The 57,671-nt window shown below is 42.3% G+C and carries 56 protein-coding genes and 1 pseudogene (1 of these 57 running past the window's edge); 31 read left to right on the top strand and 26 right to left on the bottom strand.

Annotated features, from left to right (window positions below):
* The 5 genes from E0H87_RS15225 to dapA all read right to left on the bottom strand — a co-directional run.
* Positions 1–338: the 5' portion of an ABC transporter permease gene (locus E0H87_RS15225; protein ID WP_131324407.1), read on the bottom strand. The gene continues 352 nt to the left of window position 1, outside the view; the window shows 338 of its 690 coding nt (coding positions 1–338); the start codon lies at positions 336–338; its stop codon lies beyond the left edge, outside the window.
* Positions 339–430: 92 nt separating this feature from the next.
* Positions 431–1,216, bottom strand: coding sequence for an ABC transporter substrate-binding protein (locus E0H87_RS15220; protein WP_131324373.1), 786 nt, complete (start codon positions 1,214–1,216; stop codon positions 431–433).
* A 729-nt stretch (positions 1,217–1,945) separates the two neighbouring features.
* Positions 1,946–2,665, bottom strand: a complete 720-nt coding sequence (purC, locus tag E0H87_RS15215) for a phosphoribosylaminoimidazolesuccinocarboxamide synthase (protein ID WP_131324372.1) — start codon at positions 2,663–2,665, stop codon at positions 1,946–1,948.
* Positions 2,666–2,702: 37 nt separating this feature from the next.
* Entirely contained in the window at positions 2,703–3,311 is a 609-nt protein-coding gene (locus E0H87_RS15210) for a lipoprotein-34 precursor (NlpB) (RefSeq protein WP_131324371.1), read from the bottom strand.
* Between the two features lie 13 nt (positions 3,312–3,324).
* A complete protein-coding gene (gene dapA, locus E0H87_RS15205; RefSeq protein ID WP_131324370.1) occupies positions 3,325–4,224 on the bottom strand; it encodes a 4-hydroxy-tetrahydrodipicolinate synthase in 900 nt (299 codons plus the stop codon).
* 638 nt (positions 4,225–4,862) lie between these two features.
* Between dapA and mhpT the strand changes: the two genes are divergently transcribed.
* From mhpT to ppk1, 4 genes are all read left to right on the top strand, one after another.
* The gene (gene mhpT / locus E0H87_RS15200; protein ID WP_131324369.1) at positions 4,863–6,077 is read left to right on the top strand and encodes a 3-(3-hydroxy-phenyl)propionate transporter MhpT; all 1,215 of its coding nucleotides are present in this window, start codon (positions 4,863–4,865) and stop codon (positions 6,075–6,077) included.
* Positions 6,078–6,261: 184 nt separating this feature from the next.
* On the top strand, positions 6,262–6,897 hold the full coding sequence (gene pncA, locus E0H87_RS15195; RefSeq protein WP_131324406.1) for a bifunctional nicotinamidase/pyrazinamidase: 636 nt from the start codon (positions 6,262–6,264) through the stop codon (positions 6,895–6,897).
* Between the two features lie 53 nt (positions 6,898–6,950).
* On the top strand, positions 6,951–7,925 hold the full coding sequence (locus tag E0H87_RS15190) for a bile acid:sodium symporter family protein (RefSeq protein ID WP_131324368.1): 975 nt from the start codon (positions 6,951–6,953) through the stop codon (positions 7,923–7,925).
* A 169-nt stretch (positions 7,926–8,094) separates the two neighbouring features.
* A complete protein-coding gene (gene ppk1 / locus E0H87_RS15185) occupies positions 8,095–10,158 on the top strand; it encodes a polyphosphate kinase 1 (protein WP_131324367.1) in 2,064 nt (687 codons plus the stop codon).
* A 59-nt stretch (positions 10,159–10,217) separates the two neighbouring features.
* Here ppk1 and E0H87_RS15180 read toward each other — a convergent pair whose 3' ends face one another.
* Positions 10,218–11,471, bottom strand: coding sequence for a hypothetical protein (locus E0H87_RS15180; protein ID WP_131324366.1), 1,254 nt, complete (start codon positions 11,469–11,471; stop codon positions 10,218–10,220).
* Between the two features lie 77 nt (positions 11,472–11,548).
* Here E0H87_RS15180 and serB point away from each other — a divergent pair, with 77 nt between their 5' ends.
* The 3 genes from serB to E0H87_RS15165 all read left to right on the top strand — a co-directional run bounded on the left by serB (position 11,549) and on the right by E0H87_RS15165 (position 14,365).
* Positions 11,549–12,769, top strand: coding sequence for a phosphoserine phosphatase SerB (gene serB, locus E0H87_RS15175; RefSeq protein ID WP_131324365.1), 1,221 nt, complete (start codon positions 11,549–11,551; stop codon positions 12,767–12,769).
* 412 nt (positions 12,770–13,181) lie between these two features.
* Entirely contained in the window at positions 13,182–13,514 is a 333-nt protein-coding gene (gene aciT / locus E0H87_RS15170) for a ciprofloxacin tolerance protein AciT (protein WP_131324364.1), read from the top strand.
* Between the two features lie 371 nt (positions 13,515–13,885).
* Positions 13,886–14,365: an SCP-2 sterol transfer family protein gene (locus E0H87_RS15165; protein WP_116762155.1), complete on the top strand. Its 480-nt coding sequence runs from the start codon at positions 13,886–13,888 to the stop codon at positions 14,363–14,365.
* 66 nt (positions 14,366–14,431) lie between these two features.
* Here the strand turns inward: E0H87_RS15165 and dtd are convergent, their stop codons facing one another.
* Entirely contained in the window at positions 14,432–14,872 is a 441-nt protein-coding gene (dtd, locus tag E0H87_RS15160) for a D-aminoacyl-tRNA deacylase (protein WP_131324363.1), read from the bottom strand.
* A 255-nt stretch (positions 14,873–15,127) separates the two neighbouring features.
* Here dtd and E0H87_RS15155 point away from each other — a divergent pair, with 255 nt between their 5' ends.
* Positions 15,128–15,322: a CopG family transcriptional regulator gene (locus E0H87_RS15155; protein ID WP_131324405.1), complete on the top strand. Its 195-nt coding sequence runs from the start codon at positions 15,128–15,130 to the stop codon at positions 15,320–15,322.
* Between the two features lie 52 nt (positions 15,323–15,374).
* On the opposite strand, the gene E0H87_RS15150 is transcribed toward E0H87_RS15155, so the two are convergent.
* A complete protein-coding gene (locus E0H87_RS15150; protein ID WP_131324362.1) occupies positions 15,375–15,731 on the bottom strand; it encodes a roadblock/LC7 domain-containing protein in 357 nt (118 codons plus the stop codon).
* A gap of 327 nt (positions 15,732–16,058) precedes the next feature.
* On the opposite strand from E0H87_RS15150, the gene pncB reads away from it, so the two are divergent.
* The 3 genes from pncB (at position 16,059) to asd (ending at position 19,073) form a co-directional block, all read left to right on the top strand.
* Entirely contained in the window at positions 16,059–17,267 is a 1,209-nt protein-coding gene (gene pncB, locus E0H87_RS15145; protein WP_131324361.1) for a nicotinate phosphoribosyltransferase, read from the top strand.
* 109 nt (positions 17,268–17,376) lie between these two features.
* A complete protein-coding gene (locus E0H87_RS15140) occupies positions 17,377–18,225 on the top strand; it encodes a sulfurtransferase (RefSeq protein WP_131324404.1) in 849 nt (282 codons plus the stop codon).
* Entirely contained in the window at positions 18,222–19,073 is an 852-nt protein-coding gene (asd, locus tag E0H87_RS15135) for an archaetidylserine decarboxylase (RefSeq protein ID WP_131324360.1), read from the top strand. The genes E0H87_RS15140 and asd overlap by 4 nt, the downstream gene beginning before the upstream one ends.
* A gap of 73 nt (positions 19,074–19,146) precedes the next feature.
* Here the strand turns inward: asd and phoR are convergent, their stop codons facing one another.
* From phoR to E0H87_RS15120, 3 genes are all read right to left on the bottom strand, one after another.
* Positions 19,147–20,505, bottom strand: a complete 1,359-nt coding sequence (gene phoR / locus E0H87_RS15130; protein WP_131324359.1) for a phosphate regulon sensor histidine kinase PhoR — start codon at positions 20,503–20,505, stop codon at positions 19,147–19,149.
* A gap of 10 nt (positions 20,506–20,515) precedes the next feature.
* Positions 20,516–21,226, bottom strand: coding sequence for a phosphate regulon transcriptional regulator PhoB (gene phoB, locus E0H87_RS15125; protein ID WP_016168882.1), 711 nt, complete (start codon positions 21,224–21,226; stop codon positions 20,516–20,518).
* Positions 21,227–21,446: 220 nt separating this feature from the next.
* A complete protein-coding gene (locus E0H87_RS15120; RefSeq protein ID WP_131324358.1) occupies positions 21,447–22,133 on the bottom strand; it encodes a TetR/AcrR family transcriptional regulator in 687 nt (228 codons plus the stop codon).
* A 210-nt stretch (positions 22,134–22,343) separates the two neighbouring features.
* Here E0H87_RS15120 and E0H87_RS15115 point away from each other — a divergent pair, with 210 nt between their 5' ends.
* Entirely contained in the window at positions 22,344–23,183 is an 840-nt protein-coding gene (locus E0H87_RS15115) for an SDR family NAD(P)-dependent oxidoreductase (RefSeq protein WP_131324357.1), read from the top strand.
* Between the two features lie 69 nt (positions 23,184–23,252).
* Here E0H87_RS15115 and E0H87_RS15110 read toward each other — a convergent pair whose 3' ends face one another.
* The 5 genes from E0H87_RS15110 to E0H87_RS15090 all read right to left on the bottom strand — a co-directional run bounded on the left by E0H87_RS15110 (position 23,253) and on the right by E0H87_RS15090 (position 28,497).
* On the bottom strand, positions 23,253–24,620 hold the full coding sequence (locus tag E0H87_RS15110) for an MATE family efflux transporter (protein WP_131324356.1): 1,368 nt from the start codon (positions 24,618–24,620) through the stop codon (positions 23,253–23,255).
* Positions 24,621–24,749: 129 nt separating this feature from the next.
* The gene (locus E0H87_RS15105) at positions 24,750–25,904 is read right to left on the bottom strand and encodes a methionine aminotransferase (protein WP_131324355.1); all 1,155 of its coding nucleotides are present in this window, start codon (positions 25,902–25,904) and stop codon (positions 24,750–24,752) included.
* Positions 25,905–26,006: 102 nt separating this feature from the next.
* Entirely contained in the window at positions 26,007–27,311 is a 1,305-nt protein-coding gene (locus tag E0H87_RS15100; RefSeq protein WP_131324354.1) for a DUF445 domain-containing protein, read from the bottom strand.
* A 15-nt stretch (positions 27,312–27,326) separates the two neighbouring features.
* The gene (locus E0H87_RS15095) at positions 27,327–27,899 is read right to left on the bottom strand and encodes a CC0125/CC1285 family lipoprotein (protein ID WP_131324353.1); all 573 of its coding nucleotides are present in this window, start codon (positions 27,897–27,899) and stop codon (positions 27,327–27,329) included.
* 58 nt (positions 27,900–27,957) lie between these two features.
* A complete protein-coding gene (locus E0H87_RS15090) occupies positions 27,958–28,497 on the bottom strand; it encodes a DUF924 family protein (protein ID WP_131324352.1) in 540 nt (179 codons plus the stop codon).
* 317 nt (positions 28,498–28,814) lie between these two features.
* Between E0H87_RS15090 and gshA the strand changes: the two genes are divergently transcribed.
* The gene (gshA, locus tag E0H87_RS15085; protein WP_131324351.1) at positions 28,815–30,392 is read left to right on the top strand and encodes a glutamate--cysteine ligase; all 1,578 of its coding nucleotides are present in this window, start codon (positions 28,815–28,817) and stop codon (positions 30,390–30,392) included.
* A gap of 18 nt (positions 30,393–30,410) precedes the next feature.
* Positions 30,411–30,926 carry a disulfide bond formation protein B gene (locus E0H87_RS15080; RefSeq protein WP_131324350.1) on the top strand — a complete coding sequence of 172 codons (516 nt, stop codon included), beginning with the start codon at positions 30,411–30,413 and terminating at the stop codon, positions 30,924–30,926.
* 60 nt (positions 30,927–30,986) lie between these two features.
* On the opposite strand, the gene E0H87_RS15075 is transcribed toward E0H87_RS15080, so the two are convergent.
* A complete protein-coding gene (locus E0H87_RS15075) occupies positions 30,987–32,318 on the bottom strand; it encodes a hypothetical protein (protein WP_131324349.1) in 1,332 nt (443 codons plus the stop codon).
* A gap of 243 nt (positions 32,319–32,561) precedes the next feature.
* On the opposite strand from E0H87_RS15075, the gene E0H87_RS15070 reads away from it, so the two are divergent.
* The 8 genes from E0H87_RS15070 to urtE all read left to right on the top strand — a co-directional run bounded on the left by E0H87_RS15070 (position 32,562) and on the right by urtE (position 41,442).
* A complete protein-coding gene (locus E0H87_RS15070) occupies positions 32,562–33,146 on the top strand; it encodes a YqiA/YcfP family alpha/beta fold hydrolase (protein WP_131324348.1) in 585 nt (194 codons plus the stop codon).
* 14 nt (positions 33,147–33,160) lie between these two features.
* On the top strand, positions 33,161–35,041 hold the full coding sequence (gene parE, locus E0H87_RS15065; RefSeq protein ID WP_131324347.1) for a DNA topoisomerase IV subunit B: 1,881 nt from the start codon (positions 33,161–33,163) through the stop codon (positions 35,039–35,041).
* A complete protein-coding gene (locus E0H87_RS15060) occupies positions 35,041–35,598 on the top strand; it encodes a DUF6714 family protein (RefSeq protein WP_131324346.1) in 558 nt (185 codons plus the stop codon). The genes parE and E0H87_RS15060 overlap by 1 nt, the downstream gene beginning before the upstream one ends.
* 242 nt (positions 35,599–35,840) lie before the next feature.
* Positions 35,841–37,124 carry an urea ABC transporter substrate-binding protein gene (gene urtA / locus E0H87_RS15055; protein WP_131324345.1) on the top strand — a complete coding sequence of 428 codons (1,284 nt, stop codon included), beginning with the start codon at positions 35,841–35,843 and terminating at the stop codon, positions 37,122–37,124.
* A gap of 89 nt (positions 37,125–37,213) precedes the next feature.
* Entirely contained in the window at positions 37,214–38,839 is a 1,626-nt protein-coding gene (urtB, locus tag E0H87_RS15050; protein WP_131324344.1) for an urea ABC transporter permease subunit UrtB, read from the top strand.
* 5 nt (positions 38,840–38,844) lie between these two features.
* Positions 38,845–39,918, top strand: coding sequence for an urea ABC transporter permease subunit UrtC (gene urtC, locus E0H87_RS15045; protein ID WP_131324343.1), 1,074 nt, complete (start codon positions 38,845–38,847; stop codon positions 39,916–39,918).
* Complete coding sequence (gene urtD, locus E0H87_RS15040; RefSeq protein ID WP_131324342.1) at positions 39,915–40,733, top strand: urea ABC transporter ATP-binding protein UrtD; 819 nt, start codon at positions 39,915–39,917, stop codon at positions 40,731–40,733. The genes urtC and urtD overlap by 4 nt, the downstream gene beginning before the upstream one ends.
* A gap of 10 nt (positions 40,734–40,743) precedes the next feature.
* A complete protein-coding gene (gene urtE / locus E0H87_RS15035; protein ID WP_131324341.1) occupies positions 40,744–41,442 on the top strand; it encodes an urea ABC transporter ATP-binding subunit UrtE in 699 nt (232 codons plus the stop codon).
* Positions 41,443–41,495: 53 nt separating this feature from the next.
* Here the strand turns inward: urtE and E0H87_RS15030 are convergent, their stop codons facing one another.
* Together E0H87_RS15030 and E0H87_RS15025 are read right to left on the bottom strand one after the other, a co-directional pair.
* Positions 41,496–42,197: a phospholipase D family protein gene (locus E0H87_RS15030; protein ID WP_131324340.1), complete on the bottom strand. Its 702-nt coding sequence runs from the start codon at positions 42,195–42,197 to the stop codon at positions 41,496–41,498.
* Between the two features lie 40 nt (positions 42,198–42,237).
* Positions 42,238–42,981: a hypothetical protein gene (locus E0H87_RS15025; RefSeq protein ID WP_413773132.1), complete on the bottom strand. Its 744-nt coding sequence runs from the start codon at positions 42,979–42,981 to the stop codon at positions 42,238–42,240.
* Positions 42,982–43,228: 247 nt separating this feature from the next.
* Between E0H87_RS15025 and E0H87_RS15020 the strand changes: the two genes are divergently transcribed.
* Positions 43,229–43,729, top strand: coding sequence for a DUF1877 family protein (locus E0H87_RS15020; protein WP_131324338.1), 501 nt, complete (start codon positions 43,229–43,231; stop codon positions 43,727–43,729).
* Between the two features lie 72 nt (positions 43,730–43,801).
* On the opposite strand, the gene E0H87_RS15015 is transcribed toward E0H87_RS15020, so the two are convergent.
* Both E0H87_RS15015 and puuE read right to left on the bottom strand, forming a co-directional pair.
* Positions 43,802–44,524, bottom strand: a complete 723-nt coding sequence (locus E0H87_RS15015; RefSeq protein WP_131324337.1) for an outer membrane protein OmpK — start codon at positions 44,522–44,524, stop codon at positions 43,802–43,804.
* Between the two features lie 519 nt (positions 44,525–45,043).
* The gene (gene puuE / locus E0H87_RS15010) at positions 45,044–46,012 is read right to left on the bottom strand and encodes an allantoinase PuuE (protein WP_131324336.1); all 969 of its coding nucleotides are present in this window, start codon (positions 46,010–46,012) and stop codon (positions 45,044–45,046) included.
* Between the two features lie 241 nt (positions 46,013–46,253).
* Between puuE and E0H87_RS15005 the strand changes: the two genes are divergently transcribed.
* The 5 genes from E0H87_RS15005 (at position 46,254) to E0H87_RS14985 (ending at position 50,628) form a co-directional block, all read left to right on the top strand.
* A complete protein-coding gene (locus tag E0H87_RS15005; RefSeq protein WP_131324335.1) occupies positions 46,254–46,634 on the top strand; it encodes an HPF/RaiA family ribosome-associated protein in 381 nt (126 codons plus the stop codon).
* A gap of 142 nt (positions 46,635–46,776) precedes the next feature.
* Positions 46,777–47,319: an ankyrin repeat domain-containing protein gene (locus E0H87_RS15000; protein WP_131324334.1), complete on the top strand. Its 543-nt coding sequence runs from the start codon at positions 46,777–46,779 to the stop codon at positions 47,317–47,319.
* A gap of 15 nt (positions 47,320–47,334) precedes the next feature.
* Positions 47,335–48,105, top strand: a complete 771-nt coding sequence (locus E0H87_RS14995; RefSeq protein WP_131324333.1) for a transporter — start codon at positions 47,335–47,337, stop codon at positions 48,103–48,105.
* 61 nt (positions 48,106–48,166) lie between these two features.
* On the top strand, positions 48,167–49,945 hold the full coding sequence (dsbD, locus tag E0H87_RS14990; protein WP_227547376.1) for a protein-disulfide reductase DsbD: 1,779 nt from the start codon (positions 48,167–48,169) through the stop codon (positions 49,943–49,945).
* Between the two features lie 2 nt (positions 49,946–49,947).
* On the top strand, positions 49,948–50,628 hold the full coding sequence (locus tag E0H87_RS14985) for a glutathione S-transferase family protein (RefSeq protein WP_131324331.1): 681 nt from the start codon (positions 49,948–49,950) through the stop codon (positions 50,626–50,628).
* Between the two features lie 14 nt (positions 50,629–50,642).
* Here E0H87_RS14985 and E0H87_RS14980 read toward each other — a convergent pair whose 3' ends face one another.
* Positions 50,643–51,842 carry a GGDEF domain-containing protein gene (locus E0H87_RS14980; protein WP_165493980.1) on the bottom strand — a complete coding sequence of 400 codons (1,200 nt, stop codon included), beginning with the start codon at positions 51,840–51,842 and terminating at the stop codon, positions 50,643–50,645.
* Between the two features lie 235 nt (positions 51,843–52,077).
* On the opposite strand from E0H87_RS14980, the gene E0H87_RS14975 reads away from it, so the two are divergent.
* A complete protein-coding gene (locus tag E0H87_RS14975) occupies positions 52,078–52,644 on the top strand; it encodes an FMN-dependent NADH-azoreductase (RefSeq protein ID WP_131324330.1) in 567 nt (188 codons plus the stop codon).
* Between the two features lie 55 nt (positions 52,645–52,699).
* Here E0H87_RS14975 and E0H87_RS14970 read toward each other — a convergent pair whose 3' ends face one another.
* Positions 52,700–53,611 carry an alpha/beta hydrolase gene (locus E0H87_RS14970; protein WP_131324329.1) on the bottom strand — a complete coding sequence of 304 codons (912 nt, stop codon included), beginning with the start codon at positions 53,609–53,611 and terminating at the stop codon, positions 52,700–52,702.
* A 158-nt stretch (positions 53,612–53,769) separates the two neighbouring features.
* Between E0H87_RS14970 and E0H87_RS14965 the strand changes: the two genes are divergently transcribed.
* On the top strand, positions 53,770–54,207 hold the full coding sequence (locus tag E0H87_RS14965) for a DUF2147 domain-containing protein (protein ID WP_116759144.1): 438 nt from the start codon (positions 53,770–53,772) through the stop codon (positions 54,205–54,207).
* 66 nt (positions 54,208–54,273) lie between these two features.
* Here E0H87_RS14965 and E0H87_RS14960 read toward each other — a convergent pair whose 3' ends face one another.
* Together E0H87_RS14960 and E0H87_RS14955 are read right to left on the bottom strand one after the other, a co-directional pair.
* Positions 54,274–54,624, bottom strand: a complete 351-nt coding sequence (locus tag E0H87_RS14960; RefSeq protein WP_131324328.1) for an arsenate reductase — start codon at positions 54,622–54,624, stop codon at positions 54,274–54,276.
* Between the two features lie 475 nt (positions 54,625–55,099).
* Positions 55,100–55,918, bottom strand: coding sequence for an exodeoxyribonuclease III (locus E0H87_RS14955; protein ID WP_131324327.1), 819 nt, complete (start codon positions 55,916–55,918; stop codon positions 55,100–55,102).
* 40 nt (positions 55,919–55,958) lie between these two features.
* On the opposite strand from E0H87_RS14955, the gene pyrE reads away from it, so the two are divergent.
* Positions 55,959–56,609 carry an orotate phosphoribosyltransferase gene (pyrE, locus tag E0H87_RS14950; protein ID WP_131324326.1) on the top strand — a complete coding sequence of 217 codons (651 nt, stop codon included), beginning with the start codon at positions 55,959–55,961 and terminating at the stop codon, positions 56,607–56,609.
* Positions 56,610–56,904: 295 nt separating this feature from the next.
* Here the strand turns inward: pyrE and E0H87_RS14940 are convergent.
* Positions 56,905–57,373, bottom strand: a pseudogene (locus tag E0H87_RS14940) (IS5 family transposase); the annotation flags it as partial.
* Between the last annotated feature and the right edge of the window lie 298 nt (positions 57,374–57,671).

Genomic DNA, 57,671 nt, shown 5'->3' with positions numbered 1-57,671 from the left:
AACGTTTCGGTGAAATACGCGCCATAAATAAATGCCAAGGTAATCACGCCTGCAACAAATGGATTAATATCAATTTGTTCCATTTGCAGTGATTCAGTAATCGAGTTTAGTCCCAGTTGCAGGCTATAAAATAGCAGCAGCATGATGACCAGATCGGGAACACTTCGAATGAGCGTGGTGTAGGCTGTCGCAACATAGCGGACAATTTTAAGACTAGAGAGTTTAGAACTTGCACCCACTAATCCAATCATGATGGATAGTAATAGCGATAACAATGCAAGCTGTATGGTCATCCAAGCGCCTTCAAGCAACACGGGACCATAACCAGACAAAAACATACTCATCTACTCCGAGCAAAAACTATAAATAGAATATTGATGAAATTCAGTCATATATAAAAAATGTCGGTTTAAAACCGACATTTTTGTCATCAATAAATACTGAAGGAGAAGTATTTTTTCTCGAGTTTTTTGTATGTTCCATCGGCAATAATGGCTGCTAAAGCACCATCAATGGCTTTTTTCAGATCAGCATCTTCTTTACGCAAGCCAATGGCTGCACCTACGCCAAGGGTTTTGGCATCGACCACGTTGCCACCCGCAAAGCCAAATCCTTTGCCTTTTGGTGATTTAAGGAAGCCACCATCCACCATAATGGCATCTTGTAATGTTGCATCTAGACGCCCAGACACCATGTCTTGGTAAAGCACGTCTTGGTTTGGATAAGGCACTACATTGACACCTTTAGGTGCCCAATAGGCTTTTGCATAACTTTCTTGAATGGTGCCTTGTTGCACGCCCACACGCTTCCCTTTTAAAGATGCAGGGCTTGGCACTAATGGAGAACCCTTCTTCGCGACCATGCGGGTTGGGGTGTTGTAAATTTTATTACTGAAAGCAATTTGTTTTGAGCGATCCGCCGTAACGGTCATTGAAGACAAAATACCATCGAACTTTTTCGCTTTGAGTGCAGGAATCATCCCGTCAAAAGAGTTTTCCACCCAGACACATTTGGCTTTTAATTTGGCGCAAATGGCATTACCTAGGTCGATGTCAAAACCCACCAACTTGTTGTCAGGAGTTTTATATTCAAAAGGGGCATAGGCAGATTCTGTACCGAAACGAATGACTTTCCATTCTTTGGCCTGCACCGTGCTGCCAAGCGCTGTCAGCATTAACGTCGTTGAAAGTAATACTTTCTTTTGCCAGCTTTTCATCGTAAATATTAGCATCCGTAAAAAATCAAATTTCAAAAAATAAGAGGAAGACAAATTTACTCCACCTTTTGCTTTGAAATAAAAGCAACATATATACCAAAATTTCCATTTATTGGTGATTTATTCAGCTTTACACCTTTGTAATGGTGGAAATTTGGTACTTTTTACGGGCCAGAATAATTTTGTATTGCAACATCCTATTCGCAATCTTTCATCATATTTAAAACAGCGCACAGCACATAGTGGAAAAAATCGGGAAGCTTTGTGCGCTATGGCTTACACGATTGCTGCTTTTTTTTACAGTTTTTCTAAAGAAATTCTTTATTGATAAAAGTGGAGGGGATGCATTCGTGCGGTAAGGTGATGAATTAAAAAATATACAGGTAAAACTGTGATGAATAATGCAATTGCCATACTGAGATTAAAAATAAAGGCAAATTTAGCTTGTCTTAAGAATTGAAGTAAAATTTCAGACTGATGTCTTAAATAGCATTCTTCTATTTCCTCGATTACCAGTTCACTGCTGATAGACATTAGCAAAGATTTACGTGTGTAGGGATAAAGCCATAAATTGATGACTTGAATGAATTTTTATAACAGGCAAGCAAGATCAGAGTTTTAGATTTTTTGCTCTGTAAGAAATTTTTAACGTAGCATCATGCAATTCATATCGATATAAAAAAACCGAGCCTAGGGGCTCGGTTTTTTAGTTCGAAGTTTCAGACCGAATTAGATGTCTGAAAGGTTGATGCCAATACGGGCAGCAACTTCTTCGTAAGCTTCAACCACACCACCTAAACCTTGGCGGAAACGGTCTTTGTCGAGTTTTTTCTTGGTGTCTTTATCCCATAGACGGCAACCGTCTGGAGAGAATTCGTCACCCAATACGATACGGTCATGGAACACACCAAACTCAAGTTTGAAGTCAACCAAAATCATGTTGCCTTTGTCGAATAATGCTTTAAGCACATCATTCACTTGGTAAGTGAGTTCTTTCATTTTTTCAAGTTGTGCAGCAGTTGCCCAACCTAAAGCAATGGCTTGAGATTCATTCACCATTGGATCGCCAAGCGCATCATCTTTGAAGAATAATTCGAACGTTGGAGGAGTAAGTTCTTTACCTTCTTCAACACCTAAGCGACGGCAGAGTGAACCCGCTGCGTAGTTACGAATAACACATTCCACAGGAATCATGTCTAATTTCTTTACCAACACTTCTGTTGGAGAAAGTAATTTTTCAAAGTGAGTTTCAATGCCAGCAGCAGCCAGTTGCTCCATGATAAAGGCGTTAAAACGGTTGTTCACCTTGCCTTTACGATCTAGTTGTTCGATTTTTTCGCCATTGAACGCAGAGGCATCATCACGAAAGACTAAAATCAGATGGTCTTGACTATCTGTTTCATACACAGATTTCGCTTTACCAGTATAGAGCAAGGTTTGTTTTAACATGGGGGAACCTTTTGCAAAAAAAAATGCCTAGTGTGATCTAGGCCGGCCAGTTTTGGTAAATCTGGGTTAACAGTTCTGCAGCTTTTTGTTGATCTGCAAAGCTGTTATCGACATTAAACACTGCCAAATTATGACTTGAACCTACAGAAGTGAGTCGGAGTAGGTAGATCTGTTGATCAATTTTAAGCGTTACTTCGTAACGGTTTTTACTTTGACCCACGATGTTCTGGTTCAGGCTGCTGAGCGTGGCAAGTGTATACTGCCAAATTGTATCAGAATTTCCATCAATTTTGAGCAATGGATTTTGATTTCCATCAGTTAGTAATTGAGGGCGACCTACCACAGTGCTTTGTTCAGAAGAAGCAGGTGCTGCGCTGTTGGGTGCAGCAACATCTGGGCGAGGTAAAGCAAAACGGTTGCCTTTGCGATTTTCAAGCTTTGGTGCATGTTGAATCGCTAAAGGTTCAACCGTTGGTGCTGGATACAGTGGCGTCGCAGGGCGAACCATTGACCCTTCAGGATATTGTAGTGGTTCGAGGGTTGCTGTCTCTTTATAGTTCAAAGATTTGTTGCTCACCGCCAGTGAACTGCAACCTGCTAAACTCAATACTGAAAGTGCAAGGGTTAAACCTAAACGTAACTGCATAATATAGTGCTCTTTATTTGATTATACCTGCCGCAACTAACGCTTCACGAAGCGGTGCGCGGTATTGTTCTGCAAGAGGTGTTAATGGTAAGCGAACGCCAGTACCAATTAAGCCCATTTCGTGTAGCGCCCATTTCACAGGAATTGGGTTCGATTCACAAAATAGAATATTGTGTAAATTTGCAACTTGAGCATTTAATTCTTCTGCACGTGCAGCATCGCCTGCAATGGCAACAGCACATACTTCACTCATTTGCTTAGGCGCAACGTTCGCAGTGACCGAAATATTACCTTTCGCACCATGTTCAATTAACTGGTAAGCGGTTGCATCATCACCTGAATAAACCACCATGTCTTTACCACGTAAGCCTTCAAGTAAAGCTTGACCACGCGGAACATCACCAGTTGCATCTTTAATGCCAATAATCTGTGGAATATCAGCCAGACGAATGACCGTTTCATTGGCCATATCTACGCCTGTACGACCTGGTACGTTATACAGAATTTGAGGTAAATCAACAGCTTCGGCAATCGCTTTATAATGTTGATATAAGCCTTCTTGTGTCGGTTTATTGTAATATGGTGTGACCAATAGGGCTGCATCAGCACCGAGTTTTTTTGCTTCTTTTGTAAGTTCAATTGCTTCGCGCGTTGAGTTTGCACCAGTACCAGCAATAATTGGAATACGTTTGTTGGCTACACGAACAACTTCTTTAATCACTTGTGTATGTTCAGCCATGCTTAATGTAGACGCTTCACCAGTTGTTCCAACTGCAACAATACTGTTCGTTCCCTGTTGTATGTGCCACTCAACGAGCTTCTCAAGACCCTTCCAATCTACGCTGCCATCTTCAAACATTGGGGTGACGATTGCGACAATTGAGCCTTGAATGATCTGTGCTTGCTGAGTCATTTTAAAAAAATATCCTATTTGTCCATCCAGTGAAGTGAAAAACATGAGATTGGATGGGTGCGCATTTTGATTTATAGCAGTTTCAATTAGAGTGTGTCGAATTGAATAATGCTTATGCAAATTATGACTGAACAAGCGATGAAGAACAATATGCTTTAGTCAAAGCAATTCAAAACTTTAAAAAAGTGAAAAATAATGCATAGCGAGAGGGTGTGTCTCGCGCTTCAGAAGGTCAGAAAAAGACGTAGATCTACATACTCGAGTCAGAAACATAAATAAGATTAAGAGCTTATAGGACTCAATAAAGAGCTTATAGCTCTATGTTAAATCTAAGAAAATATGAAGTCTGACTACAGAAAACCATGTTAATGATTCATTTTAGCAATAATTGAATTTATGGAAGTTTAACTCGGCTAGCAGCTAAGTACTTAAAGTTCAGTCAAATTGTTGACTGTTTTAGTCAAATTTATTTTTGATTAATTGTTTTTAGGACTATTTATGCTCGGCAACGAAAATGTGACTTATCTCATAATTTATAAAAAATCACCCAAAATCTTCCACTTAAGGTGAGTTAATTTAAATTTCTGCTTCACGGATGATGAGCTTCATTTTGGACGAGGTTTAAACAAGGATTTGAGATGAATACATTGTCAGCGCGTAGGCACTCCGTGATTACGGTCGCCATTTGTTTTTTGATTGCGGTAATTGAAGGTTTAGATATTCAGGCTGCGGGTATTGCAGCCGCAGGTATTCGAGAACATTTTGAACTGAACAGTTCTCAACTGGGTGTGTTTTTCAGCGCAGGAATTTTAGGCTTATTACCTGGAGCATTGGTGGGGGGACGTTTTGCAGACCGTATCGGTCGTAAAGCAGTCTTGGTTTGGTCTGTTGCCGTATTTGCTGTATTCACTTTATGTACGGTCTGGGTGAATAGTTTTTACAGTCTATTGTTGGTGCGCTTTTTGGCTGGCGCGGGCTTAGGTGCTGCGATGCCGTTGCTAATTACGCTAGCATCGGAGGCGGTTACTCCTGCAAAGCGTGGGCAAGCTGTGGGGCTCATGTATTGTGGTATGCCTGTCGGAGCTGCCATTCTGTCTTATATTGCCAGCTTAGATTTTGGTTCGAACTGGAAAAATATTTTTTATCTGGGCGGCTTGTTACCTATTATTGTGCTCCCGATTATGATCAAGTTCTTGCCTGAATCGCGGGAATTCTTAAAAGCACAAACACGAGTAGAGACGAACGAAACCACACAGCACGTCTCTTTTCAGGATCTGTTTAATCGCCATAATTTAATGCGTACAGGCTTAATTTGGTTCAGTTATTTTTTCACCTTGATGGTGGTTTATATCATGCTGAGCTGGTTGCCCTCGTTATTTATGGAGCTGGGTTTCTCGCGTAAAGAGGGCAGTACCGCGCAATTCTACTTCATGCTCAGTGCAACTGTAGGAACGGTGATTTTGGGTATGCTCACAGACCGCTGGAAAAAAACCTATGTAATTGTGTTGATGTATGGTGGAATTCTAGCAGGCTTATTTGCCTTAAATGCTGCGGCTTCACTCACGCAAATGTATTTGGCTTCTGCACTGGTCGGGGCTTTTGTGATTGGTTGTCAGGGTGTGCTCTATGCGTTTGGGAGTATTGTCTATCCTACTGAACTACGCGGCACGGGTGTGGGAATGGCTTCGGCTGTTGGGCGTATTGGGGCGATGTTGGGTCCAACCATTGCAGGACAGCTTTTGGCAGCAGGTTTTGGCGCGACAGGTGTTGTTTCCGCAGCGATTCCTTGTATTGTGATTTCTGCTGTATTGATGTTAATTCTGGTACAACGTTTACAGAAAGTCAGCGTTTAAACATCGTGTAGTCTATAAATAGCCCGTATTTACGCGCTATTTTTATGGGCAATAAACAATCGGGAACAGCAGGAATTGTTGTAGATCAAGTCAGTGAGACTGACGCGCTCACTACATCCTCGAACTTTTGTTATATGCTAGCGAACAATCAATAAGAACAGCGAGCAAAATTGACATGCAACAGATGCAAAACAAGAAAGCGTTGATTGTCGTGGATGTCCAAAATGGTTTTACCCCAGGCGGAAATCTTGCAGTTGCCCATGCCGAGCAAATTATTCCTAAAATAAATCAATTGGGCGATTATTTTGAGCAAATTATTTTGACCCAAGACTGGCATCCTGCACAGCATATTTCTTTTGCAGAGAATCATGTTGGGAAACACGCCTTTGAGCAGATTGAACTGCCTTATGGCACACAGGTGCTCTGGCCCGCGCATTGTGTACAAGGCAGCCATGATGCCGACTTTCATCCTGATTTAGCCTTACCCCAAGCTCAATTGATTATCCGTAAAGGTACGCATGTGAATATCGACAGTTATTCCGCATTTATGGAAGCAGACCGAAAAACCACGACTGGTTTGGCAGGTTATTTAAATGCACGTGGTATAGATACGGTCTATATTGTGGGCATTGCGACGGATTTCTGCGTGGCATGGACCGCGATAGATGCCTGTCATTTAGGCTTTAAAACCTATGTGATTGCCGATGCAACCAAAGCAATTGATTTAAATGGTTCTTTGCAACATGCTTGGCAAGATATGTTGGCTGCTGGGGTACAACGAATCTACATCAAAGATATTGTTGCGACCACGACCGCATAATTCTTTTATTTTGCTTTACCTTCTCTAGTTTGACTCCCCATTGAGGACTGATCATGTCTGCATTATTGCAATTGAGCCATTTGATTCAGAAAACTTTTGCTTTCTGGGTGGTACTGTTTGCTGGAATCGCATTGATTCTGCCCGAAGCCTTTGTCTGGTTAAAAGCCTATATCCCATGGATGCTGGGGATTATTATGCTGGGCATGGGAATGACTATGCAGCTGGCGGACTTTAAAGCCATAGCACAAACGCCGAAAGCGGTCTGTATTGGGGTAATCGCACAATTTGTGGTGATGCCATTGTTGGCTTATGCTCTGTGTTTGATCTTTCAATTGCCTGCGGAGCTGGCCGTCGGGGTGATTTTAGTGGGCTGTTGTCCCGGGGGAACCGCTTCGAATGTCATTACTTATATGGCAAAGGGCAATACCGCACTGTCCGTTGCTTGCACTGCGGTTTCGACCTTATTGGCCCCTCTACTCACCCCATTTATTTTCTATCTGCTTGCGAGTCAATGGATTGAAATTAATGCGTGGTCCATGTTGAGTTCTATTTTACAAGTGGTGCTATTGCCAATTGTGGTGGGCTTAATTTTAAGACGTTTATTGAAACAACAGATTCAGCAGTACATCACTGTGATGCCGCTGATTTCGGTGTTGGCTATCGTGTTGATTGTGGCAGCAATTATTGGTGGCAGCAAAGCACAGCTACTCCATTCAGGTTTACTGATTTTTCTGGTGGTGGCATTACACAACGGCCTAGGATATTTGTTGGGATTTGGGTGCAGCCGTTTATTCCATTTAAATTATGCAGACAGTAAGGCTGTGGCGATTGAGGTCGGGATGCAAAACTCAGGTCTAGGTGTGGCATTATCCGCAGTTCATTTTGCAACAGCGCCATTAACTGCCTTACCCAGTGCAATTTTTAGTTTATGGCATAATATTTCTGGGCCGATTTTGGCGACCTATTGGGCAAGTCGACAGCATAAATCGGTTGCTGAGTCAGAGTTAGATGCTCGAAAATTTGAATGAAATCAGTGGATTTTTCTAATAAAAATTTGATCAAGTGTTGATAAAACAAACAGCAAGTTCATATATTTAAGTTGAGTTCAGGCTTGTAATAAAAACGTCATAAACACTGCATAACATGCAGGCACAGAGGGTAAAGAGTTGATTAAAAAATCAACAACATTGAGTCAAAATGAAAAATTTTCAGCATTCATCAGCAACGTATTTCAACCGCGAATTGGCACTCATTGAATTTAATCGGCGTGTTCTGGCTCAAGCGAGAAATCCCGATTTACCCATTTTAGAGCGCCTTAACTTCCTGATTATTTTCTCCCGCAATCTGGATGAGTTTTTTGAAATTCGAGTTGCGGGGTTAATGAAGCAACAGGATTTAAACGCCATTACCCGAATGCCTGACGGTATTCCAACCGATGTGGTTTTGTCTGAACTTTCGACTATAGTGCATCAGGCGGTACAAGAGCAGTATGAGATTTTCAATCATTCCATTTTGCCGCAGCTACAAGGCTTTGGGATTCATTTCATTCAATATCAAGACATTTTGGAAAAGCATAAGGCGTGGATTGCCAGCTATTTTGCCAAACAAGTCCAGCCTGTATTGACGCCAATCAGTCTGGACCCATCACATCCCTTTCCGCGCTTGGTCAATAAAAGTCTGAACTTCATTGTGAGTTTGGAAGGTAAAGATGCTTTTGGGCGTGAAATTGAAATGGCGATTGTGCCTGCGCCTCGATCTTTACCGCGTTTGATTCATTTGCCCGAGAGTGTGGTGGGGAATCATCAAGAACAGATTTTCCTGACCGCCATTATTCAGCAACATATCAGTGATTTATTTCCGGGTATGAAAGCGACAGGTTGCTATGCATTTCGTGTGACACGCAATGCCGATTTAATTTTGTCGGAAGATGTCGATGATCTGGCGGTGGCATTGAAAGATGAGTTGTCTTCTCGACGTTTTGGTCGTGCAGTGCGTTTAGAAATTGAAGATGATTGTCCCCGTGACATTACCGATTATTTGCTGAATCAATTTGATTTAGATCAAGAGAATTTGTATTCGATTTCGGGACCCATCAATTTATCGCGCTTAACCACCAGTTTTAATCGCCCTGATTTGAAATATCCCGTGTTTAACCCTGTTATTCCGAAGCCATTTCGTAAGCAACAGTCCATCTTTGAAATTTTGAAAAAAGAAGATGTGTTACTGCATCATCCTTTTGACTCATTTCAACCTGTGATTAGTTTATTGCGTGAAGCGGCAAAAGATCCAAATGTACTGGCGATTAAACAAACCTTGTATCGTAGTGGAGCAGATTCGGAAATTGTGCAAGCCTTAGCAGAAGCTGCGCGGAATGGCAAAGAAGTCACTGCGGTGATTGAGTTGCGGGCTCGTTTTGATGAAGAATCGAATATTACCGTGGCCAATGTCTTGCAAGAAGCGGGGGCGGTAGTGGTGTATGGCATTGTGGGGTATAAAACCCATGCCAAAATGATTTTAATCGTGCGTCGTGAAGATCAGCAATTGGTGCGTTATGCACATTTAGGCACAGGCAATTATCATGCAGGGAATGCCAAAATGTATACCGATTATGGCTTAATGACCACGCAGCCCGATATTTGTGAAGATGTACATCGGATGTTCCAAGAGCTGACGGGGATGGGCAAGATGGCAAAATTAAAGACTTTGCTGCATGCGCCTTTTACCTTGCATGCCGAATTGCTGAAGTTGATTGATCAGGAAATTGCATGTGCACAAGCGGGGAAAAATGCGCGTATTATCATTAAAGTTAATGCACTGACCGAGCCACAACTGATTGCTGCTTTATATCGCGCCTCACAGGCTGGGGTGAAAATTGAACTGATTATTCGTTCGATTTGCTGCTTGGTTCCACAACTGGAGGACTTGTCCGAAAATATTCGAGTGCGATCCATTGTAGGACGTTTCTTGGAACATACCCGTGTATATTATTTTGAACAGGGCGGAGAAAAGAAACTGTACTGTGCCAGCGCAGACTGGATGGGACGTAATTTATTTTCACGCGTGGAAACTTGCTTCCCCATTTTAGACCCGAAAATCAAAAAGCGTATTCTGCAAGATGGTTTACTCAATTATTTGTCGGATCAAAAGGGTACATGGCAATTGCAGTCTACTGGAGAGTGGATTCAAGCCTGCATTGCTCCAGATGAAGTGCCTCATTCCGCGCAAGAGTTCTTAATCAGCAAAAGCCTACAAAAAATTTAATCTTTTTAAGACTGCACAAAAAAGCCTGACATCAGTCAGGCTTTTTTATTGAAGTAAGCTCATGAGGCTTTAGATTGTTTGCCTTTGAGAATTTCTGTTCTTAAATTTTGTGCCAGTTCCGCCATGCTACTGTCCATGCCGTTGACCATAAAGGCATGACGGGTCAATACATTGGTCGGATTTGGCAAGGACACTAAGTCATAATGCTCACTGATGTGCTTTAACAACTCATTGTTCAAATGGACTGCACTTTCTTTGGCAGAAAGTTGATGGACCAGACGTTCAGCCGCTTGAACCGCAGACAACTGCATGGCTTCTACCGATGAAGAAATAGCACTACGTGTTTGTAACACGAAACGTTTTTCTTCACGATAGCGTTTGTATAAAACTTCCGACAATAATTGGAACACCGAACTAATCATGACCAAACAAGGCACGGCATCAGGCATGTCAGCCGATAAGGTGATGGTTGCCCCTTGCGCACTGAATTGTTGTACCGTGGTAATGTCCGAACGATTTAATTTATAGTGCTGAACCGCAAGCTCAATACTTTTGTTCAAGAAAATCTGGCACAAATTGAAATAAGGTACAGATACGGTCTGATTGACCGAGTCGAGGAGTTGCTTTGGATCATAATATTGAATGTTTAATGCAACAGAGCAATCATCCAAAACAACAGGTTTAATTTCTTTGCTTTTATTTTTATTTTGGAACTGTTGTTGGGCTTGAGCAATGGTTAATGCAGCATTATGTTTTTCTTGCTCTAGCGCTTGAGTTAAGGCCTGAATTTCGTGTTTCAAGCGGGATTCATTATTAATGCGTGCTAAATATTCGGTACGGCTTGGGCGGGCAATCGCGCGGTAACCCAACCATAATAGACCATGAATAAAGAACGAGAACAAAATAGCCAGCCATTGAGTCCGTAAAATTTCACCAATGCTGGGTTTGATCAGGGTAATTTCAATGGTGCCGACTTTTTTCTCATTTTGTAAGGCATCACGAACAAAGACCTCACCATCACGGGTTTTGGATAAACCGCCTGTTGCCAAAACCTGATTAGTGCCGTCTAAAATTCGAATAGAGGCGACACTTGGATTCGTGGCGTAACGATTCACCAATAAGGCCAGTGATACTGTATTGGCAGGTTCAAGTTCCGATAAACTGTCTGTGACCAACTGACTGGTCATCAACTGTCCCTGATTCGCACGGTTTTCATTTAGTTGGTGAGTGGTTGCAATCACCAATAAAAAGGTATGAAGTGCAAAACTTATTATCAGTAGGCTAGCAAATAGCCCTTGTCTAGGCGCATTCAACGTAAACTTCCAAGGCAATTCTATTCAAATTCGATTATGATTCTCACAATAGTTGTAGCTCAGACTCGAGTCAATTCATGCGAGAAATCATTCTTATATCATTTTTAGGACCCGACCAACCTAATCAATTCACTCGATTAATGCAGGTTTTGTCCACTCATTCCTTACAAATTCTAGATGTTGGACAAGCCGTCATCCATAATCAACTGACTCTAGGTATTGTTGTTTCGTCAGATGACCAGACTGCAACAGCATTAGCCATGAAGGAAATTCTGATTCTAGCACATGATATCGGCTTAACAGTGCGCTTTAAACCGATCTCTGCAACAGAATATGATCAATGGGTCGGTGAAGGTGGACGTACACGCTATATTGTCACGGCTTTGGCGCCAGAACTGACTGCTGCGCATTTACAAGCTGTTACCAATATTGTGTCGAACCAAGGCTTTAATATTGAAACAGTGATCCGTTTATCAGGTCGTCCACAGTTACAAAACCAGTCAGAAGGACCAAAACGTTCTTGTGTACAGTTTGGTCTGAGCGGACAAATGTTAGATGCAACCGCAATGCGTGCAGCGTGCTTACGTTTGTCCTCAGAACTCAGTATTGATATTGCGGTGCAAGAAGACAATGCTTACCGTCGCAACAGCCGTTTAGTGTGTTTTGACATGGATTCGACCCTCATTGAACAAGAGGTGATTGATGAATTGGCGATTGAGGCGGGTGTGGGTGAGCAAGTTGCAGAAATTACCGAGCGTGCCATGCAAGGTGAGCTTGATTTCCAACAAAGCTTCCGTGCACGTGTTGCATTATTAAAAGGTTTGGATGCTTCGGTATTGCCTAAAATTGCAGAACGCTTGACCATTACGGAAGGGGCAGAACGCTTAATTACAACCTTAAAATCATTGGGTTATAGAACTGCGATTTTATCGGGTGGCTTCCAGTACTTTGCCGAGTATTTACAAGCCAAACTCGGGATTGATGAAGTGCATGCCAATATTTTGGATGTGCAAGATGGTCACGTTACAGGTGAAGTCAAAGGTCATATTGTTGATGGTGCACGTAAGGCATTTTTATTGCGTGAACTGGCAGACAGCATGGGGATTTCACCTGAGCAAACCATTGCGGTCGGTGATGGTGCCAATGACTTACCAATGCTTTCAATTGCAGGCTTAGGCGTTGCATTCCGAGCGAAACCTTTAGTTCGTCAGAATGCCAATCAAGCGATTTCAAGCGTGGGACTTGATGGGGTGTTATACCTGTTGGGCGTACATGATAAAGATCTTAACTGCGCGTAACCATTACAGTTTCATGAATAGAACGCAATCTTCGGATTGCGTTTTTTGTTTTCTTCTGCGTGACTTTTGTATTAAAAAATCATCCAACGATTTGCCACCATCTGCTTCAAATCCAGTGCTCAAAAAATAATTTTTTCCGTGAAAAACCCCGTTGTTTTTTTGTAATGACACGCCAACTCATGGCATATCTTGCTTCCATTCAACTCGAAATGACAAAAAATGTAATGACAAAATAATATTGCGACAAGGTATGTCGTTCAATAAAAAAGCATCCCTTTTTTTCTGTTTAAAACTGCTCATAATGCTTGCATAGAGATACAGATAAACAAATTTCACAAAACTAATATAGGTCGTGAGAATGACGGGTCGGGTATTTTCCCAGACACGATTTCCATTGAAGACGGAGGTTTTTATGGTCACAGCGAATTTAGCAACCATAATTGGCTTGAGTTGTGTGGCTGTTGCACTGATTGCTGTTTTCTTCTCGCCGTATCGTCGTTGGCTGAGCTTTATGTTCGCAGGTATGATGTTCTGGGGCTTGCTAGAAATGATTCGACTCAGCATTCAGGTCGTGTTTGATTTGCCCATGGCATTTAGTTATCTGGCTGCGGTGAGCTTATCCATGACGATGGTGACTTTATTATTGTTTCGAGAAGATCGTCGTGCTGAACGTGCTTTATCCAAGCGCCGTTATATCGAACATACCCCAGTATATGAAGATGATCAGCAGTACAGTAGTCGTTAAGCATTGATTGCTCCTTTTCACCCCAAGATGAGAGGGAGCCAAGTTCGAGCGAAGCTTGGACAATGAAAAAATAACAATAAATATTGCCACACTCGGGTAAATGTTGGTCATGCAGTTCAGGTGTGTAGAAACAGGTGAGCTTTCATTTTGAGCCATCTCGTGGTGCTTTTATTACTCTACTTTTTATCCAGTTAGGTACTGCTGTATGCACGTGATAAAAAAGACGGTGATTTTGTGATGGACATAAAATTTTGTTTATGACTTTAGCGGTCAGATTGGGATTGTTATACAAAGCCTAGCTTCCATCAGAATTAAGTTATGGTAGGATGGAGCAGTCAATTTTTCTACAATTACAATAGGCTTCAAACGTCATGAAACTGTCTTCAATTCCAGTTGTCAAACTACCATTGGTCGATGTGAGCACGGATCCACTTGATCTTTTGGTGGCGAGTTTAGTGTTGCGCATGAAACAACTGGCTCGTACCAGCCCAAAATTTATTGAGTTGATTCATGAGCGTCAATTTCGCATCCAGATTGGGACGGATCAAGGTGTAGCCCGCCAAATTATTATCAACAATGGTCAAATTGATACAGTTTCGGGTGATGCAGAAAAAGCCGATTTTATCTTGCAGTTTGTAGACAGTGAGCAAGGGGTGAAAACCTTACTGAAAGGTGACCCTTCTGCATTCATGACTGGGATGCAGAATGGCAGCATTAAAATGGAAGGTGACTTCAGCTTATTGGTTTGGTTTAACAAGGTCGCAAAATTGATTCCACCAAAATTACCAAAACCGGTGAAAGAAAAAATTCAATTGGCACGTCAATTCTTAAAAGAAAAAACAGGTCGATAAGTCTTTCATTGCGAAGCAACAAAAAAGCCTACAATTGACTGTAGGCTTTTTTTATTGCTGAATTTTTTATTCAACTTCGAGTTGAAAGGTCACAGGACCATCATTAATTAAATGCACTTTCATATCAGCCGCAAAAATACCGGTTTGTACGTGTTCAAATTGCGATTTGGCATAGCCTACTAATTGTTCATACAGGACTTTGGCGGCATCGGGTGGCATTGCAGGGCCAAAATCGGGGCGTAAGCCTTTTTGCGTTTGTGCCATCAGGGTAAATTGCGACACCAAGAGTAAACCACCTTGAGCTTGTGCCACATTCCAGCCCATTTTGCCGTGTTCATCATCAAAAATGCGGTACTTGAGGATTTTATCAATCAGCTTTTTGCCTTTTTCAAGCTGATCTTCTTTCCCGAGTCCCAAAAAGACCAGTAACCCATGTTGAATTTCACCCGTGACTTGACCATCGACGATCACTTTGGCTTCAAGGACTCGTTGTAATAATGCACGCATATAAAAAACTGATATCAAAACAATCAAAATCAGTTTATCAAAAGCAGATAACTGATTTCATATATTATGCAGAGAAAGATTAAAATAGGTGATCACTAAAACCTTAAAAATAATATGGTTTTATTTGGCAGATTAAGTTATGCTAAATCAGGATTCAATTTAAAGAAAGGCATGGATGAATTTAAATCTTGCCTTACAATAATAAAATGATAATAATATTATCATTTGATGTTAATAATATGATAGAAAATGGCTATGGAAAATAAAACTGCAAGATTGACAATTTTGATTGACCCTATAAAAAAAGAAGCTTTTGAAGTGTTATGTAGTCAGCAAGATTTAAAACCCTCACAAGTGGTTCGACAGCTTATTCGTGAATATTTAAATACGCATGGTGTAGATTACGCAACAAAATTGAAAAATAATGTGCAAAATTTATCGGAAAAATGATGAAAAAAAGCCATCTATGAAAGATGGCTTTTTTTTTTGCTCATCGCAAAAATTATGAGAAATCTAATTCTTTTTCAAACGATTTTAATTCATGGCGAGCCATTGCAAGATTTGATTTTTGACGGTCTAAGACGAGATAGAGAAACAGTTCATCATTGCGGTCTAATGGGCGTAAAACGTGATATTGCTTACCTAAACTAATCAATATATCTTCAATATTATCTTTTAAATTTAAAGCATTCGCGACCTTTCGTTTTGCACGAATAACCTCTGTATTTCCAGCAGCTGCAAGTTCTAAATCGATTCCAGAACCTACCGCAGATAAAGATAAGCCACTTGAACTATCAACCAGTGCAGCAGCAACAAAACCGTCGATTTCAACTAACGGTTTTAAATCTAATTTAGCCATTTTTATTCTCCATACCAGCATGATTTATTGGGTAATATTATTAATTTTAATAGTGAATAATATTACTTTTTATTTGAAATTTGATAGTAATTTAAAGCAAATAAAATTTCAATAAATGTTAATTAAAATTTATTAAAAATGCATTTTATTATAATATTGTGATAATAATATGCACATGTTTACATGGCGATCTATTGGCCTTGCATAACTGGAATCATTATTTTTTTTGTTAAAAGGATAAGAAAAAAGAATAAATGACGTTGGATGTTATGTAACAATGGATTTAGTGATTTATCGTGAATGAAGAACATTCCGAACGGATAGGCTATGCAACCAATAATTCAATCCTTGCTGGATACTGATTTATATAAATTTACGATGCTACAAGTGGTATTACACCAGTTTCCACAAACGCATAGTGTCTACCATTTCCGTTGCCGTAATTTGGACGAGACGGTGTATCCCTTGGTGGATATTCTGCAAGATTTGAATGAGCAGTTGGATTATTTGTGTCAGCTTCGGTTTAAAGAAGATGAATTGCAATATTTGCGTGGTTTACGTTTTATTAAAAGTGACTTTGTCGATTATCTAGAATTATTCCAGTTAAAACGCCGCTTTATTCACGCCAGTGTCGATCACGAAGGTCGTTTGGACATTTGGGTGGAAGGCCCCATGGTACAAGCCATGATGTTCGAGATTTTTGTCTTGGCGATTGTGAATGAACTGTACTTTAAGCGCCTCCGTACGCCAGAAGTACTTGAAGAAGGTGAGCGCCGCCTCAAAGCCAAAATTGAATTTATTCAACAGTGCGAACAGCAGCAGCGCCCAGAAGATCCCCCTTTCTTGGTCTCTGATTTTGGTACTCGCCGTCGCTACAGTTTGACTTGGCAAAGGCAGGTGATTCAGGCATTTCATCATGCTGTCCCGAATGTTTTCCGCGGTACCAGCAATGTGCTGTTGGCGAAAGAATTGGGAATTTCACCGATTGGCACCATGGCACATGAGTTTTTACAAGCCTTTCAGGCTTTAGATGTGCGTTTGCGAGACTTCCAAAAAGCTGCATTAGAGACTTGGGTGCAAGAGTACCGTGGTGATCTAGGCATCGCCCTGACTGATGTCGTTGGAATGGATGCTTTCTTGCGTGATTTCGATTTGTATTTTGCCAAATTATTTGATGGTTTAAGACATGACAGTGGTGACCCCTTTGTTTGGGGTGATAAAGCCTATGAACATTACAAAACCCTAAAAATTGACAGCAGAACCAAAATGCTAACCTTTAGTGATGGTTTGAATTTACAAAAAGCTTGGGCATTACATCAATATTTTAAAGATCGTTTCAAAGTGAGCTTCGGCATTGGCACCAATCTGACCAATGATATGGGGCAAACCCCACTGAATATTGTATTGAAGTTGGTAGAATGTAATGGACAATCAGTGGCGAAAATTTCAGATAGTCCAGGCAAGACCATGACCGATAACGATACCTTCTTGGCTTATTTACGTCAGGTTTTTCAAATTACAGAGCCTGCGCATTAATTGATTTATATTGCTGATTTTCTGCAAAGATCTATAGAAAAATCGGCATTTTGTAGACATGGGCTTATGCTAAGATCAGGCTGTTGCTAGGACAAAACGTGTAAAAATGATGATGGAATCTACGCTAAATTTGGGTTTATTAATTGAGGTGGAAGAGTTACTTCCACATTTAGGCAATGAAAAATTACGTATTGTGGATTTAAGTCGCAGCTCGGTTTATGAGCAGCTGCATATTCCGCAGGCCATTCCGCTTAAACCCGCACAATTGCTACGCCAAGAAGAAAATGCTACAGGCTTGTTACCTGATGTTGACGGTTTGACTGCGCTGATTCAGTATTTAAATATTAGTCCTGAACATCATGTGGTGGTTTATGATGATGAAGGTGGCGCCTGGGCAGGACGCCTCATCTGGAATTTACATTGCTTAGGTTTTTACAATACCTCGCTGCTCAATGGTGGTATTCATGCATGGTTAGGACAAGGTTTACCCACGACCTCTGAACAGGTGAAATTTGCCCCTGTAGAAGCCTTAGTCCAAGTCAATTTGGCTGCACAAGACCAAGTTCGAATTGAATATCCCGAGTTACTGTCTTTGGTACAGCAGCAGGCGATTCAACTTTGGGATTGTCGAACAGAAGATGAATATACCGGTTTAAGATTGGCCGCGCGACGCGGTGGTCATATTCCAAATGCACGCCATTTTGAATGGAGTACTGCACTTAATCGTGAAAATCATTTAAAATTGCATCCTTTAGAACGCACACAGCAACGCTTAGAACAACAAGGTTTCAATTTACAAGAACCTGTCGTGGTGTACTGTCAGTCACATCATCGTTCAGGTTTGGCTTATATTTTGGGTCGTGTATTGGGTTGGAATATTCGAGCTTATGATGGTGCGTGGAGTGAATGGGGCAATCGCCTCGATAGTCCAATCGTTACTGGAGAGTTACCGTCTTGAGCCTCACCTCACGTTTAACAAAACAATTTTTTATTCAGGCGCAACGTGTTGTGCCGCAACATCAACTCTCTCGTGTGGTGGGTAAGATTGCTGCCAGTGAACATCCGTTGATTAAAAACACGGCAATCTCTGCATTTAAAGCGCAATATGGCATTGATATGTCGATTGCGGAGCAAAAAAATGCCTTGAAATACAAGTCATTCAATGAGTTCTTTACCCGCGCTTTGCAAGACGGAGTCCGTGAAATTGATGTTGATGCCACAAGCATTGTGTCACCTGCGGATGGTGCAATTTCACAATTGGGGCATATTGAAGCGGGTGAAGTGTTTCAGGCCAAAGGGCAAAGCTTCTCTATAGAAAAATTGATTGCGGATCCTCAATTAGCAGAGCCATTTAAACAAGGTGAATTTGCAACCGTTTATTTGTCTCCGCGTGATTATCACCGTGTCCATATGCCGTTTGCAGGTACGCTCACAGAAACTTTATACGTACCTGGTGAATTGTTCTCTGTGAACCAGACAACGGCTGAAAATATCCCAGGCTTGTTCGCACGTAATGAGCGTATGGTGTGCCTGTTTGATACCGAATTGGGTCGTATGGCCGTGGTATTAGTGGGTGCGATGATTGTGGCAGGCATTGAAACGGTTGCCACAGGTAAAGTGAAACCGACTGGGCGCTTAGAGCTGAACCAGCACAATCTGTTCCTTGAAAAAGGCGCGGAGTTAGGACGTTTTTATTTAGGTTCGACAGCAATAGTCTTGTTTGAACACAATAAAATGCAGTGGGATGCGCAGTTCAAAGCCAATTCGACGGTGGTGATGGGCGAGGCATTGGGGCATACCCTGTAATGATGCCTTTGAGATGGTTGTCGTATGCAACCATCTCAATTCTTATTTTTTTAAAATATTATAAAAATCTTTTTTAGCTCATGTGATACAGGCGTTCTTTCGGAAATACCACTTTAAAGGTTGAGCCTTGATTTTCTTTGGATTCGATTTCTAAATGCGCGTTGTGCTGCATTAGTACATGTTTCACAATCGCCAGTCCTAAACCCGTTCCACCTGTTTGACGACTACGCGCGCTGTCCACACGATAAAAGCGTTCGGTTAAGCGTGGCAAATGTTTCGGATCAATACCAATACCCGTATCTTCAACAGTAAAATAACCCTGTTCGCCATCATCATGCCAACCCATGGTAATAGTACCGCCTTTCGGGGTGTATTTAATTGCGTTGGTAATGAGGTTACTAAACGCACTGGCCAATTCGGTATCTGAACCAATGAGGTCGCAATGACTGTCGATGTCTAAATTCAGGGTATGGCCATAATCTACGTTATAGGCCTGCGCATCATCGAACAACTGATTCATCAGGCTAGGCATTTCAATAATCTGGTTTTTGGCAATTTGCTTGTTATTTTCTAAACGGGATAGCAGCAACAAATCGTTGACCAAGGCATTCATGCGTTTGGTCTGCGCCTGCATTTGCTCAAACGCACGTTTCCAGCGTGGATTTAAATCTTCCTGATCGGTAAAGGTTTCAATATAACCGCTGAGCACCGTTAAAGGCGTGCGCAATTCATGTGAAATATTATCGACAAAGTCTTTGCGCATTTGCTCTAGATTGTGCATCCGTGTTACGTCATACGCCACCAATAGACGGCTTTCACCGCCAAAGCGGGTCATTTTGATTTGCACATAATGGTCTTCAAACACGGAAGATTTCATTTTAATGCCATCAGGAATTTGGTCACTGTGTTTGAAATATTCAATAAAGCTTGGTTGGCGCAAAATGGTCATAATGTTACGACCACGGTCAAGCGATTGAATACCCAATAATTTTTCCGCCGCGGGATTCCACCATTCAATTTGATGTGACTCATCAATGAGCACCACGGCTTCTGCCAGTGCCACCAATGAAGATTGTGCACGGTCAATCAAGCCAACCATTTCGGCTTGCACGATACGTTCTTGGCGTTGTGCACGATAGACATTAAATAATAATGCCCCCCAAATTCCATTTAAATTGGGAGGAACATCATAAGGACGGTTAGAAATCCATTCATTGACCAAATACAAAGAACGTAGTTGAAAACCGAAAAAAATGGTAAAAGCAGCAAAAATGCAGACCCAAAAATACCCGATACCAAACCCGATCAAGCTTGCAATGAGCAATAGAAAAGCCAGTAAACGTAAATCTTGTTTGGCAAATATCCATAAACTGCTGTAACGGAATTTTTGATGCTCACGCGCCAGTTCGGGGACAGGGTAGGGTTCATACATAAAACTAAAATTAACCTAAAGCTACATCAGCACGAGTGGAGAAGCGGTAACCCGTTCCACGCACGGTTTGAACAAAACGGTCTGCACCATAGGGTTCTAAGACTTTGCGTAAACGACGGATATGGACGTCAATAGTACGGTCTTCAATATAGACATTGCCACCCCAAACTTGATCAAGCAATTGCGCACGGGTATAAGCACGCTCAGGATGTGTCATGAAGAAGGCCAATAAACGATATTCAGTGGGACCCATTTCTAGAATGTTATTGCCAAAACTCACGCGTTGGCTGACTGGGTCAAGCAATAAACCATTGGCATCAATGGTTTTTTCTCCACTCAGGGCATTGGCACGACGCAGAACTGCTTTAATGCGTGACACCAATTCACGCGTCGAAAAAGGTTTGGTCATATAGTCATCTGCACCTGCATCGAGACCTTGGACTTTATGGTCTTCTTCTCCGCGTGCGGTGAGCATAATGACTGGAATTTCAGATAAATTTTCATCGCGTTTAAGGCGACGACAGAGATCGACACCGCTGACACCACCAGGCATCATCCAGTCGAGCAGAATTAACGCTGGGCGTTGATCGACAATCATTTGATGCGCCTGTTTAGCATCTTCTGCCTGTAAGCATTGAAAGCCTGCCATATCCAAAGAGGTATGAATCATCTCTCGAATTGGAAGTTCGTCATCGACGATTAGTATGTAGTCATCTTTCACAACGCAATATCCTATTGATGATAACGGTAGGCCGTTTTTTATTTATGACAGGCTTATTACAAAGATTAATTATGACAGTATCATTGCAGAATAGGGCAGAATGCCAATTTTCGCAAAGTTTTGTGACAATTTTTAGTCGAATTCATGAACAATTTTAGACAGCCTGTGAGACTGTCGTAAAATTAGGTTCAATTTTTTGTAAAAATTAAATTGCTGTAATTTAATTTTTTTTCTCAGAAAATGATTCAAGTAAAGCCACAAAAACCACCCGACAAGACGCCAATACATCTTCCAAAGACTGTTTAAAGCCACTGATGACCCAACGAATGGCAATTTGGGTAACATAACCATTTAAGCCTGTAGAAACCCATGAAATTTCACGTTCTGAATGGGGAATATTCGGCATCATTAACATGACAAAAGCATGAATCATACGGTCAAAACGCAACATGGTTTCATGAATGGTGGCTTGGTTATGCAGTTCTTGTACCAGCATGGCATCGATATAAATAATACGCGCCATTCGTGGATTGTCTTTGAGCGTGGTGAGAAGGGCGGTTAAGCCAGCATCCACCATTTTTTCATGACTGTTTGAGGCTTGCATAATCGCTTGCATGACATTTTGTTGCAGTTCATCAATCAGTTTTAAAAAGATAGTTTGGAAAAGTTGATCACTTTTTTTAAAGGATTCATAAAAATAGCGTTCGGTCAGTTTGGCTTCATTGCAAATGTCTTTGACCGTGACTGCAAAGAAACCATGCGTGCCATAAACTTCAATACCTGCCTCGATGAGTTTTTCACGACGTGCCTGTTGACGTTCAGTCAAAGACAATCCTTTAAACTGACGTTCTTTATTTTTTAACGGTTGGTTATGTTTTCCTGCATCGTTGGTATTGGAATTAGTCATAAAGATAAAACGTAGCAAAGTCCGCCTGTAGTTTAACAACAATTGCTGCAAATGCCTAAATTAAACGCAAGATTTGGTTGCAAGGAGATTCGTCAGACAATTATTGACAATGAGTATTGTCAAATTTATATTGAGAGTGTCATTCGCATCATGCATAAAATAATGGGGGTAGCTTTGTCATACCGCCTTAGGAACCAATAAGGATAGAAAATGAAAACATTTAACAATAAAGTCGCCGCCGTAACAGGTGCGGGTTCAGGGATTGGTCAACAGTTGGCATTGCTTTTAGCCCAGCAAGGTTGCCACCTTTCTTTAAGTGATATTAATGAGCAAGGTTTGGCGAAAACCGTGGAATTAATCAAAGACAGCAATGTGCGAGTGACCACCAAAAAATTGGATGTGTCTGACCGTGAAGCCATACGTACTTGGGCAGAAGAAACGGTACAAAATCATGGTTCAGTCAATATGATTTTTAACAATGCTGGGGTGGCGTTGGGCTCGACAGTAGAAGGTGCGAGTTATGATGAACTAGAATGGATTGTGGGGATTAATTTTTGGGGTGTGGTGTACGGCACTAAAGAGTTTTTGCCTTTGATTAAGCAAACAGGCGATGGTCATATCATCAATATTTCTAGCTTATTCGGTTTAACGGCTCAACCGACCCAATCGGCTTATAATGCCACCAAGTTTGCGGTTCGTGGTTTTACCGAATCCTTACGTCAGGAACTGGATATTGAAAACTGTGGCGTTAGCGCGTTGTGTGTACATCCGGGTGGTATTCGTACCAATATTGCCAATGATGCGCGTATGAATGACAGCTTGCGCAGCTTGGGGATGAATCCAGAAAAATCGGCACGCGCATTTAACAAGTTATTACGTATTCCACCTGAAGAAGCTGCACGTCAAATTTTAGCGGCGGTGCAAAAGGATAAGCGCCGCGTATTGATTGGCAATGATGCGAAATCTTTAGATCTGATTCAGCGTATTTTGCCAACAGGCTATCAAAAAGTGACGGCTATGGCGACGACATTGAGCAAGCGATTTAAATAACAATCTGAGTAATTTAAAAAGCAGGTGTTGATCTGAAGATCAGCCCCTGCTTTTTTTATTGACGGGCTATCAAATTAGGCTTTCTACGGTTTTCTTTTTCCAGACAAATTGATAATACAGACCTTGCATCACACATAGGCACACAAAGGCAAGTGCATAGGCATACCATATACCTTGCAGTCCCCACCAGTCACTAAAGAGATACGCGCAGGGAACTTCAATGGCAATAATGGCAACAATATTGATGATCATCGGAACGGTGACTGTACCACTGGCACGCATAATCGAAGCGAAAATAGCGCTGGCACCAAAGAATAAAATTGACCATAACACAATAAATAAAAGCTGTTGACCCAATTCGACCACCGCATGATCTGTGATGAACAGCGCCATCAGATATTTTGAAAATAGATAGCCCAAGACCACCAATAAGCCCGTAATCACAATATTCATTCCCAGTGCGGTACGTGTGACTTTGGCGAGTAATTCTGACTTTCCAGCGCCGATCGCTTGCGCGGCAAAAATCGATGCAGCAATCGCAATTGAAAGAGCAGGGAACTGAATATAATTCAGAACCTGATTCACGGCTCCATAGGCAGCAGTGGCATCTGCACCATGACGATTGACCAACCCCACAATCACCAAACCAGCAACCGAAGTTGTGACCATTTGCACCCCAGTTGGAATACCGAGGCGTAAAATAATTTGACTCAGTTGTGGGTCAAAACGAATATGACGCAGCATTTGCGCATCGAGTCTGAGAGGGTGTCGTTTATAAGCCAGATAAAAATATAAAAAAATCAGAACGGAAACAAAACCTAGGGTCGATGCAATCGCAGGTGCAACAATTCCCAACCGCGGAAAGCCCCAATAGCCAGCAATCAAAACTGGAGTCACACAAAGCCCCACTAAAATGGTCATACCCGAGGCGATTAAAGGGGTAGTGCTATCGCCTACACCGCGCAAAATGGAGGTATAAATAATATAGATAAATAATAAGGGGCTACCTGCGAGCATCCATTGTACATAAGGCAAGGACAGATGCATGACGGCGTCATCCGTGCCCAAAGCCAATAAAATATGGCGGGCAAACAATACGCCCAATAAGGCAATGATGCTTCCACCAATCAGGGTCATAAAGAGGGTCGAGCCAACCACAGCCCGCACTTTTTCTACATTCTGTGCACCCCATGCTTGACCGATCAGTACGGTAGAACCTGCGGACAAACCAATCACAAAGGCCATTAAAAAGAACAAAATCGGAAAAAAGACCGCCACTGCGGCAATGGCTTGTACCCCCATCATCTGCCCGACAAAGACCGTATTAATTGTCCCTGATAGATTTTGCAGAATATTGGTGGCAATCAACGGCATCAGGAAAATAAAAAATGCTTTCCATAGCTTTTGATGTTGCACCAAAGGGTTGTGTGCCGACATAGATGATCCTGTGCTCTTTTTTATCGTATTGTTTCAGCTTACCCTAGCACAGTTAGCATAGAAAAAATGGATGTATTTCAGTAAGCAAAGCCATATTTCATCAGTTGTTTTTTCACGCTTGGATTGGCTTTATACCGCACTAAGAATTTGGGTGGCTTGGGTCAAGGTCTGTTCGGTTTTGGCAAAGCAGAAGCGAATCAGTTTTAAATCTTCAGGTGGTTGCTGGTAAAATACGGAAATGGGAATCGCCACAATGCCATGCTGTTCTGCAAGGAAGTTGCACATGTCAACATCATTCAAATCGGGGCGAATTGCACGATAATCCAAATTTTGGAAATAGGTGCCTTGAGACGGCGTCAATGTAAATCGGGAAGCTGCTAAACTCACATTGAATAAATCACGTTTTTGCTGATAAAAATGAGCAAGCTGCTGAATATGTTCAGGATGTTCTTGCATGTACTGTGCTAAAGCGGCTTGGACTGGCGTGACCCCACAAAAATTGGCAAATTGATAAACTTGACGAAAGACCCGCATCAGCTCAGGCGCAGCCACACAATACCCTGTTTTCCAACCCGTCACATGGAAGGTTTTTCCGAACGAACCGACCACAAAACACCGTTCACGTAGCTCTGGAAAAGACAAGGCCGAATAGTGCTGTTGCCCATCGTATACCAAGTGTTCATAGACCTCGTCTGAGAGCACTACAATATTGCGATTTTGGATGAGTTGAATCAACTGTTGCCAATCTTGCTTGGACCAAATCGCCCCGGTTGGATTATGTGGTGTATTGACAATGATCATACGGGTTTTGGCATTAATTGCGTTGGCAACTCGGTTCCAGTCCACATGAAAATGCGGTGCAACTAAAGGAATATGAACTGCTTTTGCACCGACCAAAGCAATGCTTGGCACATAGCTGTCATAACTCGGATCAAACACAATGACTTCATCACCTGCATTCACAATGGCTTGAATGGCACTAAATAAGGCGATGGTCGCCCCAGGTGTGATGGTGATTTCATGAATGGGATCGATCTGTAGTTGATCGCGCTGTAGAAATTGTTGTGCGACTTGTTGGCGTAGGCTGAGTAAACCATCACCTGCTACATATTGATTGGAACCGTGTAAGGTCGCATGGCTTAAGGCTTCGAGCAAGGCTTGCGGGGGAGCAAAGTCAGGAAAGCCTTGTGATAAATTGAGTGCATTCAGCCGTTGCGCCATGGCAGTCATCTGGCTAAAAATCGTGACCCCTTGGGCAGGAAGTTTGGAATGAATTTCAAGCATGACCGCAGACCTATCGGATGAATAAACCGATTTAATTTAGCATGTTGCAAGGTTTGTACAAGTTTAAATCTATTTATTTCTCTGTCTGAGTCGTATCGTAAATTAGAGCAAATAATCGACCACAGCCCGAATAATCCCCAGTGCGAGACCAATAAAGGCACCCACCACCACGCCATTCACGCGAATCATATGCAGGTCGCCACCCACTTCATTTTCAATTTTACCAATCATCTCGCGGGAGTCCCATTCGTGAATGCGTTCGCTAATAAAACGAATCACTTTTTCACTGTATTGGTCACTCAAATTGACTGCCAAACCACTCATGCGATCATTTAATAACTGACGTACCGCTTGATTGGCAATGATGTTCTCTCCAACCTGTTGAATCGCCACGCGTAGATTGGCTGCAATACCTGAATCAGGTTGCATCAAATCGGCTTTGATGGCATCACATAAAATTACCACCGCACCGCGAATAAAATTCAGCACTTGCGGGCTATCTAGTAAGGCATCTTTACCTTGATTTAAGCGTTGGCTTGCAACACTGTTCCGATCGGTTAATTGCAGCATCAGTTCTTGGGCGCTTTCTTCAATTTGTTGTCGCCAAGGATGCTCTGGATTGGCGAGCATGGATTCTACTCGTTCAATCAGTGAGTCAATGGTGCGTTGTTGCACATCAATCCCAATCCAACTGGCGCCTTTGGCCAATTTAGAGACGCCCAGTTCTTTAAACAGCTTTTGTGTGAGTTCACGGGTTTGCTCTGGATGGTTGATCATCCAGTCATGCACCACATCTAGACCCCGTTGTAATACATCTTGGTGGAAGTCATTTTCTATCACCGCACGCAGCATTTCACTGGCCAACATGTTGATATTGGTGTTGCGCACCCATTGCACGCTGTTGCTTTGAATAAAGCGCCCGATTTGTTCCTGTCCCACAAAGTCAAAGATTTTCGGGACGGTGTGCTGAATCACCTGCGTGACTTGCGTGTTGTTGTGAGGATTGGCCAACCACTGACCCACCGCCAGACTCAAGTCGATATTTTTGAGACTGCGTTCGACCACTTGCGGGGAGAGGAAATTTTCTTGGACAAATCGCCCCATGGACTCGGCAATGCGAGCTTTGTTGCGGGGGATAATTTCGGTATGGTCAAGTAAAAACTTGGGAATCGGCATTTTGCCAAAAGGATTGCGGAACAATACCGTGATGGCATACCAGTCTGCCAATCCACCGACCACACCTGCTTCTGCGGACAACATGAGAATATGAATCAGCCATGCATACTCGGGCATGAATTTGGCGAGCACCATGAGCACAATCCATGTCATGACCGCCAGTAATAAAGCGATATTTGCGAAGCGTTTACTTCGTTGCAAGCTTTCAGAACTGGTGGTCGCTACAGGCATAGACTTGTCCTAATCTTATTTTTGGGTTGGCGCAGAGACTTCGGGTTGGGGTTGAATCACTTCACCTGTAGGCGTTAGTCCATATTTTTTTCCCAAAGACTGTAAGATGAGTGTGGCATCAAAAGCATCGCTCGGGACTTTGTCTTTAAAACACTCAATGGTATACGAGACTTGTACAGGGTCAATATTCACCACTTGTGGCGTGTCGTAAAATGGGTCTGGCCAATAGCCTGGATAACGGCGGTAATAACCACGTGGATAGTAACCATAAGGGTAAAACGACGGTGAGCGATACACCACGGCCTGACGCGGCGGTTTATTGGTCAGATTGCTGGGGTCATCTAGGACTTTAAAATAGCGAAAGCCGTTTTTAAGCGTGGTTTGCGCCGCTTTGACCAAGGTGATTTCTTCCGCGACGCCATAGTTCATATTGGGGTCGGCTTCAAAACTGATCCGATAGGTCTGGGTGTTCATGGGGTAGGTATTAAACCGTCCCAACTGATCAAAGGTTCGAGGTTTGGAAGGCGTAGAGGCACAGCCTACAAGCACAAGGGTGAGAAGTGTCAGGGCAATAAGCTTAGTTTTCATGTTTATACTCCGCAGACTGCTGATGAAATAGGGGAGAAAGACGACACGCCACTCAGGGTTAAAAATGGCTATTCGGTTGTGTCAAAAATTCTAATTCTTCAGCGCTAGATGATCGTCCTAGAATCTGATTTCGGTGTGGATAGCGTCCAAATTGGTCAATAATGGCTTTATGTTGTTGTTCAAATTCTAAGGCAATCGGATGTCCCAATTGTTCAAATAATTTTAACCCAAATTCATGGACACGTTGCGACTCACTGTGCATAAAGGGCATATATAAGAAATAACGATATTCTGGGCTAAGTTCTAAGTCGTGTTGACCTAAAATGGCTTCTTGCGCCAAGCCAAGTGCGAGTCCATCTTGTGCAAAAGCCTGCGCTTGATCACGAAATAAATTACGAGAAAATTGATCCAGAATAATCACTTCAGCAAGACGCCCTTCAGGCTGTTGGCGCCATTCCCAGAGTTCAGCTAAAGCAGCTTGCTGATGTATCTGAGCAAACTTTTCTGCTAACATTTGATCAAATTCGCTACTTTTGGCAAACCAGTTGGGTTGAGTTTCAGGGGCAAACCAAAAGCTTAAAATATCCTGATAATTCATTTTTATTACAGATCCTTAGCACTTATTCTTCCATAAAATCATATTTTTTGGGTGTCTTATAGAGTAACTTTGTGATAAAAAATTGCCGCAATAGCGTGTACTTTTTAAGAAATTTTTATATTGACCCGTTGAACATGGTCGATGTCACCCATATTAAGGCTACTGATCTGATTTATTAGATATTTTCGGCAGCAGCAACAAATGTTGTGAATCTGTTGGAAAAATAGACAGCGTGTCATGTGGCGACATCAAATCACAGTATACTGATATAAACTGATGATTTTATTTTAGTAGTTCTTCCAAAAAGCGAGATGATAATGAGTCAACCCGAATCGACCTCTCAAGCTGTATTTCCGACTTGGGTGGATTCTTCGCTGTTACACGGGATGTTACGCGGTATAGAACGTGAAAGTTTGCGTATGCAAAGTAATGGTTTTTTATCGCAGGCTGATCATCCTAAAGCTTTAGGATCGGCATTGACCCATCCACATATCACCACCGATTATTCAGAAGCCTTGATGGAGTTTATTACCCCTCCGCAAGACAGTATTGCCAAAACCTTGTCTTATTTGACTGATATTCATGCAGTGGTGCATCGTCACTTAGAGCATGAGGAAAAACTTTGGCCTTTGTCCATGCCTTGTATGTTGGACAATGAAGAAGACAATATTCGTTTGGCGCAATATGGCAGCTCCAATATCGGTCGTTTTAAGACGCTGTACCGTCATGGTTTAGGCATCCGTTATGGTCGCCGTATGCAGACGATTTCAGGGATACATTATAATTTATCTTTCCCAGACCGCTTATTTAGCGCATTACAACAACAAGAAACCGATGCCGATTTACGTCAACTGTCTGCACAAGATTATCGTAGCCATCGCTATTTTGGCTTAATTCGCAATTTTATTCGCTTAACACCGTTGGTGATGTTTTTGTTGGGTGCGAGCCCGTCAGTATGTAAGTGTTTTATGACGGGGCGTGAGCATCATTTGCTGCCGTTGTTAAAAGGAACCTTATATTTGCCTTATGCCACTGCTTTGCGCATGGGGCGTTTTGGTTATCAGAATTCAGCGCAGAAGCAACTGGGCATTCACTATAATGACATTCAGGGCTATTTAGACGGTTTACAAAAAGCGGTCAAAACTCCGTATGCAGACTTTAGCCGTTTAGGGTTAAATGATGCGCAAGGTGAGCCAACCCAGATTAATGACCATGTTCTGCAAATTGAAAATGAGTACTACAGTCTGGTACGACCAAAACAAGTGCCTCAAGCTGGTGAAACGCCTTCAGACGCTTTAGCAAATCGTGGCGTGGGTTATGTTGAGCTGCGTGCGGTAGATGTGAACCCATATAGCCCGATTGGGATTGATGAAAGCAGCGCTGGTTTTCTGGAAGTCTTGGCATTGTATTGTTTATTACAAGACAGCCCCGCTTTACTGAATGCAGAGCAAGAGCAGATTGAACAGAATCAAGCTGAAGTGGTCAATCGGGGTCGTGCACCCAATGCGCATATTGTGGAAGATGGGCAGGATTACCAGATTGAAGATTGGTGTCAAAAACATCTTGATGCGATGCAGCCCTTCGCCGAATTGCTGGATCAAGCCAATACCACGCAGTTGTATGCCCAAGCTTTACACGTGATGCAGCAACGTATTGATGAGGTGGACCAGACGCTTTCGGCACAAGTGATTGCAGATACTCTCACTCATGGTGGGACATGGAATTTTGGTAGCATGATGGCTCAACAACATGCGGCAGTGTATGAACAGCATCAATTAGACCCTGAAACACAGGCCTATTTTGATGAATTGGCACAGACATCGCTACAACAGCAACAACAACTTGAACAAGATACCGACATCAGTTTTGACGAATATCTTGCACATTATCGATAAAAATTAAGAGGTTTGACCATGCAATGGAGTTTTCGCTTCGTGAGCGGGTTTTTAGTGATTGCCAGTATTGTGGGTATGGCGTTTGCGCTGTATCTCGAACATGTCCAAGGTTTGTCTCCATGCCCATTGTGTGTCTTTCAGCGTGTGGGTTTAATGGGGTTGGGCTTTATTTCCCTGATTGCGCTGATTCATAATCCACATTCTACGGCAGGAAAACGCATTTATGCCTTACTGGGTAGCCTGTCTATTTTATGGTCGGCGGGTGTTGCGGCACGTCATGTTTGGCTACAGAACTTACCGCCCGACCAGGTGCCGAGCTGTGGTCCCGGATTAAATTATCTGATTGATGCCTTGCCATTGAAGAATGTGTTAGCACAAGTGCTGACAGGTTCAGGTGAATGTGCGGTGATTGATTGGACATTCTTGGGTCAGTCTTTACCAGTATGGTCATTGTTATTTTTCGTGGTCTTGGCCGTGGTGAGTCTGTGGCAATTGGTGCGCCGTTATCCAACCGCAGCGAAAGCTAAAAAATAAGAGCGACTTTGTTCAATAGAGATAAAAAAGCCAACAGTTGTTGGCTTTTTTCATGCGGCATCAGGTCAGGGCAATGCCTTCAAAATCATCTAAACCAATCATATGTTCATGGGCATGCAATTGATGATGCTGTGCTTTTTCAGGATAGAACCAATGCACAATTTGTTCTGCTACACTGGAATGGTATTGAATTTCTAAATGGTTTAGACCATAAAAAATGGCTTTATGTGACTCGGGCAATTTCAACTGAAAACGCGGATTGGGATGTTCGCCCAAAGCACTTTTCACACTGACTAAATAATCACCTATTACTTTTAAGGTTTTATTTTTACGGTGCTCAAATTCGAGTGTACCCGCGACCAAATAGGTATTGATATGCGAAGGTAGCGGAGCCGGTTTACGGTTATCGTCAAAGAAGCCAATCCGCGCTTCATTATGCTCCCAATCATCATCACGCACACTGCCATAACGTAAATCTAAAATGCCATTACTGCGAATATTCACCAGATGCCCGACCAATTTCACAATCGGAAAGCGCCCCAGTTTTTCTTGAACGGCAAAACCAAACCGTTCCAGTACCGCGCCATGATGTGGTGAGCCTAGACAAACCAAATTTTCGACCATGTGCAGCCATTGATGCATATTTTGCTTGCCATAAAACAAGGCACTACGTGCAACCAGTCCGCCCATACTATGCCCAATAATATCCAGACTGCTAATGCGGGGGTTACGCTGAATCAGGTCTTCTAAGGTGTTGGCCAAGCTGCGTCCATTGGCTGAAATACGACGTCCCGTGTTGTAATTCAAATACAACATGGTGTTATGGTCACGTTGTGCCAGAAGTTTTTCGCCAAAACCGCCATTATTACGATTGGTCCAGTCGAGATGATTCATACACAGACCATGCACAAAAATCACCACACGTCCCGATAAATCCCCACGTTGGATTTCACCATAGTGATCATAGAGCACCATCGGTAACGCCATTGGATTATGATATTTCAGTAAATAGTCACCCAATACCCCATTCACCGCACCCACTAAGAAATGCAGACTCGGTGTAAGTGGTTTTTCATGGAGTTTTGGATATTTTTCAATAATTTGGCGTAAGCCTGGGGCTAAAAAATAATGTCCATAATTTTCTAATAAACTCATGCTGAAGCGGTTAAATTGGGCAATCTGCGGTCGGTTTTGCAAATTTCTGAATTCTTGCTCATCGAGACCAAAAATACTTGAGAAAATTTCCCGCTGAATGGTATGCATAAAATCTTGCACCACATTGTTTAAGGGCGTACTCAGTAACTGAGCCAGACCTTCCAGCAAATCTGCTTGGCTGGGTGGCGTCCGATCCCATTTACAATAAGTTTCATGCAGCGGTGTTAAACTCGGCATTTGTTGTTATCCTTTATGCTTTGTTTGTCTCATCTCAACGCTTTCATTTTGATTAAGATAGAGGTATAACTTTTTTCAGTTTTCATCATATCGAGTACAGCTCGAATAATTTTAAAATACCGATGAATATCCTGAAATAGGGCTTATTTTGTCTAACAATTCGAGCCTTTCGACGAATTTAGAATAATCCTGCGTCAGAATGATGAAAAATAGCTGAAGGGATAACCCACGTAACCCCAAAATATGAATATTATTTATATCCATGGCTTTCAAAGCAGTCCAAAATCCATCAAAGCACAGCAGCTACAACAGTATTGTGCGCAAGATAATGCATGGACTGTTCATGTACCCGACTTAAATATGCCACCTGAGCAAGCTTTACAAGTGTTACAAGATTTGGTGCTTGCCCATCAGGATGTTGCGTTGGTCGGCAGTAGTCTGGGCGGCTTTTATGCGACACAATTGGTCGCAAGGTATGCTCTGCCTGCTGTTTTGATTAATCCGGCTATGCGACCATGGCAATTGTTTCGTGATTTATTTGGGCAGCAACAACTTCCCTATCAGGTCAATCCAACATGGACCTTGGATGAGGCACAATTGGACTATTTACAACAGATTGCCGTGCCAAATGTTCAGCAAGCAGACAAAGTGTTGGTGTTATTACAACAAGGCGATGACGTTTTAGATTATCGTGAAGCAGAACGTTATTATGCGTCGCAGCAACCGCGTGCTTTGGTCATGACCGAAGCACATGGCAACCATGCCATGGATGATTTTGCTGCTAAAATCCCCATGATTTTACAATTTTTTTCGTCTTCCAGCTTATAAGGAAATCGTACAACGTGTCTCAATATACGGCTCAATCGCTTGAAGTTTTATCTGGTTTGGACCCTGTTCGTCGTCGTCCAGGGATGTATACCGATACGTCTCGTCCGAACCATTTGGCTCAGGAAGTCATTGATAATGCGGTGGACGAAGCGCTGGCAGGTCATGCCAATAAAATTACGGTGACGGTGTATAAAGATGGCTCTTTGGCTGTGGCGGATAATGGCCGTGGTATGCCCGTGGACATTCATCCTGAATATGGGCAAAGCGGGATTGAAATTATTTTAACCAAACTGCATGCGGGCGGAAAATTCAGTACCGATAACTATCAGTTTTCGGGTGGTTTGCATGGTGTGGGTATCTCAGTAGTAAACGCTTTATCGACCCGTGTAGAAGTAGAAGTGCAGCGTCAGGGCAACCTCTACCAAATGGCATTTGAGCAGGGCGAACCTGTGGCACCTTTGACGGTATTGGAAGGTAAAGTTGCCAAACGAGCGACTGGAACGCTAGTCCGTTTTTGGCCAGAAACGAAATACTTTGATTCGCCTAAATTTGCCCTAAAAGCGCTTAAACATAATTTAAAAGCCAAAGCGGTTTTAGCGGCAGGGCTACAGATTATCTACATTGATGAAATCAATAACGAGAAAATCGAATGGCAATTTGAAAATGGTCTGGTCGATTACTTAATGGACGAACTGGAAGACCGTGAGATTGTGCCTGCCCCTGCATTTGTTGCTACTGGAGATGCTGAACGTGCCAGTGCAGAATTTGCCATCTGCTGGAATGCAGAAGGTGGCGAGCAAATTCAGGAAAGTTACGTCAACCTGATTCCGACTGCGCAAGGTGGAACGCATGTCAACGGCTTGCGTTCAGGGGTCACGGATGCTTTACGGGAGTTTTGTGAGCTACGTAACTTATTACCGCGTAACTTGAAACTGTCTGCGGAAGATGTTTGGGATGGCGTGAACTATATCTTGTCGCTGAAATTCCAAGAACCACAATTTTCAGGACAAACCAAAGAGCGCCTTTCTAGCCGCGAAGCCGCAGGCATTGTACAGAATATTGCCAAAGATGCTTTTGCACTGTGGTTGAACCAGCATTCTGAAATTGCCATGCAACTGGCAGAAATGGCGATTTCCAAAGCGGGTCGTCGTTTAAAAGCTGCAAAAAAAGTAGAACGGAAGAGAATTGTGTCTGGACCAGCTTTGCCGGGTAAATTGGCGGATTGTGTCGGGCAAACCCGTGAGGATTCGGAACTGTTTATTGTAGAAGGCGATTCTGCGGGCGGTTCAGCCAAACAGGCTCGTGATAAAAATTTCCAAGCCATCATGCCAATTCGTGGCAAAATTTTAAATACTTGGGAAGTCTCTTCCGATGAAGTGCTGGCTTCTCAAGAAGTGCATGATATTGCGATCGCAATTGGGGTTGATCCGGGCAGTGATGATTTATCTGAACTGCGCTATGGTAAGATTTGTATTTTGGCAGATGCCGATTCGGATGGTTTACATATTGCCACGCTATTATGTGCGCTGTTTGTAAAGCACTTCCCAACCTTGGTAGAAGAAGGGCATTTGTATGTGGCGATGCCACCCCTGTTCCGTATCGACGATGGCAAAGACGTGCATTATGCACTAGATGAAGATGAGCTTGAGTCGATTCTAAAAAAAGCCAAAACCAAGAATCCACAAATTACCCGCTTTAAAGGCTTGGGTGAGATGAATGCGAGCCAATTACGTGAAACCACGATGGATCCGAATACCCGTCGTCTGGTGCAACTGGACTTGGATGATAGCCACCTCACTACAAGCTTATTGGACAAGTTATTGGCCAAGAAGCGTTCGGGTGACCGTAAGCACTGGTTAGAGCAAAAAGGCAATCTGGCAGATATTGCAGTCTGATGAAAAAGTATCCTTCACCCGATGATATTCAGGCAATGCGTAACAAGGGCTATGATCTGGTCACGATTGTAGAAGCTGAAGAACTCTTGCCACGCTGGCAAGAGTTAGACCAAGTGAAACAAAAGGTTAGTAGTGCTTTTGCTGAAGTCACCTTACAAGAGGGTATTGGCTTGTATGAGGCGCAAGCGATAGATGATTATGCCAGCCAAGCAGAACGCTTGGCTTATCGTACCAAAGACGAAAAATTAAATTGGCAAAAGATCTCGGTTGATGATTTGAATCGCTGTAACAGCAGCCTATCTTTTTTTGATGCTCAGGGCATGTTATTTCATTTGCCTGCCTTTTTATTGGCAAGTTTAAATGATGAGTATCGATTTGACTTACTTTTTAAGCTAACACGACTAGATCCTCATACGGACAGAAAATTCAGTTTATTCAATACTGAACAACGCTCTGCTGTCAGATCTTATCTTTTGTTCTTACTGGATGAACCAGATGAGGTTTATCACTATCCAGATATCTTGGACGCTTTAGAACAATATTGGCAAGAAGAGTAAAGCTATTTTTAAAAATCATAATCATTTCTTTATCAACAAATCCTATGATGGAAAGATGAACAAATTTGCATCATTTTAGGTCGGTAAGCATTTTTTGTATGCAATGATGTATACAAGATCAATGAAATAAATCGAATTTTAATATTTAATATAATAAAAACAACATCTTATTCAGTTGGCATGGAAATTGAATACTCTGGGCAGACATAACCAAAAAACATAAAATGCTTGGAGAACTGAAGATGTTCCAACAAAAATTATTGACCAAAACCCTTCTGGCGGCAGCAATGGCAGGGAGCATGGCACTAACAGGTTGTTCAAAACCCGCAGAAAAAACAGAAACAGCCGCATCTGAAGCCAAAGCGCCCGCAGCCAGTGGCGACACCATTAAAGTGGGGATTTTACATTCTCTGTCAGGCACTATGGCCATTTCTGAAACCTCACTGAAAGACACAGCACTGATGGCGATTAATGAAATTAATGCCAATGGCGGGGTATTGGGTAAAAAATTAGAACCTGTGGTGGTTGACCCTGCTTCAGACTGGCCGTTATTTGCAGAGAAAGCCCGTCAGTTAATGACCCAAGATAAAGTAGCCGTGATTTTTGGTTGTTGGACATCGGTATCGCGTAAATCAGTCTTGCCTGTGGTGGAAGAGCTCAATGGTCTGTTGTTCTATCCCGTACAGTATGAGGGGCAAGAGCAGTCGAAAAATATTTTCTATACGGGTGCAGCCCCTAATCAACAAGCGATTCCAGCCGTGGAATATCTAATGAGTGAGGAGGGGGGCAAAGCGGAGCGCTTTGTATTGTTAGGCACCGATTATGTTTACCCACGTACCACTAACAAAATTTTACGGGCTTTCTTAAAGTCGAAAGGCATTGCCGACGCCGACATCATGGAAGAGTACACGCCATTTGGTCATAGCAACTATCAAACTATTGTAGGCAATATCAAGAAATTTGCTGCGGGCAAGAAAACCGCGGTCATTTCCACCATTAATGGCGACTCAAATGTACCGTTTTACCGTGAACTGGGCAATCAGGGCATTAAAGCCTCGGATATTCCTGTCATGGCCTTCTCGGTGGGTGAAGAAGAATTGCGGGGCATTGATACCAAACCATTGGTCGGACATTTGGCAGCATGGAACTATTTCATGTCGGTGAAAAATCCGAAAAATACTGAATTTGTGAACAAGATGAAGCAGTATGCGGTGGAATACAAGCTACCAAATGCTGATAAATTGGTGACCAATGATCCCATGGAAGCGACTTATGTCGGGATTAACATGTGGAAGCAGGCGGTAGAAAAAGCAGCTACAACCGACGTTGATAAAGTTCGGGATGCCATGGCAGGACAGACTTTTGCTGCACCATCGGGCTATACCCTAAAAATGGATGAAAGCAATCACCACTTACATAAGCCCGTCATGATTGGTGAAATTCGTGGCGATGGGCAGTTTGATGTGGTGTATAAAACCGCCAATACCATTAAAGCGGAGCCTTGGAGCCCGTACATTCCAAAATAATTCCCTCTCAACCTACTGCTGCGGCAGTAGGTCTTTTTGTTTTCTTTATTCCGATAACAGACCATTTGCCTTGTGAGGGGGAATCTTTCATGTCAATTAAAAGCTATTGTGTGGCACTGCTGTGTAGCTGCCTGCAATTATTCTTCAATCCTGTCTGGGCAGAAACAGCTTTGCCCAATGCACAGCTTCAAGTTCAACAGGCGGATCCGATTCAGCGTTTTGTCAAAGCTGATTTTGCTGAACGCCGTACCCTGTTGAATCAATGGCCTGCCAGTATCGAAAGTTTAGATCAATTGGTGGCGTATATTGATCAAAATGAACTGTATCGAGATGGTGCGGGTCAAACCTATCTGTTAAAAAATGATGAGAAGTTATATCAATATCCTGCCATGCAAGAACTGAGTACATGGCCTGCCGATTTGTCTCAAGTCACTTTGGTGAATACTTTGCGTAAAGCTTTAAGTTTTGGGCAAGCCAAAGTGAAACTGAAATCGGATGAAGCCATACAGCGTTTAGAAGCAATTGATATTTTAGAGAATAATCTAGATGAACTTGATCCAGTCTGGATTCGCCAACTCTATCTGCAAGAACAAAATAACAAAGTCAAAGCGCGTTTGGCTCAGTTAAAAGCACGAATGGATTTAAACAGTCCTGATACTTTGGTGAAGGTACAGGCCGTGAAGACCTTGTCTACATCGGATCGTCCCGATGTATTGGCCGTGATTGAACAAGAACTCACTCAAGCGAATTTGAACCCTGAACTCGAAGCGACTTTGCAGGCTGCAAAGAGCAGTATTAAAACCCGATTACAAGCCAGTGAATGGGCAGGGCACGTCTTTTCAGGTTTCAGTACCGCCAGTATTTTGCTGTTGGCAGCTTTGGGCTTAGCCATTACTTATGGTCTGTTGGGCGTGATCAATATGGCACATGGCGAATTGATCATGATTGGTGCCTACACCACGTATGTGGTGCAAAGCCTATTTAAAACCCATTTAGCACCATACCTAGATTGGTATTTATTGATTGCCATTCCAGCCGCTTTTTTGGTGAGTGCTTTCATTGGCATGCTGATTGAACGCACCGTGATTCGTCCTTTATACGGCAGACAACTGGAAACTTTGTTGGCAACCTTTGGGGTCAGTCTGATTTTAATGCAACTGGTGCGGATGATTTTTGGCGCACAAAATGTTGAAGTCTCCAATATTTCATGGCTCTCAGGAGGTATTTCCTTAACACCAAGTTTAATGCTGCCATATAACCGCATTGCCATCATTGTCTTTACTGTCGCAGTGCTCTTGCTGTTGGTTTATCTCCTGAATAAAACCCGCTTTGGTCTATTTGTCCGTGCTGTGACGCAAAACCGTCAGATGGCACGTGCGGTCGGCATTCGTTCATCCCGTATTGATATGTTGGCATTTGGCTTAGGTTCGGGATTAGCAGGTTTGGCAGGCTGTGCCTTGGCACAAGTCGGGAATGTCGGTCCAGACTTGGGGCAAAACTACATTATTGATGCCTTCTTGGTGGTTGTGGTTGGCGGTGTTGGACAAGTCTGGGGTGCCGTATTGGCAGCCTTGGGTCTGGGTATCAGTGGGACGGTGTTGGAAATTGGCTTAGGTGCAGTACTGGCCAAAATTATTCTGTTGGTGCTTGTGATTCTGTTTATTCAGAAACGTCCACAAGGTTTGTTTGCCATTAAAGGGCGCTTCGTGGAGTAAACCAGATGAAAATAACAACTTTATTTGCCGACAAATCTTATAGCGCCTTTGCCATAGCGGCATGTTTTGCGGTGATGCTGATATTACCGTGGTTGCATTTGTTACCTGCTGAATCAGCTTTGCATCTCTCGGCTTACTGGGTCACTTTGATTGGCAAAATCATGTGTCTTGCACTCGTGGCATTGGCTTTAGATTTGGTCTGGGGCTATGCAGGCATACTGAGCTTAGGGCATGGACTGTATTTTGCCCTTGGTGGTTATGCGTTTGGCATGTATTTGATGCGCGAATCAGCAGGTAACCAATTGCCTGACTTTATGCGCTTTCTTAGCTGGACTGAATTACCGTGGTATTGGGTCGGCACGGAACATTTCCTGTGGGCTTTGGTGTTGGTGGTGGTGGTTCCAGGTCTGATTGCATTCATTTTTGGCTTCTTTGCCTTCCGTTCCAAAATTAAAGGCGTGTATTTCTCCATTATCACCCAAGCCATGACTTTTGCCGCGGCACTACTGTTTTTCCGCAATGAAACAGGCTTCGGCGGCAACAATGGTTTCACGGGTTTTAAAACCATTTTGGGCATGGACATTACCTCGGCTTCTATGCGGGCAACGCTGTGCTTTTTAACGGCATTGGTATTGCTGCTGTGTTATTTGAGCTTACGTCATTTAATGAATCAGCCTTATGGTCGGGTGCTCGGTGCGATTCGTGACAGCGAGAACCGCCTGCAATATTTGGGCTACCGTACTCTCTGGTACAAGCTATCGGCATGGGTTTTGTCTGCCGTGATTGCAGGTATTGCAGGAGCACTTTATGTCCCGCAAGCAGGCATTATTAATCCAAGTGAAATGAACCCTGTGAACTCGATTGAAATGGCAGTTTGGGTCGCGGCAGGTGGGCGTGGCACTTTAATTGGTCCCATTCTAGGTGCAGGTTTAATTAATGCGGTGAAGACTTACTTTACCGTGGCTTATCCAGAAGTATGGCTGCTGATTTTGGGTGGTTTATTTGTTGTGGTGACCTTATTCCTACCCAAAGGGGTGATTGGTTTATTTGACCGTTTTAAAAAGGAGCATGACGCATGAGCGAAATTATTCAGCCCCACGGTGGACATGCTTCAGAAGGCTATGGACGACCTAAAGAACAAGGTGCCGATTTTAGCCATGGCATTGCCCTGTATTTGGAAAAAGTCAGTGTTTGGTTTGACTCTTTCCGTGCTTTGAATGATTTATCGCTGTATATCGCAGAAGGCGAATTGCGCTGCATTATTGGTCCCAATGGGGCAGGCAAAACCACACTAATGGATGTGATTACAGGGAAAACCCGTCCCACGGAAGGTTCAGCTTTTTTTGGACAAACCTATGATTTGGCGAAAATGGGGACCGAACAAATTGCAGAGGCGGGTATTGGGCGTAAATTCCAGAAACCGACGGTATTTGAAAATTTTACCGTACTGGAAAATTTGTTATTGGCTGCACCCAAAGATAAGCGAGTGAAAAAAAGCTTATTTAGTAAATTAGATCCTGAGACTCAGATCGCACTGGATCAAACCCTTGAACAAATTCGTTTAAAAGAATTAGTCAAGAAACCTGCGGGTTTATTGTCGCATGGTCAAAAGCAATGGTTAGAAATTGGCATGTTGCTGATGCAGCGACCAAAACTGATTTTGCTGGATGAACCCGTAGCAGGTATGACCGATGCGGAAACCGAGCGTACCGCTGAGCTGTGTCTTGAGTTGAAAAAAGAGCATACCTTGGTGGTGGTTGAACATGACATGAGCTTTATTGACACCATCAGTGAAAAAGTCACGGTGCTGGCACAGGGGGCAATTTTGGCAGAAGGCACACTGGCAGAAGTCCAAGCCAATGAAGATGTGATTGAAAAATACTTAGGGCGTTAAGGAGCAGCACATGTTAGAAGTGAATGCAGTAAACCAATATTATGGCGGCAGCCACATTTTACGTGATGTGTCGTTCCAAGCACCGATAGGAGAATGTTCGGTGGTGTTAGGACGCAATGGGGTCGGTAAAACCACGTTATTGAAATGCCTGATGGGGATTCTACCGATTAAGTCGGGACAAATTTTATTAGATGGCAAAGACATTTCTAAATTGAGTCCTGAGCAGCGAGTACGAGCAGGTTTAGCGTATGTCCCGCAAGGACGGGACATTTTCTCGACCTTAACCGTAGAAGAAAATATTTTAATTGGCATGGCGAAATTCTCTGGTACCAAAACCAAAAAAGTACCTGAACATCTGTATGAAATTTTTCCTGTATTGGATGAAATGAAGCATCGCCGTGGAGGAGATTTATCGGGTGGGCAGCAGCAGCAGTTAGCCATTGCCCGAGCACTGGCTTCTGAACCTAAAGTCCTCATTTTAGATGAACCGACAGAGGGTATTCAGCCGTCGATTATTAAAGATATTGGTCGCGTGATTCGTAAACTGGCAGATGGAGGCGATATGGCGATTATCTTGGTGGAGCAGTTTTATGACTTTGCCGAAGAACTGGCAGATGGCTATACCGTGATGGCACGTGGTCAAGTGATTGCACAGGGTGCAGGCGCAGAAATGCCTGAAAAAGGCATTAAAGATTTAGTGGCGATTTAGAAAAGTGAACCTCTTAAACACTTGTTTTAGTGGTTTAAGAGGTTATTACTTAATTAAATATGAGTATTTTCCGACCATAAAAAATAACCGCCATATTGGCTTGGTTTGAATTCTCCACCTACAGCTTTACCTTGTTCAGTTAAATAATGTTTACCGTTTTCATTTAATTGTAGTAGCCCTTTCTCGATAAAAATTTCCAAAAGCTCACCTGTCTTGATTTTATGTTTTGCGGCTAATTTAGAAGAGGTAAGTTTAGTCGAGTGATCTGAATCTTCTTGATTCGTCTCAGCTTTGGCTTGTTCGGATTTGACTTCATCGAGAGAAATTCGCACTTCATCGCTAATTCGAATAATTCTTTGTGCTTCTTCATAAGCATCTTTAAAAACTTGGATATCATCATTTTTCGAAATTAAAATGCCCATCTCATTATTATTCACTTGGCTAAATTCATATAGGTTTAAACTTGAAACAATACAGGTCTCTTCATTGAGATAGCATTTAGCATGTAAGTTTTTGCAAAAACTAATTCGAACATAATCCAGTTGTTGCATCCATTTAATCTCATCAGGATGCAAATCACTTTTGCCATAAATAATACGAATATCAATTTTTAAGCGGTTCTTATCTTCGAGTAATTCTTTAATCCGATCATTCAGTCTTAAATAAGGACTAATTAGAATTAAACGTTCCTTTGCATTTTTAATAAGTTCTTCTAAGAAAAAATTAGTTGCACTGGTATTTAAGAATTTTGCCATTTTATTACCTTCAAATAATGTAAATTAAAAAAAATATGAGCTACTTCGCTTCCACTTTCAAATAGGTACCACTGGCCGAAACATTATGCCCAAAGCCACAACCTGAGGTATTTTGCTGTTCTTCTACCACAATTTGCTGTCCCTGCTGTGGGTGTGTGGCAAACGTTAAATCAATCTGACAATCTTCATAATGGTATACGGCATGTTTCTGATTTAATGGCATTTCTACATCAAAGCTGCCGAGGTTGGGACCATAAATCAGACCGCGTAAACCGAAGTAATAGCCTTCAAATTCAATTTGATAAGCATTTTTAAGTTTCTTTACGGTGATGGTGTCCCATTGCCCAAAGCCATTTTTGGCTACATAAGTTCCTGCCAATGCTGTTGATTGTTGCACTTTGGGCAATTGGGACAAATTAAACTGGCTCATTTTAGAATCGGGGTTACGTAGAAACCATGCCCGTGCCCAAAGGGGTTTACCCAATTTGGCATAGGTCAGCCCAACATTATTGTTGGCGATTTCGATCTCACGATCTGTGACATTCACACCACTTTCTTCGGCATTGATTTGACAAAAATGTGACCAAGCTGCCTGATCTTCAAATTGGGTTAGGGCTTGGGCATATTGTTTTTGGTCATAATATTGTTTACCCAATCGGGCGTATTGTTTTAGCTTGCCGCAGCCTTGCTGTAATTCTTGTTCATAGCTCCATTCCGCAGCCTGAGTGCTGGAAAAGGATAGAAGGACACCCATTGTGCAGCCAAGTGTTAAAATTTTAAGAATATTCATTGTTATTCAAATAGAAGAATAGAGTCAGGATTATTCTACGGCAAACAGCATGAGTTGGCATATCCAAATGCTGTTAGAGAAATGGTCATAATCTACAGAGGGGTTTGAATACGATAAATCGAGATTAAAGCTGTTGATTTTAAAGTTACAAACTACTGTTGAATTGACACATTTTACCGAGTGTTTTACCACGTAAATCGAGCTAAGCTAATTTTAATAAGTATAAGAAGGAGAGCTCATCATGGACGCGTTTCTTTTTAGCATTGCCCCGAATGATTTAGAAAATTTGATGCTCGATGCCTACAGCATGCAAGATATAGAACATGCACCCAACTTACAGCAACAAATTGATTTGGGGAAACTGTGGCCAGTGTTGGATCAGGTCTTGAGTCAGCATAGTTCGGCAAGTTTGAGTTTGCATGATTTAATTTATGCTGAATATCCCATGTCAGAACATCCAAAATTAAAACCTGTTGCACGTTATAACCCTGCGGTTCATGTGATGGAATTAACGCGGGCACTCGAACAAATCAGTACAGAAGATTTGCAAAAATATTGTCTGCAACACCGCCATACTTCCGATGTTGCCCAGTTATTGGGGGATAATACGGCTCAATTGGATCAAGCGGAATTGACCTTATTGCTGACCCAATTAAAAAGCTTTTATCGGAATGCCATGCAACAGAATCATGCGGTGATCAGTCTCATTGCAGATAATTTACGTCCAAAACGCTTAATTTAAATGGTGGGACTCTTCATTTAGCCATAAAAAAAGCAAGACCGATGTCTTGCTTTTTTAACGCCCATTAAACCCTTAGAAATGGTATTTAATTAAGGCACTGACGTTATTTTCATCTTTACCTGAAATACCGTATTTGTTGTTCCATACTGACCATTCAGTACCGAGGTATAAACGTGTGTTTGGAGAAATGTGTTTACCGACATTCCATTTCCACTGCGTGGTCCAGTTCATTTCACTCGCGTGGTCACCTTTTTCAGCAGTTGACCAGTCCAAGAAACCATCCACCAGGAAGTCTTCTGAACCGACTTTAAACGGCACGCCATACACCAAAGTCATTTGGTAGTCATCTTTTTGCAAATCATTGTCGGCTTTGTAAAGGTTGACTTGCGCATATTGGAAATATGGAATCGCTAGATCTACACCAATACCATATAGGTAGTTATTGAAGCCTTCGCCACCTTCCCAAGTGGTTGCAACCAATACATCTTTAATTGGTCCAAGCTCAAGTTTTTGACCAGAGATTGCACCGAGGCTCAAACGCGGTGAAACTTCGAAATAAGTTTCGTTGCCACTCACATCGTTATTGGTGCGGTCAGCAAAGGCGAAAAAATCACCGTATTGTAATTTTGCTGTGTATTCAAAAGTTACCGTGCTTTGCTTGTCTTCACGAGCAATCAGTTGGTAATCTTCACCATATAAACCTGTGATACTAAAATCTTGCCAGATTGGCGCTGCTTGAGAAAAAGTCGCTGCAGTAGCCAATGCACACGTTGCCGCAATTTGAGTCAGTTTCATTAAAAATATCTCCCCCGAGAAAGCGTATAAAGGATACAGATTCTTTAGCAAAAATAAAGCCAAATTTGACCAATAATTTAAAAAATATGCCATTGAAAAATAGCTTGGAAAAAGATAGTCAATGTTATTGAAAACATTGATAATTTTACCAAGAGGTGTATGTCTTATTGGTTTTTTTATGCCGTAAAAATATGATTTAAATTTATCGATTATTAATTCATCAATATAAAAATGATATGCAACAAATATTTGCACTAATTCTGTGATAAATAATTAACCATATGGTCAATTATGGGGAGCTTTGGGTCGCGTGTGAAAATAGATAAGCATCGTGTCATTTTTAGACGTTGAGCGGTATTCAATTGCTCACGGATGAAAAAACCGTTATGGATCGATTACGCAATACAACTTATGAATACCGCCTAGTTTAAGCAAATGCCCTATACCCAAATGAATTTACGCTCAGTTCATATATGTTGGTGTCGGGCAGTTGAAAAATTACCAGTGGTTGTGCTGTCTTTATGTCGTCGGTGGATGTTGTTGATACCAATGTTGCGCAATATCACCGCGACGGCAAATCCAGACCTGCTCATGTGATTGAATATAATCTAGAAATTTTTGTAAGGCTTTAAAGCGCCCTGGACGACCAAGCAATCGACAATGCATGCCAATCGAGAGCATTTTAGGACGCTGCTCCCCCTCAGCATATAAAACATCAAAAGCATCTTTTAAATACTGGAAAAATTGGTCACTGGTGCTAAAACCATTGGCAGCGCTGAATTTCATATCATTGCTATCCAGCGTATAAGGAATAATCAAATGTGGACGACCTTCACCTTCGGTATTGGTCAGTGTGGTCCAAAAAGGTAAATCGTCACCATAGTAATCACAGTCGTACTGGATTTGCGGAAACTCAGCCAGTAATTGTCGTGTTCGAGGGCTATCTCGTCCGGTATACCAACCGAGAGGTGCGTAGCCAAATAAGGTTTCCAAAACACTAATGGCTTGATCCATATGCTGACGTTCAGTGGCGGCATCCATATATTGATAATGTAACCAGCGTTGCCCATGCGAGACCACATCATACTGCGCTGATTGAATCGCCTCGACGACATAAGGATTGCGAATGAGCGCCATGCCCACACCAAAAATGCTCATGGGAAGCTGACGACGCTGAAATTCTTCATGAATACGCCAGAACCCTGCCCGAGAACCATATTCATACATCGAATCCATCGACATATGTTTATCAGGGAAGCTGGCAGCGCCAAAAATTTCTGATAAAAACTGTTCTGAACCCGCATCTCCATGCTCAATGTGGTTTTCTCCACCTTCTTCATAATTCAGTACGAACTGCACTGCAATACGAGCCTGATTTGGCCATGCGGCATGAGGAATTTGACCATGATAGCCAATTAAATCACGGGAATAAGGGGTGCTACGTATCGAGTTGATGAGTTCTTGACCACGCAAGTAAGGAGTTGTCACAATTGGTTATCCTTTTGATAATTTTTTTAAAATAGCACTTGCATATTTTTGAGTTAAGCCCGATATTCAAAGGACAAGGACACGATTCTGCAGACTCAAAAGTGTTCATCATTTCAATGAGGAGGTTGGTTCCAAAATTGATTAAAGATGTTCGAATGCTGCGTAAACAGCAAGCTACAAGCGTGCCAAGATAGAAAAGTTTTGCACAAAAAAGATTCAGATAAATAAAGAGGATGAGATTATGAACATTGAAATCCGTACAGATAAAAACATTCAAAATAATGATCGTTTAATTAGTTATGTGCGTGCAGAACTGAATCAAGAATTTCAACGTCATAGTGAACGTATTACCCATTTTTCAGTGCATTTAAGCGATGAAAATGGCGTAAAAGGCGGCGATGATGACATTAAATGTATGATTGAAGCACGTCCAGCAGGATTAAAACCTGTGGTTGTGAATCATAAAGCTCATAACGTAGATACCGCCTTTCATGGCGCTATGGATCGTTTGAAACGCAGTCTTGAGCATGTGTTTGAAAAAAGAGAAAATCCCCGAGGTGGGCCATTAGAATATGCAGATGCTGATGGAGACAAAGATGTGATTGATGATGAAGAAGATTAAGCGCTCTGATTGAGCCAAAAATGGAAAAAAAGCCCTGCGGGGCTTTTTTTATATGAATTAAAAACTTTAGATATACATTTACATAAAACAAAAGACCGAGAATTCGGCATAATATTCTGAAACTAATGAAAGAGAATGTTCCATGTTAACAGCACAACAACAAGTCTTTGTGCAGGCGATAGAAGAATTAGACCTGCCACAAGTACAACGTCTTTTGGCTGATGGTTTAGATCCAAACTTTATTGATGCTGAAAAAGGGCCTGCTGTTTCAGTGTGGTCGGATGGTTTATTTCAATGGTGGGAACATGTCAGCGAAGCCTATGAAGCAGGGAAAGGGCTCAGCGACCAACAAAAACAGCAAGAATTAGCCGTTCATTTGGACATTTTGGAAGCCTTAATTCAAGCCAAAGCCAATTTTCATTTATGGGATAGCGAAGAGTTGTATGGCCCACTTTGGGACGCAGCAAGTTCAGCATGTGTACCTGCCGTGCAGCGCTTGTTGGCGATTAAGGTTGACCCGAATAGCCGTGATGAGCAAGGACTGACGATTTTATCTTCAATTAGTGATTTATTTTTTGATTGCGACTTTGATGAAATTAATTGGAGTGAAGCCTTGCCTGAAGAACGTGAAACCCTAGAGTTGTTACGTAGTCAGGGTGCAAAAATGTCGAAAGAATTGGCTTAATCACCGAGGCAAATTATGAAAAATTTACAACAATATGGTGTCTTGGCACTAATGCTTGCGGCGGCATCGCCAGTTTTTGCGGCAGACTTCTCTTTTGATCGTCCAGGTTCTGGTTTTGGAACAGGGATTACTCCTGTTGGCCAACTGGCTTGGGAGCAAGGTTTACCAAGTGCCAACTATGAAGAAAGTACCATAAATGGTGTGCAGCAAAAAACGACCACGCTGAATGCTGATATGCTACTTCGTACGGGGATTGCGCATAACTTAGAATTACAACTGGGTTGGCAGGGGCCGTCATGGAGCCAAGTCAAGCAAGCGGGTAAAACTGTTGATGAAGACGGTTTAGGTGATGTGAGCATTGGTTTAAAAAGTGCGATTGATTTGAACGATGACAACTTGACCATGGCTGTGCTTTTGGAAGCGGTGTTGGCAACTGGTAACGATGGTTTTACCGCAGAAGATGATATTTATGCCTTGGCCACTGCCGTTTCTTATAAGCAAAGCGATTTGGTCGATACGTCGATTACCATGCGCTATGAAGTTCAAAATGGCGATTGGGCTGTGACGGCAATCCCGACCATTGGCTATAAGCTTGCTGATAAATGGTCTGGTTTTTCTGAATTGGTTTATCGCAAAGCGGAAAGCCAAGATTATGAGTACTCATTGGGTTCAGGGGTCATTTATGCATTGAATGAGCGTACTCAGTTCGATGCCAGTGTTGGCGTGGTACTCAGTGGTGACGATAAAGGTTATCAATCAGGTCTAGGCGTTTCATACTTATTCTAAGGCGGTGCCACTCTTGTTTATGGAAAAGTCTCTGCTGCTTTCAAAATCTTATGTACGCAGTATGCTCTTACTCTGTAGTAGTCTTTTACTCTTCTGTACGACACTATTGCATGCACAGTCGTCGTTGTTATCAGCCGAAGAGGCTTTTCCAATCCAAATAGAATCAGTTTCTGCACAGGAAGTGCAGTTACATTGGAATATCCCCGAACATTATTATCTGTATCAGCACAAATTTGAGGTGCGTCAAGGTCAGCAAGCCTTGCCATTAACATTGCCACCTGCACAAGATTTGCATGATGATAACTATGGTCAAACCCAAGTCTATTATCAACAAGTGCAATTTAAGGTGGCAACGCAAGCATCACAGAGTTATCAAGTAACTTGGCAAGGTTGTGCCAAAGACCGTATTTGTTATCCACCACAAACCATTGAATTTAAAACGGATGCAGATGGTTTAGTGGCCTTACAGAATCAAACGGTTGCTCCCAAACGGCTGTTAGATTTAAGCGCAAATAGCAATGCGCTTTCTGCTGAAAATTCAGATACCTTAGACCAGAACCTTTCAACGCCTGTACAACAAACCGCACAAGATCAACATTGGTCTACACAATTGGCACAGCGCTCACCGATTTACGGCTTATTGCTGTTTTTAGGCTTGGGTATTTTGTTGGCCTTTACCCCATGTTCTTTACCCATGATCCCAATTCTCAGCTCCTTGATTGTACGTGATCGTCGCGGGGTCAAAGCGTGGATGATTGCTTTGGTCTTTGTGTGCAGTATGGCGATGGTCTATGCCGTGTTGGGCTTGGTCGCCTCTTCGGCAGGCTTGAACTTTCAGCGTTGGTTACAACAGCCCTCAACTTTAATTGCATTTAGTTTGTTGTTTGTGGTGTTTGCGCTCAATTTATTTGGACTATTCGAATTACGTTTGCCACATGCGGTGGTGCATCGTTTAGATCATTGGCAGTCGATGCAGAAAGGCGGTAGCCTGATTGGCGCGGCTGTTATGGGCATGATTTCAGCTTTGCTGGTTGGCCCTTGTATGACGGCGCCATTGGCAGGCGCTTTATTATTTATTTCTCAAACCCAGAATCAGTGGCAAGGTGCTTTACTGTTGTTCACATTGGGTTTTGGTATGGGCTTGCCCCTGTTGTTGGCCAGTATTCTTGGGGCAAAAGCCTTGCCGAAAGCAGGCTTATGGATGAACCAGATTAAGGTGTTATTTGCCTTTCTGATGTTGGCCTTAGCGCTTTATTTTATTCGCCCATTACTCTCAGAAGGCTGGATGCAGGGTTTAAGTCTGCTGCTAAGTCTTAGCTTTATCGCTTATGCGCTGTATCGTGCCCTATGGCAACAATCGCCTTTACGCCCATTGTATCTCGTGATTTTGCTGTTGGTGGTGCCTTATGTGCTTTATAGCCAGTATCAACAAAGCCAGCGTTTCTTTGTAAAACAGGGGCAGCAACAGATGCAGTGGCATGTGGCGAAAACCGCCGCAGAGTTTCAGCAAATTTTGGCACAAGCCCCGAAAGATCGCGCTATTGTGATTGATGTTTATGCGGATTGGTGCGTGGCATGTCAGCCGATTGAGCATCGCATTTTAAAATCAGCCCAAGTCCAGCAAGCACTCAGTCCATACACATTGATTAAGTTGGATTTAAGTCATTACGATGCCAGTCATCAACAATTATTAAATCAATGGGATATTTTAGGTCCACCGACCTATTTATTTTTAACCCCTCAACAACAGGAAGTTCGCGGACTCCGTTTAACAGGAGCATTTAGCGAAGCTGAGCTATTGCAACAATTAAAACAATTCGGACAAGATCGAGGGCCTTAATCATGTTAGAGCTTTATATTGCCAATAAAAATTATTCTAGCTGGTCGATGCGTCCTTGGTTGGTGCTCAAAGCCTTTGAAATTCCTTTTCAAGAGCACGTGATTTATTTTGATCGCGAACGCTCGATTGGAACATTTAAGCAAAAGCTATCAGCGATTTCTGACAATGCCAAAGTCCCGATTTTGGTCGATCAAGATTTAAAAATTTGGGATTCTTTGGCGATTTGTGAATATCTGGCAGAGCAATATCCTGAGTATGCGCTTTGGCCCAAGGATCAAGCACAATGTGCCAGAGCCAGAAGTATTAGTGCGGAAATGCACAGTGGCTTTAGCCAATTAAGAACCTTATGTGGCATGAATATTCGGGCGCAATTAGCTGAAGTGGGTCAACGGCTTTGGGCTGAAGATAGCGAGTTAAGACAGGATGTAGCACGCATTGAGCAGATTTGGGCAGAGCGTCCCGATCCTGATGCTTTCCTATGTGGGGCATTCAGTATTGCCGATGCATTTTATGCGCCCATCGTGATGCGATTTAAAACTTATGCTTTGCCCGTGTCCGCATCGAGTCAGCGTTATATGCAAAACATGTTGCAACATCCTGCGGTGCAGGCTTGGGTTGAAGCGGCGATGGTGGAAGGGCGTTGGGTCAATTATTTAGAAGCCTATCAAACCGAAGCTGAGTAAGTTAAAACTAGAAATTAGTTTGCGGGCACCGCATTTTCCGTTTGTGCTTGGAAAATATGCACCTGATTACGTCCAGATGCTTTGGCTGAGTATAGGGCTTTATCGGCTTGGGTCAGTAACTGAAAGGGCGTTAAAGGGAATTGTGCGGTTGAAATGCCAAAACTGGCAGTCAGTGCAATACGGCTGCCATCATCATCCCACAATTCTAAATGTTCAATTGCAGCACGACAGCGTTCCGCCGTGTGGTGCGCCTGTTCGAGCGTAGTGTGATACAGCAGTAATAAAAACTCTTCTCCGCCAAAACGTCCCACGATATCGCTCTCACGTAAATGCTGCTTGAGCAATTGCCCGACCAGAATCAAGGCTTCATCGCCTTTATGGTGCCCATGGCAGTCATTAATCGACTTAAAATGATCCAGATCAAGCAAGACCAAGGCATAATTTTGATTTCTCTTACGCTGGATGTGCTCTAAATATTGATTCAAACTGCGTCGATTATAGGTGTTGGTTAGCGGATCAATTCTGCTGAGTTGTTGAATCAGCTGTTCGCGATTGCGCCATTGGCTAAGTAAAATTTCAAATAAGATCAGACAAATCATGACCACAGGGGTAATGAAATACAGCATGCTCCCAACCCAAAATGAATTGGCGTAGGCATCATTGGGTAAATTGAAAATGGGGGCATAAGGCAAGATGCCATGCAAACTCAAATAACCACAGACAAATAAATATAAAGTTGAAGGGATTAATGCACTATAAACAATTGAACGCGGTAATAAGACCAAACCTACGGTGAGCAAACTGACATAGGAGCTTAAGGTTGCAGGGCTGAGTGTACCAATCAGATACGCATCTCGGCATAAAGAGGTAATAAAACACCACACTGCAATATAAGGAACAAAGCGCTTGACCCAAGCTTTGTGCTGCCAGTAAACGCAAGGATAAATCAGGCCACTGAGCACTGCAATAAACACCAGATTTAATATAATCTGCTGTTTAATCAGGACTAAATTGGTCATGCTCCATAGGCTAGGACTAAGCCAAATAAAGATTTTCCAGAGCATCCAAATCAGGTGGGTTAAACAACCTAAAATTAACATCAGAATACATTTATTCAATGTATTCCAGTTCATGATCACCCCATATTCAAGCACAATTTTCTTGAGTTTATGTGGAAGCGATGCAATAGATGGGGAAGATGATTTTGTCGTCATTGCTTTTTATTCCCTCGACATCAACAGTTCCTTTGTTGTTCTAAAGCGAGAATTGTTTTTGCTAACAATAGCATAAATTTTAAACAATCTATCGATTGCTTTACATTTCCCTTTTTGCTGTGATTTAAATATGTTCTAAAAATAGAACATAGTGTATTAACTGAGATAATTATTCTATTTTTATAGATGACCTAAACTTAGCCTATTCCAAAAGATTAAAGATTAAGGTGGCATCATGAAAGTTTTACATATCGACTCAAGTATTTTAGGTACAACGTCGGTTTCTCGCCAGTTGAGCCAAGCGATTGTTGAGCAATTACAAGCGAAACATGGCAATGTGCAAGTTGAGTATTTGGACTTGGCAGCACAGCCGATTCCACATTTAACTGCGGAAATCTTAATGGGTCAAAATGCTGAGCAAGCAGTCTTAGGCGAACAGATCATCCAGCAGTATTTAGCAGCAGACGTAGTTGTGGTGGGTGCAGCCATGTACAATTTTGGCTTGGCTTCAACTTTGAAAGCATGGATTGATCGCATTAGTGTTGCAGGCAAAACCTTTAAATACACTGAAAATGGTCCTGTAGGTTTGGCAGGTAATAAACAAGTGTATATTGCCAGCAGCCGTGGTGGTGTTTATGGTGACAACAGTCCTGCGGATTTCCAAGAAGGTTTCTTGAAAACCGTATTCAACTTTACGGGTGTTGAACAGGTTGATGTGGTCCGTGCCGAAGGCGTAAATATGGGTGAAGAGCTGAAAAATAAAGCCATTGAAGCCGCTTTGGCGCAGGTCAAACTTATCTAAGTTTGAAGAATTAGAAATAAAAAGGTCAGCATCTGCTGACCTTTTTTATGGCATTTTAGTTTTTATCTAAGCGGTGCGCGAATGCGGCTAAATCGGCTAAAGCCTGCTGTGCTTCTGCAAACCAAGCGCTGAACATTTGGAAATTGTGCCACATCCCCGTATAAATTTTAAATTCTACATCAACACCTGCTGCTTCGGCTTGCTGTTGAAAGCGTTGTCCATCATCCATTAAAATTTCTTTAGAACCGACCTGAACCAGTGTAGGTGGCAAGCCCGTTAAATCATCAAATAACGGTGAGACGCGCGGATCACCACGATCAATGCCCGCAGGTACATAGTAATCAATGCCCGCTTCTAAGGCCTCTATCGAGAGCAACGCATCATGTTTTTGGTTAAAACGCAGAGATTCACTGGTTAGTGTTAGATCTAAAAAGGGGGAAAGCAAAATTAAGCCACTGACCTGTTCGAGTTGTGCTTGGCGGATTTTAATGGCCAAAGCAACTGCGAGGTTTGCGCCGCAAGAATCCCCCGATAAAATAATATCTTTGGGGAGAATACCCTGATCGAGCAAATTTAAATACATGTCAAATAAAGCATCAATTGCTTCAGGGAAGGGATGCTCTGGTGAGAGCGGATAATCGACATGCAACACCTGCATTTGGGTACGGGCCGCGATCTGGCTTAAAAATGCACGATGCGTTTTAAGGGAGCCGAGAAAAAAAACGCCCCCATGAATATGCAAGATGAGCTGGGTCGATTCCTGTTGCGGTTTGAGCTCCTCAGCATTCAATTGCCCTAAACGTAAAGGGCGAATTTGAACATCTGCCTGAGTTGGAAAAATTTTACAGAGTTGTTCTAAACCATGTCGCAGTAGATTCGGGGGAAGATTATATTGGCTCGGCGTGCGGATGGTCGTTTTTAAAAGGCTTTCTGTAATGAATTGTTTCCACGGTGCTGAAATCTTCATGGTTGTTCCATTTTGTTATAAATTATGCCTAAATAGTGGTCTATTTACCCACAATAATTACAAGGGTACACTAAACAGTCACATTCAAGAATTGCAAATTTGTTGTGGCTTTACAATACTGAAGACGTCTACAGAACAGACTAGGGAAATCAACAAAAATGAAAAAGATTGCACTTGCATTAGGATTGCTCGGATTTACCGTACTTGCCAATGCGGCTGATCCGTTAAATGGTACAGTTTGGAAAACGATTGATGATAAAACCAAACAACCGCGTGCGGTTGTGAAATTTACTGAGCAAAAAAATGGTGTTTTGACTGCCAGTATTCAAAGTATTTTGACGCCAGGTGAAGAAAATGCTTGTAGTAAGTGCGAAGGTCCATATCACAACAAATCACTGAAAGGTCTCACCATTGTTCGTGGTCTGAAAAATGCTGGTGGCACAAAATATGATGAGGGTACGATTTTAGACCCAAAAAATGGCAAAACCTATAGCTTGAAAGGTGAATTGACTTCAGGTGGCAAAAAGCTTGAGCTTCGTGGTTATTTGGGTGTAGCTGTATTAGGGCGTAACCAAACTTGGGTTCGCGTTAACTAAAGCAGTAAAGCAATGTGGAAAAAGCCTGATAGATGATCAGGCTTTTTTATGGTCAAAATTGGGGCTTTAAGCCGAAATTGCTCGATAAGCAGCTTCATCAAAACCGACGATATAGCCTTGTGCGGTTTGTAAAACCGGACGTTTGATTAAACTCGGCTGTGCCATCAGAGTTTCGATTAATTGGTCTTGGGAAGCCAGAGCATGTTGTTGTTCTGCTTCGCTGAGTTTACGCCAAGTGGTGCCTTTCTTATTTAAGATAAGCTCTTGTCCGACGTGTTTCAACCAGACTTTAAGCGTTTCGGCATCAATCCCTTGTTTTTTATAATCATGAAATTCATAGGCCAAGCCCAGTTCGGTCAATAAATCAAAGGCTTTTTTCATAGAGCTACAGTTTTTAATGCCATAAATTTTAAGCATGCAGAATAAATTCCCGAAGATAATAATTGAGCATAGGGTAAACAAAAAAATTAGCTTTCTCTAGCATTGCAGGAAAATTAGGCGAAAGATGCTGATGTCATGGGGATTGTCATCGAATTGCAATCTAAACTTGGCATGCTATGTTCATGAAGAACAAGAATCTTAAAACAATCAGAACATCAGCGCTTAAATAAAAATAAGCAATAAAAAAGAGAAAACCCGCATTTAATCATCCTGATTATGCGGGTCTCATTACAACGTCCATTGTCACATCCTTGAAAACAAACTCAAAACGAGTTGTGTTTTATTCCATCCTACGGCTTCCTATCCCTTTGCTGTCATCCTGACATGTCCCTGTGCCGTGCCGCTATGATGCCGTTTCTGACCGAGGATAAAAAGACCACAAATACGTCATGTGCTGTGAGCAAAAAGATAATATTGAGTGAACATTTGTTCACTCAAATCAGCCAATTCATTAAATTTGATAGTCAATAATGACGGGTGCATGGTCGCTAAACCATTCATCTTTATACACCCAAGCATTGACTGTGCGTGACTTCCAGTCGGGTGAACAGGCTTGGTAATCAATACGCCAACCCACGTTCTTGGCACGGGCTTGTCCACGATTCGACCACCAAGAATAAAGTTCAGCTTCTTTACGAACTTCGCGGAAGGTATCGACATAACCGAGTTCATCATAAATATGATCGAGCCAAGCACGTTCATGCGGTAAGCAGCCCGAAGATTTTTGATTGCCTGACCAGTTTTTAATATCAATGCGCTTATGCACAATATTGTAGTCACCACACACAATGATCGATTTATTTTCAGCACGCCATTGCTTGAGAATTGTTTGATAATTTTCTAAAAAATGATCTTTGCGTGCCTGAGCTTCATCACCTGATGAACCTGAAGGTAGATACAAAGAGCAAATATGTACGGGGTGATCTAAGCCTAAATCAAATTCCGCACTGATAAAGCGCCCTTGAGAGTCGGCCAGTTCAAAGCCTAAACCATCTGTTACAGACACAAAGGGTAAACGGCTATAAATCGCTGTGCCTGCATAACCTGCACGTTCCGCAGGGAATAAATGCGTATACCAGCCTTCTGGTTTAAATTTATCCGTCCATTGGGCATGGGTGATGCGGCTTTCTTGCATACACACCACATCGGCATCGGACTGTTCTAACCATTCCAATAAGCCTTTGGTTACGGATGAACGTAAGCCATTTACGTTAATTGAAACCACTCGTAAAATTTTTTGATCACTTGGGTAGCTACTCTTTGGTATCATGCGCAGTCATAACCTCAATGTATGAATTTCGGAGCACCTCATGTCAACGCCAGCTCAATTTAACCCACAAGCATTTATCGAACTCGCTTTATCACGTGGTGTGCTTAAATTTGGTGAGTTTACTTTAAAATCAGGTCGAGTGAGTCCTTATTTTTTTAATGCAGGTTTATTGAATGATGGTGAGGCTTTATCACTGTTGGCTTCTGGTTATGCAGATAAATTAACCCAGTGTGATCATGTTGAAGTGGTGTTTGGCCCTGCATATAAAGGCATTCCTTTTGTGGCAGCAACGGCTGTAGCATTGTCGCAAAATCATGGTGTGAGTGTGCCATGGGGCTTTAACCGTAAAGAAGCCAAAGACCACGGTGAAGGTGGTGTATTGGTTGGTGCGTCGGTTGCAGGCAAAAAGGTCTGGATCATTGATGATGTGATTACCGCAGGAACAGCGATCCGTGAAGTGGTCACGATTCTAAAAAATGCAGGTGCACAAATTGCAGGTGTATTGGTAGCTTTAGACCGTCAGGAAAAAGGTCAGGGTGAATTATCCGCGATTCAGGAAGTGCAAAAAGAATTGGAAATTCCTGTACATGCCTTAATTACCATGAAAGATTTAATGAATTATCTAGATGCCAAAGGTGAAAGCGAAGCCTTGGCGAAAATGGAAGCTTACCGTGTGAAATACGGCATCTAAATTTATATTGAACTGAAAAAAGGAAGCGATGGCTTCCTTTTTTCATTTATCAGCGGATTAAATTGTTGAGTAGATCTATTAAATTTGTAAAACATGGGTTGAATCATAGTCGTGGAACGTGAAGAATCATGAAAAAGTCCAGTCGGGTGTGACTGGGCTTTAGTTGGTGAAATAAGCAATTGATTTAAAGATTTCAATGGAATAATGGGTATCATATTCTTGTTCTTGGCACATATCACATATTCTAATATGCTCAGCCATCATACCCCTTGTCAGCAATGAGATAAGTTGCCTAGCCTACAATATCAATCAGTTGTTTTGCAACTTGACTGTCGTGGACGTCACCCCCAGTGATTTTAAAATCAATCGGTAATCCATTCGCGTCGGTTGCAAGATGTATTTTTGTTGTTCGTCCACCGCGTGATTGTCGAATTGCTCTTTCGAAATCATGCCGAGCTCCACTTGCATGTTGATGCACGCGTATGTAGCTTCCATCGATGAATCCTATTCCTGATCCAGAATGCCTCGTAATCTAAAAAAAATTTATCCCATAATCCCTTACTTGCCCAGCGATTAAAGCGATTGTAAGCAGTTTGCCAGGGGCAAAGTTCTTGAGGAATATCACGCCATGTCGCACCCGTACGTAGTTTCCATAAGATAGCTTCCATGATATTTCTACTGTTTTTTGAACTGTAACAACTGTGTAATCGCATAGTATCTTGAATTTTCTGCCAAATATCATCGGTGAGAAGAGTACGTGCCATTGAAAAAATATAGAAATGAAAAGAGCTTAAAGGTGGATTTTAAGTATTTAAAAACAATTCTTCAAATGAGGACACGCCCTAATGAATAAGAAAGTTTTAAAAATTTGACCTAAGTTATTGATCTTGACGAATGCTAAAAATAAGGTAATTTATATATAAAAGCGTTAAAAGAGATAAACAGTTTTCCAGTTTTCCAGTTTTCCAGTTTTCCAGTTTTCCAGTTTTCCAGTTTTCCAGTTTTCCAGTTTTCCAGTTTTCCAGTTTTCCAGTTTTCCAGTTTTCCAGTTTTCCAGTTTTC

The sequence above is a fragment of the Acinetobacter sp. ANC 4178 genome (assembly GCF_004331175.1).
Lineage (GTDB): Bacteria > Pseudomonadota > Gammaproteobacteria > Pseudomonadales > Moraxellaceae > Acinetobacter.
The sequence above is the reverse complement of the archived record's forward strand: the minus strand, read 5'-3'. Positions and strand labels throughout refer to the sequence as shown.

Excerpts from the sequence above, each read along its gene's own strand:
- E0H87_RS15150 (WP_131324362.1), bottom strand. The coding sequence starts at position 15,731 with ATGGCTAAATTAGATTTAAAACCGTTAGTTGAAATCGACGGTTTTGTT.
- urtD (WP_131324342.1), top strand. The coding sequence starts at position 39,915 with ATGAGCGAAATTATTCAGCCCCACGGTGGACATGCTTCAGAAGGCTAT.
- E0H87_RS15075 (WP_131324349.1), bottom strand. The coding sequence starts at position 32,318 with ATGCCGAGTTTAACACCGCTGCATGAAACTTATTGTAAATGGGATCGG.
- E0H87_RS14955 (WP_131324327.1), bottom strand. The coding sequence starts at position 55,918 with ATGATACCAAAGAGTAGCTACCCAAGTGATCAAAAAATTTTACGAGTG.
- E0H87_RS15000 (WP_131324334.1), top strand. The coding sequence starts at position 46,777 with ATGTTAACAGCACAACAACAAGTCTTTGTGCAGGCGATAGAAGAATTA.
- E0H87_RS15140 (WP_131324404.1), top strand. The coding sequence starts at position 17,377 with ATGATGGAATCTACGCTAAATTTGGGTTTATTAATTGAGGTGGAAGAG.
- E0H87_RS14965 (WP_116759144.1), top strand. The coding sequence starts at position 53,770 with ATGAAAAAGATTGCACTTGCATTAGGATTGCTCGGATTTACCGTACTT.
- purC (WP_131324372.1), bottom strand. The coding sequence starts at position 2,665 with ATGTTAAAACAAACCTTGCTCTATACTGGTAAAGCGAAATCTGTGTAT.
- E0H87_RS14960 (WP_131324328.1), bottom strand. The coding sequence starts at position 54,624 with ATGCTTAAAATTTATGGCATTAAAAACTGTAGCTCTATGAAAAAAGCC.
- gshA (WP_131324351.1), top strand. The coding sequence starts at position 28,815 with ATGAGTCAACCCGAATCGACCTCTCAAGCTGTATTTCCGACTTGGGTG.
- urtA (WP_131324345.1), top strand. The coding sequence starts at position 35,841 with ATGTTCCAACAAAAATTATTGACCAAAACCCTTCTGGCGGCAGCAATG.
- E0H87_RS15095 (WP_131324353.1), bottom strand. The coding sequence starts at position 27,899 with ATGAAAACTAAGCTTATTGCCCTGACACTTCTCACCCTTGTGCTTGTA.
- E0H87_RS14985 (WP_131324331.1), top strand. The coding sequence starts at position 49,948 with ATGTTAGAGCTTTATATTGCCAATAAAAATTATTCTAGCTGGTCGATG.
- E0H87_RS15030 (WP_131324340.1), bottom strand. The coding sequence starts at position 42,197 with ATGGCAAAATTCTTAAATACCAGTGCAACTAATTTTTTCTTAGAAGAA.
- E0H87_RS15015 (WP_131324337.1), bottom strand. The coding sequence starts at position 44,524 with ATGAAACTGACTCAAATTGCGGCAACGTGTGCATTGGCTACTGCAGCG.
- pyrE (WP_131324326.1), top strand. The coding sequence starts at position 55,959 with ATGTCAACGCCAGCTCAATTTAACCCACAAGCATTTATCGAACTCGCT.
- E0H87_RS15220 (WP_131324373.1), bottom strand. The coding sequence starts at position 1,216 with ATGAAAAGCTGGCAAAAGAAAGTATTACTTTCAACGACGTTAATGCTG.
- dtd (WP_131324363.1), bottom strand. The coding sequence starts at position 14,872 with ATGCGTGCATTATTACAACGAGTCCTTGAAGCCAAAGTGATCGTCGAT.
- mhpT (WP_131324369.1), top strand. The coding sequence starts at position 4,863 with ATGAATACATTGTCAGCGCGTAGGCACTCCGTGATTACGGTCGCCATT.
- E0H87_RS15165 (WP_116762155.1), top strand. The coding sequence starts at position 13,886 with ATGAAACTGTCTTCAATTCCAGTTGTCAAACTACCATTGGTCGATGTG.
- dapA (WP_131324370.1), bottom strand. The coding sequence starts at position 4,224 with ATGACTCAGCAAGCACAGATCATTCAAGGCTCAATTGTCGCAATCGTC.
- E0H87_RS15155 (WP_131324405.1), top strand. The coding sequence starts at position 15,128 with ATGGAAAATAAAACTGCAAGATTGACAATTTTGATTGACCCTATAAAA.
- E0H87_RS14980 (WP_165493980.1), bottom strand. The coding sequence starts at position 51,842 with ATGACGACAAAATCATCTTCCCCATCTATTGCATCGCTTCCACATAAA.
- E0H87_RS15115 (WP_131324357.1), top strand. The coding sequence starts at position 22,344 with ATGAAAACATTTAACAATAAAGTCGCCGCCGTAACAGGTGCGGGTTCA.
- urtE (WP_131324341.1), top strand. The coding sequence starts at position 40,744 with ATGTTAGAAGTGAATGCAGTAAACCAATATTATGGCGGCAGCCACATT.
- E0H87_RS15120 (WP_131324358.1), bottom strand. The coding sequence starts at position 22,133 with ATGACTAATTCCAATACCAACGATGCAGGAAAACATAACCAACCGTTA.
- pncA (WP_131324406.1), top strand. The coding sequence starts at position 6,262 with ATGCAAAACAAGAAAGCGTTGATTGTCGTGGATGTCCAAAATGGTTTT.
- E0H87_RS14995 (WP_131324333.1), top strand. The coding sequence starts at position 47,335 with ATGAAAAATTTACAACAATATGGTGTCTTGGCACTAATGCTTGCGGCG.
- E0H87_RS15210 (WP_131324371.1), bottom strand. The coding sequence starts at position 3,311 with ATGCAGTTACGTTTAGGTTTAACCCTTGCACTTTCAGTATTGAGTTTA.
- E0H87_RS15190 (WP_131324368.1), top strand. The coding sequence starts at position 6,951 with ATGTCTGCATTATTGCAATTGAGCCATTTGATTCAGAAAACTTTTGCT.
- E0H87_RS15105 (WP_131324355.1), bottom strand. The coding sequence starts at position 25,904 with ATGCTTGAAATTCATTCCAAACTTCCTGCCCAAGGGGTCACGATTTTT.
- ppk1 (WP_131324367.1), top strand. The coding sequence starts at position 8,095 with ATGAAAAATTTTCAGCATTCATCAGCAACGTATTTCAACCGCGAATTG.
- E0H87_RS15110 (WP_131324356.1), bottom strand. The coding sequence starts at position 24,620 with ATGTCGGCACACAACCCTTTGGTGCAACATCAAAAGCTATGGAAAGCA.
- pncB (WP_131324361.1), top strand. The coding sequence starts at position 16,059 with ATGCAACCAATAATTCAATCCTTGCTGGATACTGATTTATATAAATTT.
- E0H87_RS14975 (WP_131324330.1), top strand. The coding sequence starts at position 52,078 with ATGAAAGTTTTACATATCGACTCAAGTATTTTAGGTACAACGTCGGTT.
- serB (WP_131324365.1), top strand. The coding sequence starts at position 11,549 with ATGCGAGAAATCATTCTTATATCATTTTTAGGACCCGACCAACCTAAT.
- E0H87_RS15080 (WP_131324350.1), top strand. The coding sequence starts at position 30,411 with ATGCAATGGAGTTTTCGCTTCGTGAGCGGGTTTTTAGTGATTGCCAGT.
- phoR (WP_131324359.1), bottom strand. The coding sequence starts at position 20,505 with ATGTATGAACCCTACCCTGTCCCCGAACTGGCGCGTGAGCATCAAAAA.
- E0H87_RS15100 (WP_131324354.1), bottom strand. The coding sequence starts at position 27,311 with ATGCCTGTAGCGACCACCAGTTCTGAAAGCTTGCAACGAAGTAAACGC.
- urtB (WP_131324344.1), top strand. The coding sequence starts at position 37,214 with ATGTCAATTAAAAGCTATTGTGTGGCACTGCTGTGTAGCTGCCTGCAA.
- dsbD (WP_227547376.1), top strand. The coding sequence starts at position 48,167 with ATGCTCTTACTCTGTAGTAGTCTTTTACTCTTCTGTACGACACTATTG.
- E0H87_RS15070 (WP_131324348.1), top strand. The coding sequence starts at position 32,562 with ATGAATATTATTTATATCCATGGCTTTCAAAGCAGTCCAAAATCCATC.
- E0H87_RS15005 (WP_131324335.1), top strand. The coding sequence starts at position 46,254 with ATGAACATTGAAATCCGTACAGATAAAAACATTCAAAATAATGATCGT.
- urtC (WP_131324343.1), top strand. The coding sequence starts at position 38,845 with ATGAAAATAACAACTTTATTTGCCGACAAATCTTATAGCGCCTTTGCC.
- E0H87_RS14970 (WP_131324329.1), bottom strand. The coding sequence starts at position 53,611 with ATGAAGATTTCAGCACCGTGGAAACAATTCATTACAGAAAGCCTTTTA.
- E0H87_RS15060 (WP_131324346.1), top strand. The coding sequence starts at position 35,041 with ATGAAAAAGTATCCTTCACCCGATGATATTCAGGCAATGCGTAACAAG.
- aciT (WP_131324364.1), top strand. The coding sequence starts at position 13,182 with ATGGTCACAGCGAATTTAGCAACCATAATTGGCTTGAGTTGTGTGGCT.
- E0H87_RS15090 (WP_131324352.1), bottom strand. The coding sequence starts at position 28,497 with ATGAATTATCAGGATATTTTAAGCTTTTGGTTTGCCCCTGAAACTCAA.
- E0H87_RS15020 (WP_131324338.1), top strand. The coding sequence starts at position 43,229 with ATGGACGCGTTTCTTTTTAGCATTGCCCCGAATGATTTAGAAAATTTG.